This window comes from Tepidibacillus fermentans (genome assembly GCF_004342885.1).
Classification (GTDB): Bacteria; Bacillota; Bacilli; order Tepidibacillales; family Tepidibacillaceae; genus Tepidibacillus; species Tepidibacillus fermentans.
This window is the reverse complement of sequence record NZ_SMAB01000006.1, coordinates 56,966-114,636: the sequence shown is the minus strand read 5'-3', so window position 1 is coordinate 114,636 and position 57,671 is coordinate 56,966. Positions and strand designations below refer to the sequence as shown.

Sequence of the window (57,671 nt, the reverse complement as noted above, 5' to 3'; positions counted from 1 at the left end):
GCTAAAAAAGGAGAGGCGAAAAAAGCTCTAGAATTATCGACCATCGCTTCAACAATTGGTGGATTAATTGGAATGATCTTACTATTGTATTTTGCACCTTTCTTTGCAGACATCTCCCTTCAATTTGGACCAGTGGAAAACTTTTGGGTCGCAATCTTTGGCATTACGATTATTGCCGTGATTTCTGATGGTTCGATGATTAAAAATATGGTTGGCGGAACCATTGGAATTCTGCTTTCGATGATCGGAATTCATTCCATCACAGGTACGGTACGTTTCACGTTTGGTAGTGATTCATTAGTTGGAGGTTTAAATGTAGTATCAGTCTTAATCGGATTGTTTGCTTTCCCTCAAGCTTTACGTTTAATTCTAAACCTAACAAAACACCACCTTGGACCTGAAATATTTCATTATTCCAATTCAAAGAAAACCTCACTACGATCTTCCTTTGCAGATATTCTAAAAAATCCTAAAGCCTTATCGATCGGAACAATTATTGGGCTGATCATCGGAATAGCACCTGGTGCTGGTGGTAATGTAGCCAGTATCATGGCATATAATGAATTAAAACGTTTTACAAAAGACAAAAAAAATTTTGGAAAAGGAATGAAAGAAGGGATTATTTCTTCAGAAAGTGCTAACAACGCCGAAGTAGGTGGGGCATTAGTTCCATTATTGACTTTAGGAATACCTGGTTCACCTACATCAGCAATCTTCTTAGGTGGACTCATGATTCATGGGATATGGCCAGGTAGAAATCTGTTTGTTGAACATGCAAATGTAGCGAACTTATTTTTATATGGAATGATCATCATTCAAATTCTAATGCTTTTCATTGGGCTATTTGCGATCCGATATTTCAGTAAATTAGTGAATATACCCAATCACTTTATGGCACCGGTTATCATTTCTTTCTCGATTATTGGTGCATATACCACACAAAATAGTACATTTGATATCTATTCAATGGTGATCATCGGAATTCTCATGTTTATCTTTCAAAAGTTTAACTTCTCACCTGCTCCTGTAGCATTAGGTTTTATCCTTGGGCCAATTGCTGAAGAAGGATTGTTACAAGGCATAGCGATTGGGGAATCAAACGGTGCAGTTCTTCCTTATTTCTTCACCGGAACTTGGAATATAATTTTAATGTTGATCATTGTACTCACAATGGGTTACTCCATCTGGTATTCCTTTAAGCAACATAAAGAAAAAGAACAGGGAAGAAAATTACGGACTTTTTCCTTACGATCTCTTCTCTCCGCTCGTGCGTTTTCTTGGCTCATATTTGGGATCATCTCTTCCCTATCCTTGCTTGCGATTCGAGATATGGTCTTTGAAATGAAAATTTTTCCCTTTTTCACCTTTTTATCAATGACAGTTCTTGCCATCACTCAATTGATTCGAATCCCATTTCAAGATCAAATGAAAGCTGAAAAAACGATAAAACGACCATTTTCACTTTCAAACATCTTATTTTTGGGTTTTATCGTGTTAATTAGCTTATCTACAGATTTCATCGGATTCTATTCACAAGTTTTAATTTTGATGGTTTCTGTTCCTATTTATTATTACTTGCAACGCGGAAAAATGATCAAACCTTTTAAGATTATTCTCGTTTCCACTTCTTTCACGTTGATCATGTATTTTGTTTTTACAAGTTTGATTAAGGTTCCCCTCCCAAAAGGAATTGCTTTATATTTTCTTCAAATGTTCATGAGATAAAAAATTTTGGCTTGTATGCTTGGAAACATACAAGCCAATTTCATTTGGTTTGAATTCAAACCTCTATCTCCTGAATTCAATCTTGTTAAACAAAATCTGATTCTATTTCACTCATTTATATTTACACTTTTTATCAATTGTTCATAGAGAACCTTTCGATTTTCGAACTCTTTTTTCACTTGTTCTCGATTTAAAATTAACATATCCGATCCCGATTTTTTCATATCATTTAGAAACTTAGGATCATTCATCAATTGCATAAAACTCTTTTCCAACTTATCGATAATTTCCTTAGGCGTTCCTTTTTTTGCTGCGATGCCACGGTCGGTACTCATCACCACATCAGGGTAACCTAACTCTGTGAATGTAGGCACATTCGGTACCAATGGGTGTCTTTCTTTTGTCGCAATGGCAAGAATACGAATCTGATCTCCTAAGCGATACATATCAGATAAATTCCCCGATATAAGATCAGTGTGCTTACCAAGTAACGAAGCGATCGAATCAGAAGAACCCTTATAAGGAATATCTTTTAAATCAATACTCGCTGCTTTTTCCAATTGCAAAACGGCCATATGTTGGCCTACAAATTTTCCTGCTGTTCCAACGGTTAATTCTCCTGGAGATTTCTTCGCTTTTTGTATTAAGTCATCGAGATCTTGAATTGGACTATCCTTCGTTACAGCAAATACGGTTGGATCTTGACCCCAATTGATAATGGGGTCGAATGTATCCACCTTAAACGTGGCTTGCCCTACTAATGGTTGTGTAATAATATGAGGCAGGTTGTATGCTGCTAAAATATAACCATCAGGTGGCACTGAAGAAAAATAGTTCCAGCCAACCGATCCACCACCTCCTGGTTTATTGACAATGACTAATTCTTTCCCTAAATATTGCTTCGCGTATTTTGCGATTATTCTTGCTTGAGTATCTGTTGCTGCACCAGGAGAAAAGGAAACGATTAATTGGATGGGTTTATTAGGAAAATCTTTCACACTAGATTTTGAATTGGAACAACCAAAAGTAGCGAGCAAAACGAGGACAAGAATAAATGGAATCCAAACTTTTTTTAGACTCATTTTTTCCCACCTTTCATTCTATCTTCTTAACAAAGATATGAGGGGGGCTTTTTTTTATGTAAGTCCTAAAAAATTTTTATTATTTTTTTCGAATCGTAACAGATTGGATCACGACAACATTAGGATTAAAATCAAATTCAAAGATCATATCTACAATCTTAGAAGACAGCCATTGACTAAAAATCGCTTGAAATATAATCTCCCAAGAAATAATGGAAGCTGTTAATAAAAAGATTAACCCATTGATCAAAAATAATGGTTTCCCTGGGGTTGTATTTCGATATTTTGCAACAATTAATGCTATTACTCCAACCCCACCATTGGAGACCTCTTGCCTTAATAATATACCCACTCCAATACCTAAAATGAGGGAACCAACGAACAAGTCGATCCAAACATTTGGCAAAGTAGGTATAGGTAAATCAAAAACCTGAATGGTAATGGCTGCAACAGAAATACTATACATTGTTCCAATGACACTGGAATTCCCTAACCACTTAATTCCTGCTAACAACATCGAAAAATTAGCAAGCCATAGAGCAACACCGATGGGGATATGGAACAAATAATTCATCAAAACCGCAATTCCACCTGCTCCCCCTGAGGGTATATTATTGGGAAATAGAAAAATGTCCATTGCTAAACCCTGGATGATCGCACCAATTGTAATCATAAAGTAAGTTTTAAAATCATAGGGAACCAGCATTTCCTTTTTCATTCTATAAACCTTCAATCTAAAAAAATGTAAATCTGTTTCATTTTTGTCTCTTTACCATTCTATTTGTTGAAACAAATAAAAATATTAGTCTTGTCTTAAAAATTCATCACAAATTTGTATGTAAGAATAAAAATACGTTTGTATATTATATGGCTTGTATGTAAATAAAAGCCTTGTTATGTCCCTATCAGACAAACAAGGCTTACATTTATTTTTATTCATCTTTCATAGCTTGAATAACTAACTCTCCCATTTCTTTAGTAGAAACAATCTTCGATTCAGTTGTTGCCAAATCTTTGGTTCGATATCCTGCATCTAGAACTTTTTGAACGGCTTGCTCAATCTGTTCAGATTCTTGATTCAGATTAAAAGAGTATTTGAGCATCATGGCAACCGATAAAATTGTCGCTAGTGGATTGGCCAATCCTTGACCCGCAATATCTGGAGCTGAACCATGAATTGGTTCATACATGGCTACTTTCTCTGTACCAATACTAGCAGATGGAAGCATCCCGATTGAACCTGTTAACATAGCTGCTTCATCACTAAGGATATCACCAAACATATTTTCCGTTACAATCACGTCAAATTGTTTGGGATATCGTACTAATTGCATGGCACAGTTATCAACGAGCATATGACTCAATTCTACTTCGGGATAATCGGCAGCTACCTTCTCTACTACTTTTCGCCATACCCGAGAGGATTCAAGTACATTTGCTTTATCGACAGAAGTTAATTTTTTGCGACGTTTCATCGCGGTTTCAAAACCAAGACGAACAATTCTTTCAATTTCCTTTTCCGTATAGGTTAAAGAATCAGTCACCTTGATCCCATTCTCTGTAATCTCTGTCGATTTCTCACCAAAATAAATTCCGCCCGTTAGTTCTCGAATCACAAGTAAGTCTACACCCTGAATCACTTCGGGTTTCAATGTTGAAGCACTGATTAATGAATCATATGTTTTGACAGGTCGAAGATTACTAAAAAGTTGCAATTCTTTGCGAAGTCCTAATAATGCTTTTTCTGGTCTTAGATTTCCAGGCAAATCATCCCACTTTGGGCCACCAACTGCTCCAAGCAAAACAGCATCACTCTCTAAACATGCTTCTAATGTTTCCGCTGGTAATGGATTGCCTGTTTCATCAATGGCAACCCCTCCAACCAAATATTCATCGATTTCAAAATGAACTCCGCTTATCTCTTCAATTGTTTTCAAAACTTTTACCGCTTCCGCAACGATTTCTGGACCGATTCCATCCCCGGGTAAGACAGCAATTTTCGGCATATTCCCTTCTCCCTTTCTTTATCCTTCTCCGCTTCTTTATTAATATCAACATCGTAAAAACAAGTCATGTAGTATTAACTAATCTCTTGCTCTTTCAATTCTTGCTTGTTCAATCCATGCTTCACATAAATTCGATTTAATGCGTCAATATATGCTTTAGCACTTGCCTCGATGACATTGGTAGACATTCCTCTTCCATTAAATAATTCCCCATTGTATTCCACTTTGACATGCACACTACCAACAGCATCACGGCCATAGCCTACCGATTTAATCTGATAGTCTTTCAATTTCAAATTTAGCCCAGAGATACGGTCAATCGTGTTATAAACGGAGTCAACTAATCCTTCTCCATGTGCTGCTTCTTCTTTACTTTCTCCATTTGGGAGTTTCATCCTTAGCATTGCCGTAGAAATAGAGGTGTCTCCAGAGATATGAAAATATTCTAATTCAAATGCACTTTGTTTCAATTGCTGTTCATCAATAATCATCATCAAATCATCATCAAAAATTTCTTTCTTCTTCATCGTTAATTCTTTAAACTTCTGAAAGGCAACATTAATTTGCTCATCGGATAATACATAGCCTAAGGCGATTAATCTCTCTCTGAATGCATGCCGACCCGAGTGTTTTCCAAGTACCAATTTATTGCTAGAATATCCTACCAGATCTGGACGAATGATCTCATAAGTTGTTCTTTCCTTTAACACACCATCTTGGTGAATTCCCGATTCATGGGCAAAAGCATTCGCACCAACAATCGCCTTGTTCCCTGGTACGATCATTCCTGTGAGTTTACTGATCAACTTACTACTCCGAGCAATCTGTTCTAAGTTCATCTTCGTAGTCGCTTGATAATAATCTTGTCTAGTGTATAGAGATACTGCCACCTCTTCTAATGCAGCATTTCCTGCTCTTTCACCAATACCATTAATGGTTCCTTCCACTTGATCGACGCCATTTTCTATAGCTGCCAATGTATTGGCAACTGCCATTCCTAAATCATCATGACAGTGCGCGCTGAATAAAGCCTTATGACTATTGGGTACTTGTTCCTTCAAATGCTTAAATAAATATCCATATTCACGTGGCATCATATAGCCAACGGTATCTGGAATATTCACTATCGTAGCTCCAGCGTCGATGACTTCTTTTGTAAATCGTACCAAATAGTCTAGATCACTTCGTCCTGCATCTTCTGCAGAGAATTGAATATCCTGAAAATATTTTTTGGCATATTTAATCATTTCGACGGCGATTTCAATCACTTCATCTGGAGATTTGCGTAATTTATATTTCATGTGAATAGGAGAAGTAGCGATAAACATGTGGATTCGTGCTTGTTCTGCATTCTTAATTGCTTCATAAACGGCGTCAATATCTCCTTTTGTAGCTCTAGCAAAACCAACAATCGTGGCCCCTTTTACTTCATCGGCGATGGTCTTTACCGCCTGAAAGTCCCCTGGGGATGCGATCGGGAAACCTGCCTCGATCGCATCTACCCCTAGACGAACCAATTGTTTTGCAATCTCCTTTTTCTCATTCGTATTTAAATTGACACCAGCCGATTGCTCCCCATCTCTAAGAGTCGTATCCAAAATCTGTATCACTCGCATGTGGTGGCCCTCCATCTCACTTATTTTTTGTTTTTGACAAATGGCATCATTTCGCGAAGCTTAGCACCAACAACTTCAATTGGATGTTCTTTTTCTTTACGATCAATCGCATTAAACATGGGTCTACCTACTTGATTCTCTAAGATCCAATTTCTAGCAAATTGTCCTGTTTGAATTTCATGAAGAATATCTTTCATTGCTTGGCGTGAAGCAGTAGAAATTACTCGTTTTCCTGACATATAATCTCCATATTGAGCGGTATCACTGATGGAATAGCGCATATGGCTAAGACCACCTTCATACATGAGATCAACGATTAATTTTAATTCATGCAAGCATTCAAAATACGCGATTTCTGGTTGATATCCTGCCTCTGTAAGAGTTTCAAAACCAGCTTTTACAAGTTCGGATACACCACCACATAATACAGCCTGCTCACCAAAGAGGTCGGTTTCTGTTTCTTCCTTAAAGGTTGTTTCAATCACTCCTGCTCTCGTACAACCAATCCCTTTTGCATAAGCGAGAGCAGTATCTAAAGCTTTTCCTGATTGATCTTGATAGATTGCTAATAAACCAGGGACTCCTGCTCCTTGTTCAAATGTTCTTCTTACAAGATGTCCTGGGCTTTTTGGTGCGATCATTACCACATCTGTTTCCTCGGAAGGAATAATTTGCCCATAATGAATGTTAAAGCCATGTGAGAATACTAAAGTCGCGCCTTTTTTCAAATTCGGTTCGATCTCTTCCCGATATACTTTGGCTTGTTGTTCATCAGGTAATAGAATTTGTACCACATCGGCTAATGCAACAGCTTCAGAAACGGGGTATACCTCAAAACCGTCTGCTTCTGCTTGTTTCCAAGACTTTCCTTGTCTTAAACCAATAACAACTTTTACTCCACTATCACGCAAATTTTGTGCCTGAGCATGGCCTTGACTACCATACCCAATAATCGCTACTGTTTTTTCTTGTAATACCTCTAAATTCGCATCTTGATCATAATACATTTTCATCTTTTACCTCTCCCTTTTCAAAAATATTTTAAATATTCTAAATAAATAATGTGCACGATTTTAACTTGTAACAACAACTTTTTATTCACTTATCCTCTTTGAATAGCTGCAAATCCTGTCCTTACTAGATCTTTAATTCCATAAGGTCGGAGTAACTCAATGATTGCGTTTAATTTATCTTCATCCCCTGTTGCTTGAATGGTAATCGTAGAGTGTGCGACATCAACAACTGTTGAACGAAATGGTTCAATTAAGTTTGTGATTTCTGGCAATGTTTGCGGTGTTGCTTTCACTTTAATCATGATCAATTCCCTAGCCACCATTGGCTCATTCGTGATGTCAATTACCTTATGAACATCAATTTGTTTATGAAGTTGTTTTTTGATCTGTTCAACCAAACGTTTATCGCCATGTACAACAATTGTCATTCGTGAAAGCCCTGGTTCTTCTGTTTTCCCTACTGTGATTGAATCAATATTAAATCCCCTGCGATTAAATAAACCAGCAATTCGGGTTAAAACCCCTGCTTGGTCATTTACAATTAATGATAACGTGTATTTCATTCGAGTCACTCCCCTTCAATCATCTCATCAAGTGATGCTCCTGGAGGTACAAAAGGAAAGACATTTTCCTCTTCTTCTACCATAAATTCCATAATCACTGGGCCATTATGTTTCATTCCTTGTTCAAGAACTTCAGTTACTTCTTCTTTCTTCACTGCACGGATCCCTAACATTCCGTAGGCTTCTGCTAGTTTGACGAAATCAGGTCCAGTCATAAATGTACAAGAGTAGCGACAATCGTGGAAGATTTGTTGCCATTGACGAACCATTCCTAAGTAAGAATTATTCAGGATGATAATTTTTAATGGCAATTTTTGTTGAACAATGGTGGCTAATTCTTGAATATTCATCTGGATACTTCCGTCACCAGATATACATACTACTTTTTGATCAGGATGCCCTACTTGCGCTCCAACTGCTGCAGGTAATCCGAACCCCATTGTCCCTAATCCCCCTGAAGTAAGAAGTGTTCTTGCCTTTTCAAACTTATAATATTGTGCCGTCCACATCTGATGTTGACCTACATCGGTACTTATGATGGCATCACCTTTTGTATAATTGGATAGTTGTTCAATGACATACTGTGCTTTGATTCCATCTTTGGAATCTTTATAGCGTAAAGGTTTTTCTTTTTTCCACTGTTGTAATTGTTCAATCCATTCTATCGTGTCCCCTGGGGAGGTTTTCTTCATCAGTTGGACTAATACGTGTTTAATGTCGCCAACTAGTGGTAATTGTGTCGGAATAATCTTTCCTACTTCAGCTGGATCAATATCAACATGGACGATTTTTGCCTTTGGTGCAAACCGTTCGATCTTTCCTGTTACCCGATCATCAAATCTTGCACCAAGTGAAATTAACAAATCTGCATTTTGAATCGCACGGTTTGCTGTTACTGTGCCATGCATTCCAGGCATTCCTAACCACAAAGGGTGACTAGCAGGAAATCCACCTAATCCCATTAAGGTCGTTGTAACTGGGATTTGCATTTTTTCAACGAACTGTAATAATTCAGTTTCTGCACCAGAAGAAATAACTCCACCACCAGCTAAAATTAATGGCCGTTTCGCTTGTTCAATCGTTTTCGCTACTTTCATCACCTGACTTGGATTCGGTTCAATCGTTGGCTGGTAACTTGGTATCGATACAGACTCAGGATAATAAAATGGAGCAACATCATAAGAAATATCCTTTGGAATATCAATGAGAACGGGTCCTGGTCGGCCAGACCTCGCAATGTAAAAAGCCTCTTTCAAAATTTTCGGTAAATCTTGTGTTCGTTGAACTAAATAATTGTGTTTGGTAATTGGCATGGTTATTCCCGTAATATCCGCCTCTTGAAATGCATCCGTTCCGATATAGCTTGTAGGAACTTGCCCTGTCAAAACCACTAAAGGGATCGAGTCCATATAGGCGTTCGTGATTCCTGTTACAAGATTGGTTGCCCCAGGTCCAGACGTTCCAATTACCACTCCTACTTTTCCTGTTGATCTAGCATATCCATCTGCTGCATGGATAGCCCCCTGTTCATGTCGAGAAAGGACGTGTTTCAAACCTGAATCATATAGAGCATCATATATTGGAATGACTGCACCCCCAGGGTAACCAAAAATGACATCAACTCCCTCCCTCTTTAAACATTCAATAATCATTTCCGCACCTGATTTCATCTCATAAACAGGTTCTTCCGCCAAGCGATTGTCAACTTGCTGATACGCTTCTGCTCTCATCTTCACTCACCTTTCTCTTCTTTTTATATATTAAGATCATAAATTTCCTAATATTCCCAAATCGCTCCTGTATTGGCTGAGGTTACATTGCGTGCGTAACGTTTTAAATATCCAGATAACTCTTGTTTTTTCACTGGACCATTAGCTTTTATCAATTCCAACCGTTTTTGAATGGTTTCTTCATCTACCTTCAGCACAATTTTCCTCGCTGGAATATCAATCTGAATCAGATCTCCTTCTTCTACTGCTGCGATTGGACCAAAAGCAGCTGCTTCTGGAGAAACATGACCAATGGATGCACCCCTTGTTGCCCCGGAGAAACGTCCATCTGTGATGAGAGCTACACTGGAATCTAATCCCATCCCCGCTAATGCAGAAGTTGGGGTTAACATCTCTCTCATTCCCGGACCACCTTTTGGCCCTTCATAACGAATGACGACAACATCTCCTGGTTGAATTTTTCCACCTAAAATCGCATTTACTGCTTCTTCTTCACCGTTGAAGACTCTTGCAGGTCCTTGGTGAACCAACATTTCTTTTGCTACAGCCCCTTGTTTTACAACTGCGCCATCTGGTGCCAAGTTTCCAAAAAGAATCGCTAATCCTCCAGTTTCTGAATAAGGATCTTCAACTGAACGAATCACGGAACGATCTTTTACTTGAACATTGCGAATGGTTTCTTCGAGGGTAGTGGCGTTTACTGTAAGAACATCCTTATGCAAGTACCCGTGATTCATAAGTTCATTCATCACAGCAGATACCCCACCCGCACGATCTAATAATTCAATGTGATTGGGCCCAGCTGGACTTAGTTTACAGAGTTGCGGTGTTTCTGCAGCGATTTTATTAATTTCATCCAATGTAATACGAATTCCCATCTCATGAGCAACCGCTAAGACATGAAGAACCGTATTAGAAGAACCCCCTAATGCCATATCCACTTTCAATGCATTTTCAAAAGCCTCTTTTGTCATGATCTGACTCGGACGAATATCTTTTTCTACTAATTCCATAATCTTCATCCCTGCGCGTTTCGCTAATCGATTTCTTGCTGCCATTACTGCAGGGATCGTACCATTCCCAGGTAATCCCATTCCTAGTGCTTCTGTTAAACAGTTCATTGAGTTAGCGGTAAACATTCCTGCACAACTTCCACCACCAGGACAAGCATTTTCTTCTAAAACAAACAGCTCTTCCATCGTCATTTTTCCAGCTTTTACAGCTCCAACTGCCTCAAAGACAGTTGATAAATCAACTGATTGCCCATTGAAATGGCCTGCCAGCATCGCCCCTCCACTTACAATGATTGATGGTAGATTTAATCTAGCCGCTGCCATTAACATTCCTGGAACCACTTTGTCACAGTTTGGCAGAAAGACTAAACCATCAAACTGATGAGCGTGTACAACCGTGTCGATACTATCTGTGATTAATTCGCGACTGGCTAATGAATATTGCATCCCTGTATGATTCATTGCAATGCCATCACAAACAACAATCGTGTTAAATTCAAAAGGGGTACCACCTGCCATACGAATACCAGCTTTAACCTCTTCTGCTAGTTGTCTTAGATGTTTGTGACCAGGTACAATCTCACTAAATGAATTGACTACGCCAATTAAAGGCCTTTCTAGTTCTTCATCAGTAATTCCCATCGCTTTAAATAAAGCTCGATGTGGTGCTCTTTCAATTCCTTTTGTCACTTTGTGAGAATTCATCTGTTTCCCCTCCATTTTTGAATTTTTAATATTTAAAGTTAGATTCGATAAATTGGTATGATACCAATTTATTAATAAAAAAAGACTTCATGCCTAATGACATTATCAATGATAATGTCATTAGGGACGAAGTCTTCGTGGTACCACCCTAGTTCACTTTCTTTTCGCAAAGAAAGCCTCGGTACGTGCTATGATTCACACGTAATGGATAACGGCAACGCCGAACTTTATTACTCTGAACCATCATCATACAGAATGATCATTTCACAAAGTTGATTCCAAGGTGAGTTCACAAAAGGGTTATGGCTAAGATCCCAGCATCCTTAGCTCTCTGAACATAATGATCCTTTTGCTACTTGTCCTTTTCATTATCTTTTCTGTTATGAAAAGTTACAACGCTTTATATTCTTAAAGTATTACTAGAGATTATAATGCCGTAATTTTTACCTGTCAATTGCCTTTTTTCTGAATTTTTGTTCTTGGGAAATTTTGAAAACGCTTAATCCATTGCCTGTTCTAGGTTTAAAAAATTTAAAAATTTTTTATAAAAAATAGGGATGGCTTGTATGATTCTATAAGCTGATTCTTTAGAGCGTGCTTTCCTACCGACTGTTTATTTAGAGAAAGTCGCGAGGGATGGAGAAGCGTTAGAACATACAAGCCACGTCAACTTGTATTCCAAAATTTTTGAGGTTTATCCGTTAATCGATTATTTCTGTTTTAAAAATGGTATTCATGTGTTTTAATGCTAAATCTTGTTGGTCGGTAAAGGTTGCCGTTCCTTTTTTATGAGCAAACGTCTTAAATCCTCGATAATATGCACCTGAGGCTGTTAAAAATACACAAATGTCTGTTGCCACTCCAGTTAAATGAACCTCTTGAATTCCTTTATTTCTTAGAATTTGCTCCAAAGAAGTTCCATAAAAAGCATCGTATTGTTGTTTTGGAAGTAAAATCACATTCTCCTTCTGTTTATATTTTTGGTACCATTCTTCTAATTCACCATATAATTGTTGCCCCCATGTTCCAATGACATTGTGAACAGGCCATTCTTCAAAATGACGATCATTTGGCTGATGGGCATCCATTGCAAAAATCACCAACTGATTCTCATCAAGAAAGTGATTTGCTAAATCGATGATATTTGGAACAATCTGTTGAGCAGGCTTTCCTGCCGTTAATCCCCCATGATCATCAACAAAATCATTACTCATATCAACGATAAGTAGTGCTTTTTTCAATCCTTTTTCCCCCTTTTATCATATGTCTTTACAGATGATTATATATGTGTTATATCATTTTGACTAGTCACCTCGCACAAAAAACCCTCTTCTTACACTCGATAAGAAGAGGGTTAATCAAATCAATATAAAAATCTTATAAATTTTTTGATGATGTTGGTCCAGATGAATTAGCTAGTAAACTACAGCTTTCCGATATGCCTCTGCCATGATTTCCATTGGATGTTTGACAGGTTTATCTGTTAATTGATCAAGTTGGGTTTTACACATCCCACATTCGGTTACGGTATATTCGGCATCTAATTCTTCTACCGCTTGCTTCATCGGAGCACCCATTTTTAGAGATATTTCAAACTTTTCTTCTTTAAAACCAAATGTTCCACACTGGCCACAACATCCCGCGGCCAAATCTTGAATTTCATATCCTGGAATCAATTCAAGTACATCCATTGCCGGATTTCCGATTCCTTGTGCTTTCATGTGACATGGTGCATAATAACCAGCCTTCACACTCATCGGTGCAAGGTTGGTGTTCATTTCCCCTTCTTCATGAAGCATCCGTAAATATTCATCGGCATCAAAGACATGTTCGGCTAACTCTTTTGCACCTTCAATTTTAAGTACCTCAGGATATTCCTTTTTTAGTGCAGTTGTGCAACTGGTACAAGTTAGAACAATATCGTAACCTTTTCTTGTATATTCTAGTAAACTTTTAACATTAAACTTGGCATTTTTCATCGCTTGTTCTATTTGCCCATTAGCGAGCATTGGGATTCCACAACAATGTTGATCTGGTTTGGCCACTTCGATTCCATTATAAGACATCACCTCAACAAATGCTTCAGCTACTTGTGGAGCATTGTATGTGGCATAACAACCAACAAAATAAGCCACTTTTCTCTTCGTATTAGCGGTTTTCTTTTTATACGTACGATTAAAATTCTTAAATTGATATTCTGGGAATTTGCGATCAGCGTGAATTCCCATTATCTTTTGCATCGCTTTACGAAGGGGTTTCATCTTCATTACTGTATTAGTAATCGGTGCAAAGGTTGAAGCAACTTTTCCCATTATTTCCGCTTGACTTAATATTTTATCTCTGAATTTCGTTCCCGATATTTCCGCATGAATCGCCTTTGCTTGTGCCGTTAAACTAGAAACATGAACATCTTCAGGGCAGGAGAGATCACAATTGCCACATAATGTACAAAGTTCAATCCTCGGATCATCGATCAACTCTTGATTTTCCATCAGACGCTTTAATTCAGGTCCTAAATGTTTCGGTCCGCCAAAATCAAGGGTTGCGTTGGAAACAGGACAACTTACTACACATGCATTACATTTGAGACATTGATCATAACTGGTGTCTGGTAAGTTTATCATGTTGTTCTCCTCCTAATGGTTGACGATAGTTGTTTTTAATAACCGTCTCATAGCTAGAAAGAATAGAAAAAATCCCCCCTGTTATGCCATGAGATGTAACGCGAAGCCCTTGACTAGCTCCCACTAAATAAAGATTATCATATGGGTTGATTAGATTCCCTTCTTGATCGACTTCTAACCCTAATGTCGTTTCGGTTATGCTACTTGCCATCTTTTCCATACCCCCACCTAGAATTCCACCAGTGGCAAGTACAAATGATGTTCCTTTTATTTCGATGGTATGATTTGCGTTACGGACCATGACCGATTCAATCGTTTGTTTTCCTTGTTTACTTCCTACCACTTTGGAATTCAAATATTGACGAACGCCTAAACGAGTCGTTTCTCTATGTAATTGTTCGTGTAAGCGTATTGCAGTTGCATTGGGTGGCATTCCAACAGCTTCCGTAATCGTTGTATCCAATTGATTCTTAAAGTCTTTCCAAACGGATTCCCATCCAATTACTCCTAAGACAGATGGTAGGATGACTAAATCAGACTTATGAATCGATGACTCTTTCATTTTATCTTTCAATCGTTGAATCACTTGATTCCGAACTTCTTTTTGCTCTAATAATCTAGCTGCATCAAGCTGTGTCATGGTTCGATGTGAACGCTGCTCTAAGGAAATCGAGAAATGGTCAATGGTTAATTCAGGACGTTCACTTGCTAAGTTTTCTGCAACATAAGAGGGCTGAAAATCTGTAATTTCTTGAAAGCCAACCACAACCACATGACCTTTATGGGGAATGGGGGAAACTGTTGTCGGGTATAAAGCGGTTGATTTTAGAAAGCCTGAACCAGTTACGATTTCTACTGGTTGCTCAATAGATCCCTGATATGGATTGCCTAACTGAACCATTAACGTCTTAAAACGATCGATTCCACCCTCCACGAGTAGCGAGTTCCAGCCTTTGATCTGGTATTTACGAATCAGATCATTCATTGTCCCCTCTGTTCCTGGAAGAATATCCATCACACCCGTTGATTGAAGGATCCTACCTGTACCTTGACTAATGATGGCAACAGAAGCTCCTTCTTCTTTTGTCCAAATGGCAGATAACATCCCTGTAAGCCCTTGGCCAATCACCACAACATCATACATGTTTCATTTCCCCCTTTTTTCCCATTCCCAAAGAAACATAGTAGATGGTATTCATCAATTCTAATTGTTTTGCTGTTTCTCCTGTAGCTACCACTTTCATCCCTTTTTGTCTTTCCGCAATAGCATCGAGTAAAGCAGTATTGGCTTCTTGTGTCGTTGTGATTCCTCTTTCTACCGCTAATGCTGCCGCACGGAAATTACAAAATGTTCCTTGACAGGTCCCCATTCCTAAGCGGGTTCTCCGACGAATATCCCCTAAATGAAATTTTTCATCTGGTAAGACCGATTCGATTTCGCCTAGGGTTACTTGTTCGCATTCGCAGACAACGATATTTAAAAGATCATTTTTTTGTAATCCTTCTTCAATTTTTTTCGCACGATTACCTGCCCAATGAATTAACTTTTGTTTCGCCGCTGGTGCCATATTGACTTCTTTAAAAAATTCCTTTGCCATGCGATGGGGAACAATTTCTTCATGAGTCGTACATTTTGCGGAAATCCCTAATTTATCACAAACGAGATCTACCGTTTTTTCTGCCATGTAACGGAAAGTGGTGAACTTCCCACCTGTGATCGTGACAATTCCTTTTAATCCATCCCGGGTTTCATGGTCAAGTAGCGCCATTCCCCGACTTACATTTCTCCCACTACTTCCCGTTACTGTTTTGTCTTGATAAAGAGGTCTTACACCAGCAAAGGCACGAATCATTCGCATCTGTTCCACTTCAGGGATCATCGCTTTCCCATCTCGTAACATCTTATCTACTTCTTCACGACTTAGAGAAAAATCATCAGGTTCTTGAACATTCACGCCGGTTGTTCCAAAGATGGTTACGTTATGTGCTGGAACAAAAATGTCAGCATCCCCTGGTTTGCGTAAGCGATTGATCACTTTTTTATTAAACCGATGATGGAAAACCACTAACATACCACGGTTATTGATCATATGAATATCGATTCCTGCTAGAGATGCAATCTTTGCCGCCCATGGTCCTGTCGCATTGACAACCATATTCGCATAGATTTCGATCCATTCACCGGTATGAACATTACGTACAACGACACCGATCACTCGATTTTCTTTCATGATCATTTGGACGACTTCATGGTAAGTAAGAACTTTGCTTCCTCTAGATACTGCATCTCCTACCACATCCACGACTAATGTAAAACCGTCAACTGCTGCATCGGGAACACGATAAACAGCTTGAACATCTTTAGATAAAAAGGGTTCTTCGATAAGTGCTTGAGCTACTGGAACTTCTTCAATCGGGATTCCTGCTTTCTTGCATCCTTCGATCCAATTATACACGTATTCATCATCGTCTTGTGGAACTTTGACAAATAAACCACCTGTATCTTCAACTGACCCTGGTACTGTTCGTTTGACAATTAAATTCTCCTCGTAGCTTTCCCTAGCTGTCTTTACATCACCAACAGCATATCTCGCACCTGAATGAAGTAAACCATGATATCGGGACGAGGTTCCATAGGTTAAGTCCCTTTGTTCCACTAGGATGGCCTTGATTCCTCGTAGGGCCAAATCCCGCAAAACCCCAGCCCCTGTCACTCCTCCACCAATGACAACCACTTCTGTCTCGATCTTTCTTGTCATTCCCATTTTCCCCCAAATATTAAAAATAAAAAAGACCAAAACAAACCCTCCTTTGATGCCGGATCAAAGGTCTGATTTGTATGGTCTCTCCGAATCTCCAACCAAATTTTTTGATGATATTGTCTATGTAAGTATAACATGATTTCAGAATTGTTGAAAGGCCTTTTGTAAGAAGATTCTATTGATTTTTGCTCCAATGCATGGTGCTGTTTACTGCCCGTTTCCAGCCTGAATACAATTCTTCGCGCTTTTCTTCAGCTAAAACAGGTTCAAATGTCTTATCAATTGCCCAGTTCTTTGCAATCTCTTCTTTATCCTTCCAGAAGCCTGTTGCTAAACCTGCAAGATAAGCTGCGCCTAAAGCGGTGGTTTCATTCACAACTGGGCGTTCTACTGGAACAGCCAATAAATCAGATTGGAATTGCATTAAGAAATTATTTTTAACGGCTCCACCATCTACACGTAAAGTGTTTAAGGTAATTCCAGAATCCGCTTCCATTGCTGATAATACATCTCTTGTTTGATATGCTAAGGATTCTAATGTTGCACGAACCAAGTGTTCACGTGTGGTACCACGGGTTAAACCAAAGATAGCTCCACGTGCATCCATATCCCAATATGGAGCTCCTAAACCAGTAAATGCAGGAACAACATACACACCGTCAGTTGAATCAACTTTTGTTGCGAGTTCTTCTGATTGTGGTGCATTGTCTACTACACGTAAACCATCACGTAACCATTGAACCGCTGCACCCGCAACAAAAATGCTTCCTTCTAGCGCATATTCAACTTTTCCATCCACACCCCAAGCGATGGTTGTAAGCAATCCGTGCTTAGATGGAACAGCCTTTTCACCTGTATTCATTAACATGAAACAACCTGTACCATAGGTATTTTTGGCCATTCCGGCTTCAAAACAAGCTTGGCCGAATAATGCTGCCTGTTGGTCTCCTGCAGCTCCAGCCACTGGAATCTCTTCACCAAAGAAATGATATGGAACTGTCATTCCGTAGATCTCAGAAGATGGTCTTACTTCTGGCAACATAGATTTTGGAATATCTAACATCTGTAATAACTCGTCATCCCATTCGAGCGTATGAATATTAAATAACATCGTCCTTGAAGCATTGGTATAATCGGTAACATGAGCTTTTCCGCCTGTTAATTTCCAAATCAACCAAGTATCAATGGTACCGAATAATAAGTCACCTTTTTTTGCTTTTTCTCTAGCCCCTTCTACGTTATCAAGGATCCATTTGATTTTAGTTCCCGAGAAATAAGCATCAATCACTAGACCAGTTTTCTCCCTTACCATTTGTTCGTAACCTTTTGCTTTCAAGTCATCACAGATCGCTGCTGTTTGTCGACTTTGCCATACAATCGCATTATAGATAGGCAAGCCCGTATTTTTGTCCCATACGACAGTCGTTTCACGTTGGTTGGTAATCCCGATTCCTTCAATTTGCTTTGGTTCCACATTATAGTTACCAAAAAGTTCCCCTAATACGGCTAATACAGACCCCCAAATCTCATTTGCATTATGTTCAACCCACCCTGGTTTTGGGTAATATTGAGGAAACTCTCTTTGTGTCATTGCCACAATTTCCCCATTTTTGTTAAATAAGATGGCTCTTGAACTAGTAGTTCCTTGGTCAATAGATAGAATGTATTTTTCAGTCATTCTAACTTCCTCCCTTTTTAAGCGGTTACTTTTTTATTAATTATTGAAGTATTTACTGATTTTCCACTTTGTACAATTGCGGCTAAGATGATGATTATTGTGATCGCAGCAAAAATCCATAGTGAAGAATATACTTTACCAGCAAATACTGCTTTATAAAATAACGCTCCTAATGATCCACCAATGATTGGCCCAACAACCGGAATCCATGCATAAGACCAATTGGAATTCCCTTTTCCAGCAATCGGTAAAATGAAGTGAGCAATTCTTGGTCCTAAATCCCTTGCAGGGTTAATAGCATAACCTGTGGTTCCACCAAGTGACATACCGATTGCCACAATGAGAAAACCTACAATAATCGGGTTCAAACCTTCAGTAAATTTATTTGCACCAATAAATAGAATTGCTAATACAAGAATGAATGTGCCTAAAATCTCACTTACCAAGTTAGCAGCCACATTGGGTACTGCTGGACCTGTTGAAAATACTCCAAGTTTTGTCCCTTGGTCTTCTGTTTCTCTCCAATGAGGTAAATAAAAGATCCACACAAATGTCGCACCTAAGATTGCACCAATCATTTGAGCTAGAATGTAACTTGGAACATCAGCCCATGGAAAATCTCCTACCATCGCTAATCCAATCGTTACCGCTGGGTTCAAATGTGCACCGCTTACACTACCCACTGCATAAACTGCAAATGCAACTGCGAACCCCCATCCAAATGTAGTAACGACCCAACCGCCGCCATTAGCATAAGACTTCTTTAGACTAAGTCCTGCATTAACTCCGGTACCAAAAATAATTAAAATCATTGTGCCGATAAGTTCTCCCCAAAATGGTGTCATTTCATTGTCCTCCCTTAATTGAATTCTTTTTTTAAATTACATGAATTCCATTTTCCAAAAATTCTCTAAGTATATTTTCAGATCACCCCCTATACAAAATAAAAAGAGATCCATTATAAATAACCTTATTAAAAGGTTTATATAATGGATCTCCGTGTCTCCCCATTAACTATTAACTTTGTGTCTATATTGTGACATGAATTGAAAACGTTGTCAATATGAATTTTTATAGTGGTTTAAAAAATTTCATTATTTTGAATCATAAATCCATAGCTCCTTCTTTGAAGTTGTAATTGCCACAACACCAGCATTCAATGCTATTTCTATATCCTCTTTTGTATTAATTAGTCCTCCTGCTAGAAGAGGAATACCTGTTTTTTGTGATATTTCTTTTATAATATTAGTTGGGATAACCCCAGGTAAAATTTCAATATAGTCTGGTTTGGTTTTCTCAATCAATTTATAACCTGCCTCTAAAGCCGTGGTATCGATTAAAAAAAGTCTTTGAATGGCCATAATCCCTTTTTTCTTGGCAGTGGTAATCATTTGTGACTTTGTCGAGATCAGTCCTGCTGGTTTAAATTCTTGAGCGATAAATTGTGTTGCATATTCATCATTTTTCAACCCATGAATCAAATCTCCATGTAATAAAAGCTTTTTTCCTGCTTTTTTTGCATATTCACTAATACTTTTTAATTGATTGATATGGCTGTCAAGTAATATAAAGTATTCAAAATCACTTTTCAAAATGGTTTCAAAGTCTTTCATATTGCGAATGGCAGGAATAATTTTTTGTCCATGAAAAGCCAATTCTGGTCACTCCTCTAACGACGTGGATCAAAAAAATTCATCCAGATAATTATGAGCTTTATCAGTAAATCAAATTTTAGGTAAAATATAATTATCACATTTTTTGGAGGAATATATAATATGCAATTTCATGTCACAGATCAGGCACTTAAAGAAATCAAAACCCTACAAATTCCTTCTACTAAAGGAATACGTGTAAAAGCTGAATTGGCAGCCGGCTGAGGGTTTACCCTCGAAGTAGAATTGGTTCTGGATGAACCAAAGGCAAATGATGAGATCCTGGTCATCGATGATCAAAAATTCTTATTTGATCCATTTACGGTTCAAACCTTTGATGAACCTTTAAAATTAGATTACTCCGAAATTCAGGGATTTAAATTATCAACACCTTCTGAAATCCTAGCTTATGGATTATACATTAACCTATAGGTCGCAGTTATTATACTACGATTTTATCATTTTATTAAGAAAAGCTATACTATAATTATGGCAAGAAAAGAAAGTAAAGGAGAAGGATATTTTGCAACGCTTAAGGGAAAAATTAAAACAGAAAACCTTCTTTTTTCACTTACATTTTTTCATTTGTCATCGAAACTGAACCATATATATCAGAGCTTAAATATCAGGAATTTGCCAATCGATTTCCGAACTACCAATTTGTCGTAAAAATCCATTAGCTTTAGAAAACGGTCGACTGCCAAAAAAACCTCGATTAGCAGAAAAAGGGCTTGGATGAGGGGATTGAATAATATAATGGTGAGGGGAAGTAATTAGTTGTTTTTTCTCTTGAGCATGTTTTCCCCAGAGAATAAAGACTACTGGTTTTTCCCGTTGATTTAATGTAGAAATCACTTGGTCAGTAAACGTTTCCCACCCCATCCCTTTATGAGAATTGGGTTCCCCTTCTCTGACGGTTAAGACGGTGTTTAACAGTAATACCCCTTGTTTTGCCCATTTCACAAGATAGCCGTTATTAGGGATCGTACAACCTAAGTCTTGTTGTAGTTCTTTGAAAATATTCTGTAAAGAAGGCGGGATAGCTATCCCCGGTTTAACGGAAAAGCTTAACCCATGAGCTTGCCCTTGACCATGATACGGATCTTGCCCTAATATCACTACTTTTGTCTCTGAATAAGGGGTATAGTGAAGGGCATTGAAAATATCGTACATATCGGGATAGATGGTCCACGTTTGGTATTCCTCAATTAAAAACTCCCTTAAACGCAAATAGTACGGTTTTTTAAATTCATTTTCCAAATAATTATTCCAATCATTTCTTAAAATTGCCATATCTGACACACCTATTCACAATTGTTCTATGACTCCAATTTGTATTTTAACAGTTTGTAACCAACGATAAATCCCTCTTTTTTAAGGGGATTTTGGATTTAGGATGGTATTTAAAATTTTTTGATTGGCCTGCTCGTTTTTTCTGATCGCCTCTATTGATATAGATTGAAAAGCGCTAAATGGATTCGTTGGATATTCCCCACAGATATCTACACCATATACTTCTTTTTGTCGAATGATTTCTCTTAAGACAATCAAAAGTTCAGGAAGGCTCATATTGCCTTGGTCCCAATTCGTCTTAACATAATCAGTATCTAGTACATCTTTATCAATACTAATATAGATGGTATCTGTCGCTATCTCATTTTGTAACCAATGCAAAACAAATTTTGACGATAATCGAGAATCGTTTTCAGGCAAAACAACGACTTTGGATCGCAAACTTGGATGAATCAATGGAAGTAAGTCTTTTCTTGCCCCAATAATCAGTACTTTTTGTAAAAAAGATAATTGGGAAATGGCATGAGCTACCCATGAACCACAGGAAATCAGGCTAGAAACAGAGGAAGAATCGATCATTGCATCTGTATGGTGATCAAAAAGAATCAAAGTGAATGGTTCCTTGATCTCTGAAAATAAAAGATATGAAACATAATGATAGTTTCCACTACCGATAAACGTAATCCCCTGATGAGGATTTTCATATAAGCGTTCTTCAATCTTGGTGCAAGCTGTTTCTTCACAATAGTAATTGGTGTGCTTAATATCGTCTAAATCAATCCAGTAATGAGGAATTTGAAGTAGCTTTTTTTGCGGAACATAGGATTGATCAAAATTTAAAAAGATTACTTCATCATGTAATAAGCCCATATTTATCCACTCCCTTTTCCACATAAATTCCAAACAAATTTACGCAAAAAGTTGGATAAATCTAGTGTGATTACACTTGAAGCAAAACTCAGATGATGAAACTATTTTTCAATGTGTCACTTTCCCAAGTAGCAAACTTGTAATTAAAATCGCAAACACTAAAGAAGTAATGATCACATAAAGATAGTCTTTTTCTAATAAAAACACAATTATAGAAATTCCCACACGAAATACTGGAGTGAGAATTAACAGTAAGAGTCCGGTCATGATAATTGCATATGGTTTTAAGCTAACTAGTCCAGTTAAAATAGCACTTAGAGTCGTTGGAAATGTATGACCCGGATAACCACTTTTTCCTGTAATGATAAAAAGAATTAGTCCTAAGAGAATCGTGATTGCACTAATTGTGACACCATAACGTAACGATTTACTAATAACCACTTCCATCATCACAACATGACGATTTTCATGCTGTTCTAATCGTTTCGATTGATCCATTTATTTTACCCCCAAACCTTGTAATAGCATCTCAACGGCAACATAAAGTAACACGGGTATAAAAATTTTCCGAAGAGTGACACTTCGCATTCGTTGCATAATTCTTGTACCAATCGTTGCTCCAATTACAACGCCAATAGCCACAGGTCCAGCGATTTTAGGATCGATTTGCCCACGAAATAAATAAATTCCCGCACTGGCAGCAGCCGTAACACCCATCATAAAATTACTGGTCGCTGTTGAAACTTTCATTGGTAAATTCATAAAATGATCCATTGCAATTACTTTAAAACTACCACTACCAATTCCTAATAATGCAGAAATTACTCCAGCCAAATACATCAATCCAAAACCGCTATACACGCTACTGGCTTGATATGTAACGGTTTGGTTTAATGCCTTGTCGTAATATTCTCCTTTTAATTTTAATTTTTCCGCCATTGGATGTATGGAACGAATTTCTGGTAATTCCTGGTTTCTTTTTTTGATCATCGAGTAAGCAGAATAAAATAATTGAAGCGCAAAGAGAATATATAAAGTTTTTGGTTGCAAAAAGCCTGCAACTAACGCTCCTGTTAACGCTCCGATCGTTGTCGCCAATTCTAAAAACATTCCAACGCGAATATTCGTAATTTTATCGCGGACATAAACAACTGCTGAACCACTCGATGTAGAAATCACAGATATCAATCCCGCGGTAATTGCATATTTAATATCCACTCCCATTAACAAAGTTAAGGCTGGGATAACGATCATCCCACCTCCTAACCCTAAAAGGGAGCCAAATATTCCTGCAAAAACAGAAATAATCAAAATCGATATCGCTGTCCAAACCAATGTTTCCCATCTCCTTATGTCTTAGATATTCTTATTATAGAAATAGTCTAAAGAAATGTAAAATTAAGCAATGAAAAAAACCGAAAACAGGCAAATTCCTCTCTCGGTTTTCTTTATGCGTGTGGTTTCTATTTCAGATCATATTCTGGTCGAAGAACAACTATCACCACTCGGCGATTTGCTTGACGGTGTTCTTCTGTATCATTTTTGTAGACTGGTTTGTATTCTCCATAGCCAACGATACGCAGACGTTTCGGATCAATTTGGTGTTGATTCACCATGTATTCTAATACTGAATTGGCTCGCGCCGTTGAAAGATCAAAATTTGACTTAAAAGGTGAACTAGGTAAAACAGGGCGATTATCTGTATGCCCTTCAATACTTAAAGGATGGGGTAGATCTTTTAATAAATTCGAAATCTTATCTAAAATCATCTTTGACTCAGGTTTTAGATCGGCTTTCCCAAAATCAAAGAGAATTTTATCTTTCATAGAGATCTGAACCCCACGAGGGACTTCCTCTAGTTCCACAACATCTTCTAGATGATTAGCCTTAATATATTTTTCGATTTCTTTTAGGAAATTTTGTAATTTTTTCTCTTCCTCTTGTTGTTTTGCATATTGTTTATTTTTTTCATCGCCGCCTTCTTGAGTCTTTTCAGTATTTCCTGATTTCGCAACACCGACTCCCTCAATCATCGAATCATTCGTTGACAAAGCATCCATTAATGAAACTTTAATCTGTTCAAATTTAGCCACTTCCAATTTACTCATAGAATACATCACAACAAAGAAAATCATAAGTAGCGTAATTAAGTCAGAATAAGTAATCAGCCATCGTTCATGGTTTTCATGGGATTCTGCTTTTTTCTTTCGTCTATTCATTGTTTTCACCCGCAGTATTCTCTTGTTCTAAATCACGCATAGCTGGGGGTAAAAAGGCTAATAATTTCTTTTTTAACATTTGCGGATTTTCTCCTGCTTGAATCGAGAGAATCCCTTCCACTTCTAATTCCTTGATTAATACTTCCATTTGGCTACGAGCTTTCAATTTAGAAGCAATCGGTAAATAAAAAACGTTTGCACTTGCTACACCATATAAGGTCGCAATAAAAGCCACCGCAATAGATGGACCTAAAGAATCGGGATCAGATAAATTCCCTAGTACGTGAACGAGTCCCATAACAGTACCAATAATCCCCATTGTCGGTGCATAACCTCCTGCAGACTCAAAGATTTTAATTCCTTTTTCGTGTCTAGCCTCAATATTCGCAATCTCAATTTCTAAGATCTCACGAATAAGCTGTGGATCCACTCCATCAACGACCATCATGAGTCCTTCTTTTAGAAAAGGATTACCATCCATTTTTTCGTAATATTGTTCAATCGTTAATACTCCTTCTCTTCTGGCTAATGTTGAATATTCAACTAATTGTTGAATCGTTTCATGAACATTTAATTTTTTTTCCGTAAATGCTATTTTTAGAAGTTTAGGGACAGTCTTTAACTGTGACATTGGGTAACTTACAATAACCGCTCCAAATGTTCCCCCAAAAACAATCATAAATGCGGTTAGTTGCAACAATGAACTCGCATGACCGCCTTCTAGTAGAAATCCTCCAACTAACCCTGCTAATCCAAGTATAAGACCAATAATTGTACTTAAGTCCATCGCTTCACTTCCCCTAATAAAACTGTTAATAAAAAAATTATATCCTCTATTTATATCGGTTACTTGTTTCGACAATTTTATATCATAATCCTGCCATTCCAATAAAAAAAGCACTTTTTCCTAAATGGGGAAAAAATGCTTTACGATTTCAAAATGTTTATTTAAAATATTTTGTTTAAAGATTCGCAACAGCAGATAACTTTGAAATCAACCCTTTTTGCATTTCATTAAAAAATTTTTCTTTCTCCATTAAGAACATCCGATTTGTGTTGAGATAGCAGCAAGCATAAAATAAAGGATCAATGTCTTTCAAAACAAATGGTTTTCCTTCTTTTCTTTGGTATACCATTTCCATTATGCTCCTCTCCATCATTGTTACACCCCAGCATTTATTTTTCGTTATCTGTATTATAACAATATTTTATATAACAGTCAATAAATTATTTTATTTGTATTAATACAGTAAAAACTTAAATGAGACATTCTCCACATAATAGGGAGTCATTATTAAAATTTACTTTTTATTTTCCTCTTGTCATACTCTTTCTTTTGTGTAAACATATGTGTAAAGACACTTGGATGGTCAATAAAGGAGGACCTTACCATGGAAACAATCAAAGCGGATGTTCTGATTATTGGTAGTGGGATTGCAGGACTGTATGCAGCAAAACTTTTATCAAATAAGAAAAAAGTGATCTTGATTACCAAATCAAATGTAACTCATAGTAATTCCTATCTGGCACAGGGTGGAATTGCAGCATCCATATATGAAAAAGATCATTGGAAAAATCATTATTTAGATACGTTAACTGCAGGGAATTTTCATCATATCGAAGAAGCAACGGAATTGATGATTAAGCATGCTCCCGATCTCATTAAAGAACTTATTCAACTAGGTGTTCCTTTTGATCGGCAAGAGAATGGGTCTCTCTCCCTTGGACGAGAAGGTGGACATCACAAACGACGGATTGTTCATGCTGGTGGAGATGCAACTGGGAAAAATGTTATCAATCACTTATTAAAATCTATAGAAAATGAAATAAGAATTGATGAACAGGTAACTGCCTATGACCTTGTTATTTTCGAAGGTCATTGCGTTGGAGCTATTGCAAAGAATCGTAAAGATGAAACAATTTTTTATCAAGCTCAACATACAATTATGGCCACTGGCGGAGCAGGTGGACTTTATCCGGTTACTTCAAATTCGCCTACCATTACAGGTGATGGTCTTGCTATGGCTTACCGAGCGGGTGCAGAACTTGCCGACCTCGAATTTATGCAATTTCATCCCACAGTTTTATTTTATGATGGAAAAGCACATGGGCTAATATCGGAAGCAGTACGTGGTGAAGGGGCAAAGCTTGTTAATCAAGATGGTATCTCAATCATGGAAGGAATTCACCCACTTAAAGATTTAGCCCCAAGAGATGTTGTTGCACGACAGATTTATGACGTGATGAATCAAGGAGATCAAGTATTTTTAGATATTTCCATGATTAAAGATTTTTCAAAGCGTTTCCCTTCCATTACTCAAATCTGTATTGAAAGTGGCTTAGATCTACAAATTCAGCTTTTGCCTATCTCTCCTGCCGCTCACTTCCTCATGGGAGGGATCAAGACCAATTCGTCAGGAGAAACATCTATTCCTCGGCTTTACGCCATTGGGGAAACCGCCTTTACTGGTGTTCATGGTTCGAACAGACTTGCTAGTAATTCACTCTTAGAAGGTTTATTCTTTGCGAAGCAAACGGCTGAGTCTATTTTACTGAAAATAGATATTGAAGGGGAACCCCTGTTTCCTTTTCCTTTCATTCATGAATCGAACCAGCAAATCGAGATTTCCCTACCTTCTCAAGAAGAAATCCGAGAAATTATGCTCAAATACGTAGGTATTGTACGTACCCCTGAGGGGCTTACCTTTGCAAAGCAGTGGTTTGAATCATTTTTATCTACGATAAACGTAATAAAAACCATTTTACTAACAAAAGATCAATTAACCAGACTAAATATGTTAACAGTTGGTTGGCTCATGATAACTTCTGCATTAGAAAGGAAGGAAAGCCGGGGAGCACATTTTCGTACGGATTTTCCCAATGAGGATGAACTAAATTGGAGAAAAAGATACATCGTTCGAAGGAGAGAAACAAATGAATACGATCAAATTAAAGAAACTTTTGCAACAGCTATTTATTGAAGACATTGGCGAAAGGGATATTACAAGCGAAACGATTTTTTTACCAGATGATAACAGTTGTGGACATTTTCTAGTAAAGGAAGATGGTGTGGTTTGTGGTCTACCGATTATTAAAGAAGGTTATCAATTATTTGATCCGTCTATTGAAGTCACCTTCTATAAAAAGGATGGCGACTACGTGAAGGCTGGGGAAGTTATTGCCAAAGCTTGCGGTCCGATCATTTATCTTTTAAGTGGGGAACGGGTCATTCTCAATCTTGTACAACGGATGAGTGGAATTGCCACGATGACACACCGTACGGTAGAAAGGCTAAATAGTAAACATACCCGTATTTGTGATACACGAAAAACAACACCTGGTCTACGTATGTTAGAAAAATATGCCGTTCGTTGTGGTGGCGGATTTAATCATCGCCTTGGACTTTATGATGGGGTCTTGATTAAAGATAATCATATCGCCTATGCAGGAAGCATCACCAAAGCCGTACAGAAAGTAAGAGAACAACTTGGACATATGGTAAAAGTGGAAGTAGAAATCGAATCAAAGGAAGAGTTACGAGAAGCAATCGAAGCTAATGTCGACGTGATTCTATTGGATAACTGTTCACCTGATCAAATTAAAGAATTTGTTTCCTGTGTTCCCAAGTCCATTGTAACAGAAGCAAGTGGTGGCATTACATTAGAGAACATTGCTGAATACCGTGATACAGGAGTAGATTACATCTCATTAGGAATGTTAACTCATTCGATTCGTGCCTTAGATATTAGCTTCAACATCATTGGAGGGAAGAAAGGATGAACGTATTAGAGCAAACGACTGAACAAATGGAGCAACGAATACTAGAAATCAAGCAAAAGTTTGGTGACCGCCTCTACATCCCAGGGCATCATTATCAAAAAAATGAAGTGATTCAATTCGCTGATGATGTCGGTGATTCACTTCAATTAGCACAACTAGCTGCCAAAAACAAAACGGCTGAATTTATTATCTTTTGTGGTGTGCATTTTATGGCTGAAACAGCAGATATTCTAACCGATGAATATCAAAAGGTAATTCTCCCCTCCCTTGATGCGGGATGTTCAATGGCAGATATGGCCAACATTGAACAAACTGAACGAGCATGGAACCAGCTTCAAGCTCATTTCGAGGATACCATTCTTCCGCTGACGTATGTAAATTCTACAGCTGCAATTAAAGCATTTGTCGGAAGAAATGGTGGTTCAACCTTAACCTCCTCCAATGCGAAACAGGTAGTTCGTTGGGCTTTCACTCAAAAGGAACGTATCCTTTTCTTACCCGATCAACATTTAGGGAGAAATACAGGATTTGAGCTTGGTATCCCATTAGACCAGATGGCTATATGGGACCCGATTTTGGAACGATTAGAATATGATGGTGACATCAATCAAATTAAAATGATTCTCTGGAAGGGACATTGTAATGTTCACGAAAAATTTACTACAAAACAGGTCAATCATATTCGAAAAACAAAACCAGATATGAAGATTATCGTTCACCCAGAATGCCCAATCGAAATTGTTCAATTAGCCGATGAAAATGGTTCAACCAATAAAATTATCAATACGATTGCGGCTTCTCCTAGTGGGAGCAAGTGGGCGGTTGGTACGGAGCATAATCTCGTGCATCGTTTGGCACAAACCTATACAGACAAAGAAATTATTCCATTAAATCCCTACCCTTGTCTGTGCTCTACCATGAACAAAATCGAATTAAAACATTTACTCGATATTCTAGAAGCATTAGAAACAGGAGAAGTTCGGAATCAAATTCTCGTAGATCAAAATACCGCTAAAGATGCCAAGATTGCACTTGAACGAATGTTATCTTTATGAAAATTGTCAGTAGAAAGCAACAAAAAACCACTAGTGTTTTAGTTCTAGTGGTTTCCAAGCTGTCAATCATGACTTGACAGCTTATTTATTTTAAATTCCTTGAGCAGCTGTGATTAGGGAAAGCTTATAAACATCTTCTGCATTACAACCACGGGAAAGGTCATTCACAGGCTTATTTAACCCTTGAAGAATTGGCCCAATTGCTTCAAATCCACCTAAACGTTGAACCATTTTATAGCCAATGTTTCCCGCTTCGAGGCTTGGAAAGATAAAGACAGTTGCATTTCCTTTTAGTGGTGAATCTGGTGCTTTCTTTTTCGCCACTTCAGGAACAAACGCTGCATCAAATTGGAATTCTCCATCAATGAGAACATCTGGTGCCATTTCTTTTGCTAAACGGGTAGCTTCTACCACTTTTTCAGTCTCTGGTGATACTGCAGAACCTTTTGTGGAAAAACTTAACATGGCAACCTTTGGTTCAATTCCAAACACACGAGCTGTTTCTGCACTAACAACCGCATTTTCTGCTAGATCTTGGCTATCTGGCGCAATATTAATCGCACAGTCAGAGAAAAGATAACGTTCTTCTCCTCTTACCATAATAAACGCCCCAGAAGTTTTCTTGATTCCAGGTTTTGTCTTGATGATTTGTAGTGCTGGACGAACGGTATCTGCTGTAGAATGAGCCGCACCACTAACAAGACCGTGGGCTTTTCCAAGATAAACTAACATGGTTCCAAAATAATTTTCATCTAGTAAAATTTTACGAGCTTCTTCTTCGGTGGACTTTCCTTTTCTACGCTCCACAAAAGTGGTAACTAATTCATCAAACTCTGGATAAGTAGCTGGATTATAAATATGTACATCAAGAAATTCCAAACCCAATTCTTTGATTTTGGCTTGCACTTCTTCTTCATTTCCGATTAAAATCGGTGTTAAAATTTTCTCTTTAGATAGACGGCTTGCGGCTGTTAGGATTCTTTCATCAAGTCCTTCGGGAAATACAATTGTGGGATAAGCTGCTTGGACTTTTTCTTTTAATTCTAAAAACAAATCACTCACAATGAGTCCTCCTTTTTGATAAAATCAACAGATGACCATAACATTATATAGAATACCATGAATTTATTACTCATTCTATCTTTATTCTTTGAAATATGTCTATTTTTCATCTGCTCTTCTTCTATAATTAGAAGTATTGTTCCCTTCATTTAAACAAAAATTGCATTTCATATCGGTCTTATTGAACTTTTATTTGGAAATTCTATATAATGAATGGGTAATTCTTCATCTTACTTTGATGATTGGAGCGCAATCTATGGTTCAGCTACCTCAAGCTTTTTTGCTACGAATGCAACAATTACTAGGTGAATCGTTCGAATCCTTTCGCCGAAGTTATGAACAATCGCAAACCCATGGACTAAGGGTAAACACTCTAAAAATTGATATTCCTTCATTTTTGCAAAGTGTACCCTTTTCTTTAGAATCTATTCCTTGGACAAAAGAGGGATTTTATTATAAGGAAGAGGACCGTCCGGGAAAACATCCCTTTCATTCAGCAGGCCTTTATTATATCCAAGAACCAAGTGCAATGGCTGTGACTGAAGTTCTCGATCCACAACCAGGTGAGAAAATTCTTGATCTTAGTGCTGCCCCAGGGGGTAAATCGACCCATATCGCAACAAAACTGAACCACCAAGGTTTATTGGTGGCGAACGAAATCCATCCAACGAGAGTAAAAGCTTTGGTTGAAAACTTAGAACGTTTTGGTGCCAAAAATAGTGTTGTTACCAATGAGTCACCTGAACAACTAGCAAAAGTTTTTCCTGAATACTTTGATCGAATCCTAGTGGATGCACCCTGTTCTGGTGAAGGTATGTTCCGTAAGAACCCTGAAACGATTGGGGAATGGTCAGAAGAGCATGTCCAATTCTGTGCGATCCGTCAAAAGGGAATCTTGGATGAAGCCCAAAAAATGCTCAAGCCTGGTGGCATCCTCGTCTATTCTACATGTACATTTGCTCCTGAAGAAAATGAAGGAACAGTCGCAGCCTTTTTAGAACGATACCACCAGTTTGAGATTGAAACGATTCCTAATGAGTTAGCAAATCTTTTTGCACAAGGCCATCCTGAATGGATAAATGAAAAACAAAATCCCTCGATCACTTCAACAGTCAGGCTATGGCCCCACTTATTAAAGGGAGAAGGACATTTCATTGCGAAATTACGAAAAAAAGAGTCAACGATCACTGCAAAAATGAAGCCAATGCAGTATAAGGCAAATTCAGAAGCGTTAAAATTTTATCAATCCTTTGTCAGAGAAAATCTAATCCAGTCACTAAACGGAACCTTTCATACTTTTGGCGATCATCTCTATCTTGTGCCAGATAACCTTCCCGATTTAAAGGGGATCAAAATTGCACGTATTGGTTGGCATCTTGGAGAAATAAAGAAAAATCGCTTTGAACCTGGTCATGCCTTAGCAATGGGTTTAACCATGAAAGAAGTAAAACAATCGCTTGATTTGGATTTTGAAAATACTGAAAAATATTTAAAAGGAGAATCCTTTTTTGTTGACCCGCCTTTGAAAGGTTGGATACTCGTTACAACTCATGGATTTCCGTTAGGATGGGGAAAAATTGCAAATGGCCAATTAAAAAATCACTACCCAAAAGGGTTAAGATGGAAAAAGTGAAGCTAAATAATCTGCTTCACTTTTTCTTGCCACATCCCACAACGGTCGCCCCACATTGCTACGGTTTGACCATTCACTTTAACTTTAATCACTTCACACATATTGGAACATCCGTTACAAATAAAACTGGATGGGACAAATTCTGTTTGTAGTGCGTGAAATCCACGAAAATTAGTTCGCCTTCCTTTCACTTCTTCACGTGCTAAAATAGCGGCACCGATTGCTCCCATTACATGATGGTATTGAGGAATAATGACCTCATGACCGATTTCCTTCTCAAATGCTGCTTTAATTCCAACATTTGCGGCTACCCCGCCTTGAAACACAAATGGTGGTTCTAATTTCTTCCCTCGAGCTAAGTTATTCATATAGTTTCGGACCAACGCTTGACACAATCCATTAATAATTTCTGCTTTTGAAAAACCAAATTGTTGTTTCGCAATCATATCAGATTCAGCAAATACTGTACACCTACCTGCAATTCGGACATCATTTTTTGCCGTTAATGCTAATTTACCAAAATCTTCAATCTTAATGCCTAAACGTTCCGCTTGATGATCGAGAAATGAGCCTGTTCCTGCTGCACAAACTGTATTCATCGCAAAGTCTACGACCATTTGATCTTTTACAAGGATAATCTTCGAATCCTGTCCACCAATCTCAAAAATGGTCCGAACGTCTGGAACAAACTGAATCGTTGCAACCGCATGTGCGGTAATTTCGTTTTTTACTACATCTGCACCTACCATAATCCCTGCTAATTGTCGTCCACTTCCAGTTGTACCTACTCCGGCAACATTCCAATTGTTACAAAGATGATCTTTTAATTGTTCTATCCCTTTTTTTACTGACTCGATGGGTTGGCCATTGGTTCGAACATAATAATGAAAAAGAACATCCCCTTGTTCATTAATCGCGACAACATTGGTACTCACCGATCCTACATCAATGCCAATATATGCATTTCTCACTCTAAACTCCCCCTTTAAGCAGTATAAGTATATTTCTTAAGTTTTGTATTTCGAATCAGATCAATAAAAGCTTCAATCCTTGTTCGATTATTGGCTTGACCTGTTTGCTCATCCAGAGAGAGTGTCAAAACAGGAATATCGTATTCTTTTGATATCCGAGGAATCACACTTTGTGAAATTAGTTCCGGTAAGCAACCGAAGGGCATGAGATGGATAATTCCATCAAATCCTTTTTCTTTAAAATCAACAATTCGGCCAACCGTGTGTTTGGCATGTCCCCCAATTTCAATTTCAATAAACGGTTCGCCCTTTTTCAGAATTTCCTCTTCATCTGAATGTTTGAGAAATCGAGGTAACATATTATCATTGATCCATTCCGATAAATAGTGAGATCTTTCTACTTCACAGCCTAATTCCCCTAATACGTTCTCAATTTCCATATTAATCGATGGTTCCATTACCACATAAATCTCGCCAACGATCCCGATTCGTATTCGTTTTTCATGATCAATCTCCTGTAAGGGAATCGATTCAATCATTTTCTTACCCTTTTTTCGCGCCTTTTTTAGTTCTCTTCTTGTTGTCACTTGATCAAATTGTTGTTGTATTTCTTCCCATACTTTTTTCGTTAAACCAGGCACTTTCTCATATGGTTTGATTCGGTGAATCCAGCGATCCAACTTGTCTAATTCCCGGATCATATCAAAGGTAAATTTAATCGCCTTTGCGACATGAAACCATGAATAATTCCCTTTTAATTTCCGAACATTTTCCATAAACCGTTCTTTATCTCGAAAATAAGAATCAAAGACAATAAAGTCAACATTGTACCCTAATTCCTTTAAAATTCGTTGGTGAATCTCACTATAAAAACCAGCACGACAAGGGCCGTGACCTCCACTCGTCACAATCGTTGTAGCTCCAAGTTCACAAGCCTCAATATAACTTCCCATAATCGTCTTAAAAGGGAAACATGCGAACTCAGGGCTATATTTCACCCCAAGATCAAGTGTTTTTTGCGAGGGTCTAGGGGGTACAATCACATGATGCCCCAGTAGTTCTAATAACTTTTTATAGATGATAACTGTCCCCATATATGGAAAAGTGACGTTCAAAGGTATCCCACCTACCCAACTCTTTTTTTTCGTTTCAACATGTCTACAAAGGCCTCTATTCTCGTTTGGAGATGGTTTTCTCCAGTATGTTCATCCACTCGAATCATCATAAACGGAACTCCTGTCTCATTGGATCGGATCTCAAACAATTTACTTAACATGGAATCAGGACCACAGCCAAACGCCGTGATATGAATCACGCCATCTACTTCACGATTTGAAAAAAAACGATAACCTGCCCCTAATAATTTATTCGTAAATGTCCAAAATAATGGCTTTCGGATATCTTGAATCTCATTTTTTAAGTCTTGTTCTTCCAACATATCAAATGTAATGAATGAAACTTGTAGATCTCTTAGTTTTTCAATCACATCCATACTGACAAATGAGTCATAAATATTATATACATAGCCAAGAACCCCAATTTTAATGGCTGGATGAGAAGCTTCTTTCCGTTTAGAAATTGGAATATTTTCTACTAAATTGAGTGCTTCAGGAATCGTATGACCCATCTTGCTATACATGCGAAAAGCTAGCCATTCTTCCCTAGCTTTTGCTGCAGACTCTTTCATTTGTTCTTCTGTTACCCCCAAAATGTCAGCGAGTGGCAGATATAGACGATAATCGGAAATATCATCATCCATGGATTGAATCTGACAAGTTAAAATTTTATCCTCAAGTTTATTTACTCCATGTCGCAACATATCAGGTAATCCCATGAATTTTGGACAGAAAAATTCTAAAGGAGAGATCGAGACCATCCTTGGTACAAAAATATAATCGACCCCTTTTCTTAGCAAATTTAAACTATGACCAATAAAAATTTTGATTGGTACACAAATCTCAGAAACAGCTTCACGTACACCACGATTTACGATCCCTTTATTGGTTTCGTCTGAAATCACCACTTCAACTCCCAATTCTTCGAAGAATGGTTTCCAAAATGGAGCATAGTAATAATATAATAGTGCCCTTGGAATCCCAATCCGCAACGACTCATCACCGCCTTTCATGGGTAAAACCTATGAAATAGACTTGTCAAAATTCTTTTCTTTATATATTTAATAAAAGTGTTCTTCATTTATGACAAAAGCAAAATGTCTTTGAAGAGAGATAAGACCCTTTTTGAATCATCTATTGACAAACCTAGTTCGATCATTTTAAACTTTAACAAAAAATAACGGAAAATTCTGTGATTTTGTATTTTTTAGGGAGAGGTCATGATGAAAATATTAAGAATTGATATGGGAACTCTGCGAGTTACTGAAGTTGATGCAGAAAAATACCAAAGACTAGGTGGAAGAGCTTTAACTTCAAGAATTGTTCATGATGAGGTTCCCCCAACTGCTCATCCTCTTGGACCTTATAACAAGCTTATTTTTGCAAACGGGTTATTAACTGGGTCTGGAGCATCTAGCACAGACCGATATTCAATCGGGGCTAAAAGTCCTTTAACAGGCGGTATTAAAGAGAGCAATGCAGGTGGAATTTCTGGTTTGAAGTTAGGTAGACTAGGAATTCGTGCCCTTATTTTCGAAGGGGTACGAGAAGATTTTAAGATCATCTACATTTCTAAAGACAAAATTTCCTTTGATGATGCTTCACCCATCCTTGGAAAAGATTTAAGTGAAGCAACGAAATGGTTACGAGAAAAATACGGAAAAAATATCGCTGTTTGGCTGATCGGAGTTGCTGGTGAACAAAAAATGAACCTAGCAGCGATTGCAGGTCAGGACAAAGAAGGGTATCCGACTCGTTTTAATGGCCGAGGAGGATTAGGCGCTGTTGCAGGTTCAAAAGGAATAAAAGCGATTGTCTTAGATGATTCGGGGATTGATCGCAGCAAACCAAAAGATAAAGATCGGTTCAGACAAGCAATGAAACAGTATCACACTTGGCTCATGGAAACACCAGGTACGGCCAAGATTTTTCCAGAGTTAGGTACCTCCGCATTAGTAAGGACTACGAACAGTTTAGGTGCACTTCCAACCAGGAATTTCTCAACAGGTTCCTTTGAAAAATATGAACAAATCTCAGGCGAAACCTTACGAGAAACGATTATTGAACGCAGTGGCGAAGGTTCCCCTACCCATGCTTGTATGCCTGGTTGTATCATCCGTTGTTCCAATGTTTTTGTGGATAAAGCAGGTAAGAGAGTTACTTCTCCATTAGAATATGAAAATATTGGGTTACTTGGTTCAAATCTTGGAATCGGTAATCTGGACGATATTGCAGAAATCAATCGCTTATGTAATGAATACGGAATTGATACGATTGAAACAGGAGGAGCACTAGGTGTATTGATGTCACAAAACATCATTTCATTTGGAGATGTTGGTGGCGTTATTCAAGCTTTACAGGAAATCAAAAAGGGAGGTTTTTTGGGTAAAATCATTGGTGGCGGGGCCGAAATTGTAGGAAAATTATATGGTGCATACCGTGTTCCAACTGTGAAAGGCCAATCGATGCCTGCCTATGACCCAAGGGCGATTAAAGGGTTGGGGGTAACCTACTCCACTTCGCCAATGGGTGCAGACCATACTGCAGGTCAAACCGTCAGAGCACAAATCGATCATCATTCTCCAATTGGGCAGGTGAAAACTTCCTTAGAAGCACAGGAAACGGCCCCTATTTTTGATTCAACTGGTCTGTGTTTCTTTAGTGGTGGAGCGATTGCAGGAAGGTGGGATCTCGTAGCTGATCTCATTACAGCTTATACAGGAATGCAATTTTCTGGCGAACAGCTTTTACAATTAGGAAAAGAAACATTAAGGATTGAACATGAGTTTAACCGCATGGCTGGTTTTACCAAAGCTCATGACCGATTACCTGAATATTTCTATCATGAGATCAATGAAGCTTCACAAACGGTCTTTGATGTTCCTCAAGATGAAGTAGAAGCAATAGGAGTGGAAGGGTATGGTCGTTCACATCATCGCTAATCTCCCTTATTTACAACATTTAAATGGAAAATATCGATTAGAACAATCTATAACAGTAATCAATTGGCTAGAAGGTTTAGGAGTTAAATGGGATGTTGATGCATTAGTGATCCTCAATGGTAGGATTTCTAGAGGAGATGAAATACTACAAGATCAAGATCAAATCCAGCTCCTTGTCCCTATTTCTGGAGGGTAAGAAAAATTAGACATAACAAATTTGGCGGTGCCATTTCCACTTAAGCTGTGGGGCACCGCCTTACTACAATCTAACCTAATTGAGTACTATCCTCTTTTCTACTCTTCTTCGTTATGAATTCTGTACTTCCTTTCTTGGATATTCTGCGATAACAACAGTTCCTAAGCCACCCCGTGCATTCCATACCGCTTCAACCTTCATCCATTTTGGATCACATAACCGAACCAAATCTTCTAAAATCCGATTCGTAGCATGCTCTTGGTAGATTCCTACATTTCGATAAGATGTTAAATAATACTTTAGGGATTTCATCTCAATCAGTTTTTCATTAGGTATATAGGTGATTTTGATATCTGCAAAATCAGGTAAGCCAGACCAAGGGCAAACAGAAGTAAATTCAGTAGTTGGTATCGTTACTTCAATATCTTTACCAACATATTCATAAGGAATGGTTTCTAATATATCAACTAAGATTACACTTTCATCTTCAATATCAAAACGAATATTTTTGTACTTTTCATGATTAACTTCAACTTTTGCCATAGAATTCCCCTTCTTTCTTCCCCAGTATGTTTTCAAAGTTATTTTTTCGAAGAATGGTTTTTAAAACGAGAAGACCTAGCATTTGCATTAAAGATTTAAATAAAATTTGTCCTAAAATTGCCATAGGAATGAAATTCCAAGGTAATATCCCTGTTGTCAATGGAGATAGCCCAATAATTACAAAAATACTACTGTCCAAAAGTCCACCGACAATTCCCGACCAGAATACTTTATATTCTATTGCTACTTTTAGTCTTGTGTAAATTTCAGTATCCGTAGATTCAGAAATTAAAAAGGAAATTGCGGATGCAATCACAATCCATAATGTATCCCCTAAAAATCTAGAAGTGATCGCGGATAATATAAGTGCAAGAAGAATAATAAGATAAGTCTTTTTCCTCCCATAAATAAATTGAACTCGGTCACGAAGCATAAAGGTTAACCCAATCAAAAATGTCCCCATAGGAACTATAAATGGGCCAAAATGCATGGGCGCAAATTGCGCAGTAACAACATTAGCTAGAATAATTCCCGCAATGTACAATACAATACTCACTGTTTAGTTCTCCTTCCTATATTTTTCTTGTTGTTTAAAGGAAAACTAAAACAAATTAAAAAAGCCCTCACCAGGGCTAAATACTGGTGGTATTTTTTACGTTGGTTTTCCCCCAAACAACGAAGAATTTTATTTTACCAAATAATTATCTTATAATTATTTCAGAAAATCAAGTTCTCTTTTTCTTTCTTACAACAACCGAAAAATTTTGAACAATATTTTATGCAAGCGAAAGAAAAGACTCCTATAAATGGGAGGTCATCCTCATTCAACCCTAAGCGCCTAAGTAGGCCTTTTTCACATCTTCTGAAGCTCTCAAAACATTAGCAGCTCCTGATAGAACGATCTTGCCTGTTTCCAACACGTAAGCTCGATTAGCAATTTTCAAAGCTTGATTCGCATTTTGTTCGACTAATAAAACCGTTGTACCTGATTGATTAATCTCTTGAATAATGTTGAAAATCTCTTGAACAAGAATTGGGGCTAATCCCATCGATGGCTCATCGAGAAGAAGTAACTTAGGTCTTCCCATTAATGCTCTACCAATTGCTAACATTTGCTGTTCTCCGCCAGATAAAGTTCCTGCTTGTTGTCTTTTTCGTTCACGTAATCTTGGGAATCGGGAATAGATTTGTTCCATATCTTCCTTTACTTCCCGATCCTTACGCAAATATGCTCCAAGTTCGAGATTTTCCTCAACAGATAGATTCGCAAATACCCTTCTCCCTTCTGGACAATGTATCAATCCAGATTTTACGATTTCAGGAGCATGAATTCCAGTTATATCTTTACCTAAAAAAGTAATTGTACCTGTTTTCGGAGTTAATAGGCCTGATAAAGTTTTTAATAATGTCGTTTTCCCCGCACCATTTGCTCCGATCAGTGTAACAATCTCTCCCTCATTTACCTGAATGCTAACATCTTTTAATGCATGAATGGCACCATAATAAACGTTTACATTCTCTACCTTTAACATGGTTTACACCTCCTGTCCCAAATAAGCTTCAATCACTCTCGGATTTAATTGAATCTCAGCAGGTGTTCCTTGGGCAATGAGTTGACCTTGATCCAGTACATAAATTCGATCACACACGTTCATGACTAAAGACATATCATGTTCAATTAATAAAATGGTTAAATCGAATTCCTTCCGAATCCACCGAATTAATTGCATTAATTCTTGTGTTTCTTGGGGATTCATTCCCGCGGCTGGTTCATCAAGCAGAAGTAGTTTCGGACGAGTGGCCAATGCTCTAGCAATCTCTAAACGACGTTGTTCACCATATGGAAGATTCTTTGCCAATTCGTCTTTTTTGTGATCCAGTCGAAAAATCTTTAATAGTTCCATTCCTTGTTCGGTCATTTCTTGTTCTCCTTTAAAATGGGAAGGTAAACGAAAAATAGATGCGAAAATTGAATGTTTTGAACGTTGATGGTAAGCAATTTTCACATTATCCAAAACAGAAAGATTGCCAAATAAACGAATATTTTGGAAAGTCCGCGCTGCACCTTTTTGCGTGATCTTATATGGTTTTAGGCCGCCAATTGATTCTTGTTTAAAGAGAATTTGACCTTCTGAAGGTTCGTAGACTCCTGTAAGTAAATTGAAAAGTGTTGTTTTTCCTGCTCCATTTGGCCCGATTAATCCAATTAATTCACCTTGATAGATTTGTATGGATACATCGGATACTGCCTTTAGTCCACCAAACGAGCGACTCACTTGTTTCACATCAAGCAGAAGTGTGTTTGCCATATTGTTCTCCCCTCTTCTTTAACTGAAAAGAAAATTCACGAGTGCCCATTAAACCTTTTGGTCGAAAGATCATCATGAGTATTAATAGAAGAGAGTAGATGATCATTCGAATTTCAGGATAATCTTGCAGAAGGGTAAAAATCATCGTAAGGACAATAGCACCAATAATGGAACCCGATGTGCTACCTAACCCTCCTAAAACCACTATAACTAAAATTTCAAAAGATTTCATAAAGTTAAAACTGTTGGGGTTAATGATATAAAACATATGAGCAGATAACCCCCCAGCAATTCCAGCAAAGAAAGAACCGATCATAAATGCAATTACCTTATATTTGGTCGTATGAATCCCCATTGCTTCAGCCGCTATTTCATTTTCACGTATCGATATACACGCACGTCCATGGGTCGAATTGACAAAATTATTTACCACAAGAATTGTGATCATCATCCAGATAAACACCCATGTCCAATTCGTTAGAGCAGGAATTCCACTTAATCCAGAAGCTCCACCCACATATTCGGTATTTAGCCAGATAATTCGAATAATCTCACCAAACCCTAAAGTGGCGATTGCGAGATAATCTCCCTTTAAACGTAATGATGGGACACCAATCAGGAAACCAGCCATTGTGGCAGCAATCCCACCAACAAGAAGAGCTAAGGGAAAAGGTAGATTAAAATCAAGCGTCATGATGGCTGATAGATAGGCACCAATTGACATAAATCCAGCATGTCCAATCGAAAATTGCCCAGTAAATCCATTGATAAGATTTAACGATACGCCCAGAATAATGTTAATCGAAATTAAAATAATCGTTGAAATCCAAAAATCACTCAATATTCCCATGGAGATAAGGACTTGAATAACCAAATAAATAAATAAACTTATAAGGACACCTATAATAAAGTTTTTATTTTTTCTCATCATTATCACCTACACTTTCTCTCGTACATTCTTGCCAAATAGACCAGAAGGTTTAAAGATGAGAATGAGAATAAGAATCGCAAATGCAACACCATCACGCCAAAGCGAATAACCAATAGAGGATACAGTCGTCTCAATTATTCCAAGAAATAATCCCCCTATAAAGGCCCCTGGAATGATCCCAATTCCACCTAATACTGCTGCAACAAACGCCTTTAGCCCTGGGATAATCCCCATCAATGGATCAAAAGAATTGTAAGTCATTCCATAGATAACTCCTGCTGCAGCTGCAAGAGCAGACCCAATAGCAAATGTTGCTGAGATCGTCGTATTTACATTAATACCCATTAAGTGAGCGGCTTCCATATCAAAAGAAACAGCCCGCATCGCTTTTCCAATTTTCGTTTTATGAACAATGAGTTGTAAGAGTACCATGAGCAAAAAGGTTACTCCTAAAATCATAATCTGATTAGAATCCAATTGAATGGATCCAAATAGATGATATTGTTTTTTGGGAATAATTTCCGGAAACCCCTGTGCTTGAGGTCCAATGAAGAAAATTCCCCCATTTTCAAGAAGGAAAGAGACACCAATCGCGGTGATGAGAATAGAAATTCTTGATGCATTCCGTAAAGGCTTGTATGCAATTCTTTCAATGATTACGCCCAAAATTGCACTTACGATCATCGATAAGAGGATGGAAAAAATAAAAACCCATATCGGATCAAATCCTTGAACTTGAAACATTTTTGCCGACACTAATCCAACAAATGCTCCAACCATAAAAATATCACCATGAGCAAAATTAATTAATTTAATAATTCCATAAACCATCGTATATCCTAAAGCAATGAGAGCATAAATACTTCCTACTGAAATGCCATTGATCAGTTGCTGGGTGATATATTCCATTGATAGCACCTCACATTGAAGTAGATAGAATAAAATGCATAAAGAGGGAAATTGGTTTCACCAATTTCCCCTATTCTGACTTCTGACTTCCGAATTCTGACCTCCGATTTAAGGATTAACTTTTGTCTTGAACGATTGTTTACCATCTTTATATTCGATAATAACCGCTGATTTGATGGGATCATGGGTTTCATTATAGGATATTGTTCCAGATACTGTTTTAAAGTTTTTAATTTGAGCTAAAGCATCCTTAATCTTTGTGGGTTCAGCGCTTCCGGCATTCTTAATCGCTTCAGCAATTAACTGAACACTATCATAACCTAAAACAGCAAAACCATCTGGTACTTTGTTGTATTCTTTCTTAAAGTTTTCGACGAACTTTTGTACTTCAGGAGAAGTATCTTCTGAAGAATAATGATTGGAGAAGAAAGTATTGTTTAATGCTTCGTTTCCTGCAATCTCAAACATTTGAGGTGCATCCCAACCGTCACCACCTAAAAACGGTACGGTAATTCCCATTTCTCTACCCTGCTTAATAATCTTACCTACTTCTTCATAATATCCAGGAACATAAATAACATCTGGGTTTTTATCTTTAATTCGTGTTAATACCGCTTTAAAATCTGTATCTTTTTGTTGGTATGATTCTTTGGTTACAATTTGTCCTCCATTTTTCGTGAATTGTTCCTCAAAAGATTTAGCAAGTCCTTTTGAATAATCGCTTGAAGAATCGATATAGATCGCTGCAGTCTTGGCTTTTAAATCTTTCGCAGCAAAGTTCCCCATTACCGTACCTTGGAATGGATCGATAAAACATGTACGGAAAATATAGTCTTTTACTTTTCCTGTTCTTTCATCGACCGTTACCTTTGTCGCTGTTCCTGAAGGAGTAATGAGAGGAATTTTCTTTTCCATCGCTACTGTAGAAGCAGCCAAGGTGTTTCCAGATGTTGCTGCACCAATCACTGCAACGACTTTGTCATCAGAGATTAATTTTTGGATGGCACGTGTTGATTCTTCCGCTTTGGAAGCGTTGTCTGCAATCGCTAATTCAAGTTGTTTTCCTAATACCCCACCCTTTGCATTGATTTCTTTTACAGCCAATTTAGCACCGTCTAAAGCAGAAGAACCAAATGCGGCCACTCCACCAGACAATTCTAAATCAATACCAATTTTAATCGTTTTTGCCTCACTTGCACTGTTTCCTGATGTCTGTTTACTTCCACATCCCGTGATGATACTAGCAACCATTGCAAGAATAGCAAGGAAAACCATCCACCTCTTCATCAAAACGACTCCCCTTTCATTTTCTCTTTAAAGCATTAATGTCTGAATATTTTTAAGTCTCATACTACATGATTCAATGAAAACTTACACGTTCTATTTTCGTTCAACTATATTAAATATTTTTAAATATCATAAAATTGCTTTCATTATCTCGTTATATTCCACCTATTCAAAAATTTTTGACAAACACTTTAACCAGAATATCAATAAGTTTGTATATTTCAACACGCTCCGTTGTCCGTGTAGTGGAATAAAAAAAGTGAGGGCCATATTCACCCTCACTTTCCGTATCTACTTTCTATTATTTTTTTCTTCTTATTGTTCATATTATTCATCATCCGACTCATCTGATTCAATTGTTTTTGATTCAAATTCATACCCATTTGCCTAGCCATTTGTTGAATTTGTTTTTGATCCATTGCCATATTGGAGAATTGCTTTCTCAAATAAAATATCCCAATTGCGAAACCTGCCACTGCTCCAACAACAAAAGTAATAATTGGTATAACGATATTCATAAAAATTCTCCTTTATTTTTCAATGATTCCAATTTCTATATTAACCAAATTCAGTTTAAAGTAAAAGAGCTATTCAAAAATTTGTTCAATTCGTTTTCACGACCCATAACTTTTCTAATGAGTAAAGATTGCTTTTTTAGCATACCTTAGGTATGATATCATCGTAAAATTTTTTGAAGGTGAGGGAAATCGATGAAAGAAACAGATGAAAAAGTAATCATGGAAGAAATAGATAAAAAGAATGGTTTTGTATTGGTGCTTTTTTCCACCCCTTTTTGAGGAAAATGTGAGATCGCGGAGCGATTTCTCGAAGAAATTTTACCCCAATTACCTGAATTTCCGGTGTTTAAATGTAATGTTAACTTTTCACCTAATATTGTGGAAAAATATCAAGTATCTGCTGCACCATCCTTTAAACTTTTCGTCGATGGAGAAGTAGTTCAAACCCTATTTGGAATGCGCTCACCTGACGACCTTTATTACACCATCAAAAATTATGTAAAAAAAGAAGAAAATTACGAGGACGTGTGGGCAGCACTATTTGCAGAAGACGATCAAAAAATAGATAAGATTAAAAAAGACGAAGAAAAAAAGCAGGTTTGATCATACCTGCTATTTTTTGTTCTTCAAAAGATAAAAAAGGAAAACAAGATTTAAAAGAAATGTAAGTGGGTGACCAAATATCGCGTTGGCATACAGATTGATTTCCTTTAAATATTGCGGATAAAGAATGAACCCTAAAACAAAAAAAACAGAATCAAATAGTAGAAGAATGATCGTCTTTTTTCGATAAGCTTGAATATGTTCTTTCAATTGTGACGTATACGTGATCATAAATAAAGAAATCGTGATTCCAACGATTGCGAAAACAAAATGGATATCTACCCAAGTCGTATGGAAAAAATTGAGAAATAAGTACATAAAATTAGTCGCTAACCGTAGAAAACTCAAAATAAAATAAAGGGTGATTAAGATCTTCAATTTGATTACCCCTTTTAACTGTGATTCACCATTTCTATATCTATAGACGAGAAAAAACAACGAAAGGTTTCTTAAAAATTTCGTTTTCCATTAATATACCATTTTCTTCTTCCTTTTGGAAACTTGAATTTTTATTTCAAAAAAAACAGCTACTACCTCATCATTTCAATTTATGTTACACTATATTCATAGTGTTAATATTATTTAAGAGGTGATCCTATGAAATATCGTCAATTTGCAAATACTGACATCCAAATCTCTGAAATTGGATTTGGTGTTTGGACAGTTGCGACCAAATGGTGGGGTGTAACTGATGAAGAATACGGTAAAAGACTTTTGCGTTCCGCTTATGAGGACTATGGTATTAATTTTTTTGATACAGCTGATGTATACGGAAATGGACGCGGTGAAACGATTATTGCTGAAGCACTAAAAGATCAACGAAATAACATCTTTCTCTCAACAAAAGGCGGTTACGATATCTATACCCATCATGGGGTAAGAACTGGGCACTCTGAACTTCCCCAAGATTGGCGTCCTGAATCATTGCGGCGTTCACTAGAAGAAAGCTTAAAACGTTTACAAACAGATTATATCGATCTCTACCAATTACATAATGCAAGAATGAGTACCATTCAAAGTGATACCGTTTTGGAAACCCTAGAACGATTTAAAGAGGAAGGCAAAATCCGTTATTATGGTGTCGCTTTAGGTCCTGATATCGGTTGGGAAAAAGAAGGACTTGCTGCCATTGAAAAATATGATGTCGTACACATTATCAATAACATTCTCGAGCAAGATCCTGCAAGAGCATTCTTCCCACATGCAAAAAAACATCATAAATCGCTTATTGTTCGCGTTCCTCATGCTTCAGGATTATTAGATGGCACCTATGATCCCGATAAACATTTTGATAAGAATGACCATCGGAATCACCGTCCGATCGAGTGGATGAAAGCTGGACTTGAAGTAGTTCGAGAGTTAAAACCCTTATATGAAGGAACCGACCGTACAATTGGCCAGCTAGCCATTCTCTTTTCTTTAGCCCAACCAACAGTAAAATCCGTATTTCCGAACATTACGAATGAACAAAATTTAAAAGAGTTTGCTGAAGCTTCGGAAAAATCCCCTTTAACTCAAGAAGAAATGGACCGAATTAAGTCACTTTGGGTTAATGGTTATGCGAAAAAATTGGCTCAACCATTCTCCAATAGCGAAAACAAACCAGCTAAAATTGTAGAATAATAGATCAAAGCACCCTATTTCTTTTATGGGTGCTTTTTTTCCAAACTGTCATAAAATAGTTAAAATTGAATTCCACAAAGCAAACAAATTCAGGTCAATTTCAACTATACTTTTTAATAGAATTTCCTAGGAAAACTGCACTCTATCTTTATATCGATCTTTATATCGTTTTATGATTCGTATTTTTAAGGGGAGGATTTTATTTTATGGAACAGAAATTTTTTGTTTCTTGTCTATTGGTAAAAGATAGACAAATATTAATGCTACGTAAAGAAAAGGGTCGTCATTTAGGAACATGGCTTTTCCCAGGTGGGGAAATCAAAGACCAAGAGAGTGCTCTTGATACTGTGAAACGGGAAATCAAACAAGATATAGGTCTAACATTAAACCAAGTTGAGTTACGTGGTATTGTTTATTTTATGATGCAAGAATTTGAAAACGACCCCGTACTTGCCAAAACAATTCTTTACGTCTTTTATTCAGAAGATTTTACGGGTGAATTACATCCATCTAATAAAGGAACATTAGAATGGGTGCCGCTCAATGAGATTTGGAATCGAGAAATAGGAAGAAATGATGAACTTTTTATTCCCCCTATGCTTGAGAATAAGAAAGTAACGTTTGCAAAGTTCTATCACAATAAAGACAAAGAACGAGTACGTTATCAAATTGATCAAATATAAAAAATGGCCGGTAATACATAAAATTTTCGCCAAGAAGTTTACAAATAAAATAAAACTTTGTTAGTATAATGAAGTATAGAAGAATATAGGTTTTCCGAGCCTATTCATCTAAGGTTTTTGATTTAACTATGATGCGTAGGCCGATTAGGGTATAGAAGGAAACAACTATGCCTCCCTGTTGGAAAGGAAAACAGTTTAAAGCTTTTTCAGCCGCTACTCTTTCCTTTCGACAGAGTTTGCGGTTTTTTATTTTCAACCTAGACCATCATTAGGAGATGAAATAGTGAAGAAAACAAACTTTTTATTATTGATTTTGGGAATCCTGTTGATCAATACAGCCTGTACACATTCTCAACCAACTACGAATAAAAGCACATTAACAGTATCGATTGCAGCAAGTTTGACCGATGTAATGAATGAACTAAAAACAATCTTTGAAAAAGAACATCAAAATATTTCGATTCATTTTAATGTCGGTGGATCTGGAACGCTAGCTGGACAGATTGAACAAGGTGCACCTGTCGATATGTTTATCTCTGCGTCAGAAGAAAAAATGGATCGATTAGAGAAAAAAGGATTATTGCTAGAAAGATCGCGAAAAAATCTACTCTCGAATCAATTAGTTCTCATCATGGATCCAGATTTAAAATTAGCCAATACAAGCCTAAAAAGTTTAACTTCTCCCTTGATTCAGCATATCGTAATTGGTGATCCAGACAATGTTCCTGCAGGAAAATATGCAAAACAAGTGCTAGAGCATCTTAACCTTCTGGAAAAAGTTCAACCGAAACTCGTTTATACAAAGGATGTCCGTCAAGTCCTCTCTTATGTAGAAACAGGAAATGCCGAAGCTGGGATCGTTTATTTGAGTGATACTATGAAAGATGGAAAAAGGCTAACCGTTACTGAGATCGATCCAACATGGCATGATCCAATCGTTTACCCCATTGCGATCATCAAAGAGAGTAAATTTAAGAAAGAGGCCCAGTCATTTATCGATTTTCTTTCTAGTCAACAAGGGCAAATGATTATCAAAAAATATGGATTTATCCCATTTCAGTCTTAAAAGGAGTTACTATGTTTGATCAGACTTTCTTACAACCCTTTTTCTTATCTTTTAAAATTGCATCAATCGCTACTCTCATTGATTTTATAGTAGGCACGATAATGGCTAGAATTTTGTCCATTCGACAATTTCCAGGGAAATCAATTGTTGAGTCCATTATTTTACTCCCATTAATCCTTCCTCCCACAGTGGTAGGGTTTGGGTTACTTTGGCTTTTTGGCAAAAAGGGATTGATTGGGGAATTCTTAGATCAAGTCTTACATATTCAACTGGTTTTCACTTGGTGGGGAGCTGTTCTTGCAGCAATCGTTGTTGCCTTTCCGTTGATGTATCAGAGCGCTCAAGCGGCCTTTTATCGGGTAGACCCTAAATTGGAGCAAGCGGCGAAAATACTTGGTGCGTCCAATTGGAAAGTATTTTTAACCATTACCCTGCCATTAGCATGGCCAGGACTCTTAGCTGGAATAATTCTCACTTTTGCTAGAGCATTGGGAGAGTTTGGTGCAACACTCATGTTTGCAGGATTTATTCCGGGAAAAACAGAAACAATTCCACTAGCGATATATTTCGCTGTTGAACGCGGGGATATGAAGTTGGCTGGTTTGTGGGTAATCATCATGGTCTTGGTTGGCTTCAGTTCTGTGCTATGGCTGAATTGGTGGAGTAGAAAGAAAATGAATCTTAGTTAGGAGCGAGCAGTTTTGATTCAGTTTCATATTGTAAAAAATCTATCTCAATATCGATTAGATGTCCAGTATTCATTCGAAGACGAAATCCTTGTTCTCTTTGGTCCTTCTGGCTCAGGAAAAACTACGATTCTCAGTATCATTGCTGGATTAACGAAGCCAGACGAAGGAAAGATTCTCTTCAATCAGACAACCTTCTTTGATTCTGAAAAGAAAATTAACCTTCCCGTGCAACAACGGAAGATTGGTTGTGTATTTCAGGATTATGCCCTTTTTCCCCATATGACCGTAGAGCAAAATATCCTATACGGGGTTAAGCATCAACATTTGCCTCTAGATCAAAACGAATACGAACGGTTGACATCACAACTAAAGGTGAATCATTTATTACAACGTTATCCCGCAAATCTATCTGGAGGGGAAAAGCAAAGAGTTGCACTAGCTCGTGCTTTGATCACCTCTCCCAAACTCCTCTTACTCGATGAACCCTTTTCTGCTCTTGATTATGATACTAGGGTAGAATTCCGCCAAGAACTAAAACGACTTCATCAATTATGGCAAATTCCATTTATATTAGTCACTCATGATCGGGAAGAAGCTAGAATCTTAGGGGATATTATTCTCTATCTCTATCAAGGACAAATTATAAAAGAAGAGCGGATTTAAGCAAAGGAAGAAGACGAGAAAAAGTCTTCTTTCTTTACAATCAATAATTCAATCGTCTTGCCCAACTTATACTCCTTATACTTGATCAAATCTTGGTATTGTTCATTTAACGGTTTTGTGATGTAAGGTAACCTTTGTAATGAACGAATTGAACGCTGATTTTCTTTTTGCATGAAGAGTAAAATCGTTTCTAAATATAAACGTGTAAAAGCTTCACTCAAAACCCTCTCTTTGATCAGACGATTATACCCTTTCCCCCAATAATTCCTTCCAATCCAAGTTCCCATCTCCGCTCTTCTATTTTCTTGATCCATATTGATTAAGTAGATTTCACCGATTAACTTTTCCTCTTCATTCCAAACACAGCGATGGTAAGCTTCGCCAAGTATTTCTAACCATTCGATTTTTTGCAACCATTCCTCATAGTTTTGATAGGTGTTCAATACCATATCTAGATATTGGTGGACTTCTTGTTCCCGAAGCATTTCATACAATTCTTTTGCATCTTTCCATTCAAAGGGGCGTAATTCAATCATCTGTTTCTTCATTTCTTTCCTCTTCTTCACAGTTAATTATTAAAATAATACTTTTTTTTACGTTAGTACTAACCAACTTTTGGTAATTGAAGGTCCTCTCTAAGACTATTATAAATTTAATGTGGATATGTTGCATGAAAATGGCGTATATACCGCATGGATTCACCCGCTAATGCCCAAACCCATCCTTTATTACTTGCATATGTTGAATAAATAAGGAGGGATTTTATGGCTACGAAAATTACGATTGTCGCAGTAGGGGATATCTTAATGTGGCGAAAACAGATTGCATCAGCCAAAATTCCAGGAAAGAATCAGTATTCCTTTGGTTCGATGTTTCAAGAGGTGGCTCCCTTTTTACGTAATGCAGATTTAACAATCGGCAACCTTGAAACCACCCTTTCTGGAAGAGAAAAGATTTATCAAAGGCGAAATCCGAAAACAACATATCCGATGTTTAACTGCCCGGACGAATTAGCATTGACTTTAAAGAAGGTTGGCTTTCACGTTCTAACTACGGCCAACAATCACTGCATGGATCGAGGTGTGAATGGGCTGAAACGTACATTAAATGTACTTGATCAAAATCAACTTCTTCACACTGGCACATTTCGCAATCAAAAAGAAGCCGACACCCCTCTCGTTCTCAATTTAAAAGGGATTAAAATCGCAATCTTTGCCTATACCTATGGGACGAACTATATCGCAGTTCCTAAAAGTACCCCATGGCTTGTAAACCGGATTTACCTTAAGAAAATGCAAAACGATATTGCATCTATTCGTTCCCAAGTCGATCTAGTAATCGTGTCTTTGCATTTTGGCAGGGAATTTTACCGCTATCCCAATGAGAAACAAAAAAAAATTGTCGACTTTCTCTGGAGAAATGGAGCAGATATTATTCTTGGCTCACATCCCCACGTGATTCAACCGATGATAACCAAAAAAATAAAAAGGATCGATGGGATTGAAAAACGAGTTTTTGCCATCTATTCATTAGGAAATTTTATTTCTGATCGAATGTTTAATAATATTCATGCCGATAGTGGAATAATTTTGAAATTAGTCATTCATAAGGACTCTTCGGGTAGTACTTCAATTGAAGATATTTACTATATTCCTACATGGGTGCATAAAATACCGACAAAAGGAATCCCTAAATTCCGAGTATTGCCGATAAAAAAATTCCTTCAAAACCCAGATCGATGGTTAACGAAAAATGATTTAGATACTATGAAAATGGTTTGGAGTAATACGACGAGCCATTTAAAAGGAAAAGCCAGATAAGAATAAACAAAGTTCGTAAAATTTGATAAGTTGACGAAAAAATAGAGAGAATATGAATTCCCTCCATTTTTCATTGATAAATTTTTGTTGCACTATGTCCGCTTCTTGTAGTAATTGATTAAAAAATGAACTGTTTCATTCATTTTCATTCCATGAGATCCTTTGATCAATATGGTTGTGTTCGGTTTTATTTTGGTAATGAGATTTGCGTGCATTTTTCCTTTTTCTAAAAAAGTCATGATATGACTTCGTGGAAAACCAGCTTCAATTGCACCATCAGCAATATATTTCGCTTGTTTACCAAAAGTATAAAGATAATTGAAATGATGTTTCGCTAAAAATCTTCCTACATCTTTATGCGCCTTGACTGAATAATTCCCCATCTCTAACATCGTTCCTAGTACCGCTATTTTGTTCTTATTTCCAATATCTGAGGCAACCTTTATTGCAGCTTTCATCGCATGGGGATTAGCACTATACGTATCATCAATGATTTGAATTCCTTGAGGAAGAGTAAACACATTTAATCTTCTACGAGGTTTAGTATATCCTCTTAGTCCCCGTTTGATCAACTCAGCATCGAACCCTAGATGATCTGCAACTGCGATTGCGAATAACGCATTATAAATGTTATGAATACCAAAGGTTGGAATATAAAAACGATGCTTTTTTCCCTTTAAAGATACTTCAAATTCCATTCCACTTCGGACATACTTTACATTTTTAGCTTGGTAAGTTGCTTGCTGATTAATCCCAATCGTAATGATTTTCCCAGGAAACCTTTTTGTTTGAAGTAATTGCGAATTCTTGTCATCTGCATTTAAAATCAATGTCCCCGTTTGCTTCATATGTTGAATTAATTCTGATTTTGCCCTCGCAATCCCTTCAATTTTGCCATTAAAATTACCAATATGTGCAGACCCTACATTCGTGATAATCCCGATATTCGGCTGAATGATCTGACAATGCTTTCTTATTCCACCTGAATGTAACATTCCAAACTCTAAAACAACGGCTTGGTGGTAGGGGTGAATCATTTTCAGATATTTCAATGTATTTTTATAAGTATTGGCATTCCCTTTTGTTTTAAATATTTTCCATTTTTGTTGTAAGACCGATGCTGTCATTTCTTTGGTTGTCGTTTTTCCTGCACTCCCCGTAATTCCAACTACCGGAATATTTAAGATTAGAGGTTTTGCCAATTTCTTACCCCCTTCCAATGGTCGATGAACACAAATTACCTTTTTATAATCGTAAGGTATTTTATACTATGATGAACAAAGGAAACAGGTAAGCCCAAAAAACGTCTAAAAATGCAATAAAAAAGACGCCTCAAATGAAGCGTCCTTTAAAATATTGATTATGTCTAAGAAAGTTTCCACTCTTTCCAAATTTTACCTACCAATTCAGGGTTTGGCTTCAATGTAGGTTTGCCAGGAGTCCAACCTGCAGGTGTAACTTCTGTGTAGTTCGAATTACGAACATGTTGGAAAGCCTGTATTTGACGAAGTGCCTCATCTACACGACGTCCAACAGGAGGTGTAAGAACTTCCATTGCTTGGATCACACCATCTGGGTCGATGATGAAACGCCCACGCATATCAACGCCTTCACTTTCTTTAAATACGCCATACTTACGGCCAATCTCTCCATTGTCAGAAAGCATTGGGAATTGAACGCCACCATCAACCATTTTGGAGAGTTCTTCATCATTCCACATTTTATGGACGAACATACTATCCGTACTTACAGACAGAACTTGAACTCCAAGTGCATCAAACTCTGCTTTTTTAGCAGCAACTGCTGCCACTTCAGTCGCTCAGACATAGGTAAAGTCGCCTGGATAGAAGCAAAGCATGATCCATTTACCAGCATAATCGGATAGTTTTACTTCTGTAAATTTACCTTGATAATAAGCTTTTGCAGTAAAATCAGGAGCCTTTTGCCCAACTTGAACCATTTTATTTCCTCCCTCTTTGAGATTCCTCATATAAAATTTGTAGGTTCCCATTGCGTAGTTTATTAAACCTACATTTATTTTATACATTAATTTTAACTAAATCTTACCAAAGTAAGTTTTACTGATCAACTATTTTCTGCACTTTTGACATTTTTAACTATAATTATAAATTATACTTAAAAATTCTATCTAAACAAAAATGACGCTACTCCAAAAAGTATGGTCGTCATACTTGCTGCCACTAATGAAGGAACTAACTTATAGCGGGAATACTCGATAATCGGTAAGTCTAAAATCGTACACAATGTATTTGTATTATCACTTAATGGTGAAGCAAATGCCCCAAATGTTCCACTTGAGAAGACAGCTCCTACTGCTAATAGAATGTTAGTACCAGAGGTATGAGCCAATGTTACACCTAGAGGCATCAATAATCCCCACGTTCCCCATGATGAACCGATGAAATAGGAAATAATAGCTCCAATCAAGAACAAAGCAGGGGCAATTAAATAATGAGGAATCCAACTGCCAATATGCGCAATGATGAATTTCGAAAAACCTAATGCTTCAGAAACATCAGATACTCCCCAAATGAGTGCTAGTAAGATTATCACGGACATCAATTCGTTCCCCCCCTTAACAAAATGAGTCAAGAGGTCGTTGAACTTAAACTTCTGAAACAAGAAAAAAACAATCGTTAAGATAAGAGTAATAAATAATCCTTCCAACATAACACCCAGAGCATCACTTTGAATAAACGCATCAAAAAAACTTTTTGTTTTAAAATGTCCATCCCACCAACTTAAGAACAAGGTTAATGTTAAAACAGTCGCTAAGGGTAAAATTAAATTCCAAGGTTTAATCGGAGTTTCCTTTTCGTAAGCACGATAGCAGGCATCTAATGCTTCTTCTCCTTGATCAGCTTGAGGATTTTCCCCCGTATTTACCATCTTTGTTTCTTTTGAATGTTTAAAAAAGCTATAATAGATTCCAACTAAAATCATGACAATAGAGAAAAAATTAAAAGGAATGCTTTTTACATATACTGTGTAGGGTTTATCATGTATCCCAACTTTTTCTAAAGAAAGTTGAATCACAGAGACCATATAACCTACAAACGCCGTTGCTATGGGGATCAATGCTACAACAGGATTAGAAGTTGCTTCGATTGCAAAACCTAGTTCTTGCGATGATAATTTTAATCTTTGTTTTAATGCTTTCATGATCGGAGCAATCGTAACAATGCGAAAATCTGGATCACTAAATGTTCCAATCGTCGATAGCCATGTCAGCATAAAAGCAGAACGTTTCGTTTTTACTTTTTTACTAACGAGATGAACGAATCCTTTGATTCCGCCAGTTAACTTAATCATACTCACTAGTCCAGCAAACACATATAAAAAGATGATAATTCTTATATTATTCGTTTGGACCAAATTATGTACAAGATAATATAAAAATTTTCTTAACCCACCCAGTAGACTGGGGTCCATTAAATAACTTCCTGCAAGTAGCCCGACAAACAGTCCTGGAATCACTTGCTTTGTAAAAATAGAAATAGGAATAACTAGTAAGAATGGTACCAACGCTGTCCAAGATGACATATTTTCACATCCTTATCTTCCTCATTCTTCCTAATTAGTATGGCTATAAAGAATAAAGTCTATACCCTTTCTAAGACCTTTTACAATTCTTAGGCATTCATTCCATACCAAAAATACTAAAAAAATACATTATGTACCTCAACTGATCAGTATGGAAGACTATCGACGATATCCAAGAAAAGTACGATTTGATCCTCCAAAAATAGGAGCTTTTCCCTCTACAATCGCTTATACAGGCTCTACGAATTTCGTACCATGCCGTCCGCACACAAAAAGAACCTCTCTTCAATTAAGAGAGGTTCTAATCATGGTCTAATCGACAATTAAAACATATAATTCTTTTGGCCCATGTACTCCTGTCGTTAGTACCATCTCAATATCAGATGTTCTGCTTGGTCCGGAAATGAAGTTAATGAGGGAAGGGAGACGCCCTTTCTCATCAAAAGTTCTTTTGATCATTTGCAACGCTTGAGTTAACCGAGTGACGATCTTTTCTGAAGGTAAAATCGCAACATGAACTTCTGGAAGAAGGCTCACACTTCTCCCCTTGCCACCCTCATTATATAGGACAATTGTACCTGTTTCTGACAATCCTAATTCAGTCACCGTTATGCCCATCTGGCTTTTTTCGGCATATTGAGTAAGTGTTTCGAATCCTTTGGTTGTCTCCCACTTCATATACTCTATCTTATCTTTTAACGCTTCTTCAATTCCATATTGTTCTAACCTTGGATCATCCCAGATAATTACTTTTTTTGCTTGAATCTCATCAATAATATTTATAATCTCATTTGCTACATCAGCTAAAGAAATACGTCGAACTTTTCCGGCAATCGCTTCAAGATTTTTAATGAATTGCTGGATCAATCCCTCTTGATCCATTCCTTGGTAGAGATGATCCCATGGAAATTGATCATATTTGGGAGGTGAAACATTGGAACGACGTTCACGTCCCAATCGTTTAGAAATATGATTTAAGAAACTTTCTTGATCATGATTCAATGATTTGCTCATTCTTTACCAGCATCCTTTCCCTCTTTATTCCACCAATCCCTAAAGGTTTCTTTTGCTGGTTGCGGCATATCTTTGACATCAGTCCAATTACGTAAAACAGGCAGGGCCCTATTAAAGTAACCATCCTTTGTAACCGGCTTTGTTAAAGAGTGAGCTGCTTTAGTGGCTGTCTCATAAAGAGTTTGACTTCCAGCAACCATTCCAAACACTTTCATTGCCATCCGTTCACCAAAAGAAGACCGTTTACTATCTACATAATCTTTACGATGCTCAATCAGTAACTCAGCTAATGGAATTTTTACTGGGCAAACTTCTGAACAAGCATAGCATAACGTTGAAGCAAATGGTAACTCTTTATGATCTTCCTTATCACTTAATAATGGAGATAATACCGCACCGATCGGTCCAGGATAGACACTTCCATAAGCGTGCCCGCCAATATGACGATATACTGGACATACATTTAGACAAGCCCCGCAACGGATACACTTGAGAACTTCTTGATATTTTGTTCCCAAGATACCCGAACGTCCATTATCGACAACCACAATATGCAACTCTTCTGGACCATCAATATCTTGCGGCTGTTTTGGTCCCGTTATCGCTGTTACATAACTAGTGATTTTTTGGCCCGTCGCATGGCGTGGTAATAAAGAAAGAACAACATCTAAATCCTCCCATGTGGGTACGATACGCTCCATCCCCATGATCACGATATGTGTTCGTGGAAGAGTGGTACTCATCCGAGCATTTCCCTCGTTTGTAACAAGAACAAATGAACCCGATTCTGCAATGGCAAAGTTACAACCCGTAATTCCTACTTCTGCTTTAAAATACTCTTGTCGTAACGTCTTACGGGCAAATTCGGTAAGCTCATGCGGATCAGTAGGTAATTCCTTACCTGCTACTTTTGAGAATAATTCGGCCACTTGTTCTTTATTCTTATGAATCGCAGGTACGATAATATGGGAGGGGGTTTCATTTGCTAATTGAATAATATATTCCCCTAAATCCGTTTCTACCATTCGGATTCCTTCAGCTTCTAATGCCTTATTTAAATGCATCTCTTCCGAAACCATCGACTTTGATTTTACAATCGAATGGGTATCTTTTTCTTTCACTACTTTTTTAATGTAATCGATTGCATCTTTGTCTGTACTAGCAAAATAAATCTTTCCACCTAACTTGCGAACATTATTAGCAAATTGTTCTAAATAACTATCGAGATTTTCAATCGTGTGTCTACGAATCTGACTTGCTCTTTCTTTCCATTCCTCAAGATTTCCTAATTCATCTGCTCTTGCTTTTCTTCCGTCACGAAAGCGAGCTTGGGCTTTTTGTAACGATTGCTTGAGGAATTGATCCTTCTTAGCCTTATTTACACGTTCAACTAATCTTTGGTGGGTTTCTTTACTCATTTATTCGCCAACCCCCGTTCTAATATTTCTGCAATATGCATCATTGGTATTGGTTTTCCGTTATGTCGTAACCGTCCACCAATATTCATTAGACAAGCCAGATCTGTTCCAACTAAAATTTCAGCACCTGTCTCCTCTATATGTTCCGTTTTTTCCTGAACCATTTCCTCAGAGATTTCTGGATTCTTCACGGAGAAAGTACCACCAAAACCACAGCAATCTTCTGCATTTGGTAGTGGAACAAATTTTAGTCCTTTCACAGCACGTAACATTTGCTCTGGTTGATCGACAACTCCCATACCTCGACGTGTATGACAAGCAATATGAAGTGTGACAGTGGCATTTAATTCAGCACCCACGTCGGTAATACCTAATACATCGACAAAGAACTGGGAGAATTCATACACTTTCTCAGAGAGTGAAACCGCTTTCGGATACCATTCTGGATCTCCCTCAAATAATTCCACATAATGTTTTTTTAACATGGAACTACAGGAACCAGAGAGGCCAATGATGTATTCACTATGTTCAAAAGCACGAATCATTTGCTTGGCAGCTTGCTTTGCTTCTTCCATATAACCGCTATTATAAGCAGGCTGTCCACAGCACGTTTGACCTTGTGGAAAATCCACCCCTACCCCAAAACGACGTAATAGATTTACCGCCGCTTTTCCCGCATTGGGATAAAACATATCAGTAATACAAGTTGCAAAAAGAGAAACCTTC

Annotated in this window: 57 protein-coding genes, 1 riboswitch and 1 other annotated feature (2 of these 59 running past the window's edge); of the genes, 15 read left to right on the top strand and 42 right to left on the bottom strand. The window is 37.4% G+C overall.

Going from position 1 to position 57,671, the window contains the following annotated elements:
- A protein-coding gene (locus EDD72_RS05765) for a tripartite tricarboxylate transporter permease (RefSeq protein ID WP_132768195.1) crosses the window boundary here: on the top strand, window positions 1–1,725 show its 3' portion. Its footprint begins 279 nt before the window's first position; the window shows 1,725 of its 2,004 coding nt (coding positions 280–2,004); the start codon falls outside the window, past its left edge; the stop codon is at window positions 1,723–1,725.
- Between the two features lie 107 nt (window positions 1,726–1,832).
- On the opposite strand, the gene EDD72_RS05760 is transcribed toward EDD72_RS05765, so the two are convergent.
- From EDD72_RS05760 to EDD72_RS05690, 15 genes are all read right to left on the bottom strand, one after another.
- Window positions 1,833–2,807: a tripartite tricarboxylate transporter substrate binding protein gene (locus tag EDD72_RS05760; protein ID WP_132768193.1), complete on the bottom strand. Its 975-nt coding sequence runs from the start codon at window positions 2,805–2,807 to the stop codon at window positions 1,833–1,835.
- 79 nt (window positions 2,808–2,886) lie between these two features.
- Entirely contained in the window at window positions 2,887–3,525 is a 639-nt protein-coding gene (locus EDD72_RS05755) for a YitT family protein (protein ID WP_132768191.1), read from the bottom strand.
- 214 nt (window positions 3,526–3,739) lie between these two features.
- Window positions 3,740–4,813 carry a 3-isopropylmalate dehydrogenase gene (gene leuB, locus EDD72_RS05750; protein WP_132768189.1) on the bottom strand — a complete coding sequence of 358 codons (1,074 nt, stop codon included), beginning with the start codon at window positions 4,811–4,813 and terminating at the stop codon, window positions 3,740–3,742.
- A gap of 74 nt (window positions 4,814–4,887) precedes the next feature.
- Window positions 4,888–6,429: a 2-isopropylmalate synthase gene (locus EDD72_RS05745; RefSeq protein ID WP_132768187.1), complete on the bottom strand. Its 1,542-nt coding sequence runs from the start codon at window positions 6,427–6,429 to the stop codon at window positions 4,888–4,890.
- Window positions 6,430–6,449: 20 nt separating this feature from the next.
- Window positions 6,450–7,442: a ketol-acid reductoisomerase gene (gene ilvC, locus EDD72_RS05740; RefSeq protein WP_132768185.1), complete on the bottom strand. Its 993-nt coding sequence runs from the start codon at window positions 7,440–7,442 to the stop codon at window positions 6,450–6,452.
- 89 nt (window positions 7,443–7,531) lie between these two features.
- Window positions 7,532–8,005 carry an acetolactate synthase small subunit gene (gene ilvN / locus EDD72_RS05735; protein WP_132768183.1) on the bottom strand — a complete coding sequence of 158 codons (474 nt, stop codon included), beginning with the start codon at window positions 8,003–8,005 and terminating at the stop codon, window positions 7,532–7,534.
- A gap of 5 nt (window positions 8,006–8,010) precedes the next feature.
- The gene (ilvB, locus tag EDD72_RS05730) at window positions 8,011–9,735 is read right to left on the bottom strand and encodes a biosynthetic-type acetolactate synthase large subunit (RefSeq protein WP_207893653.1); all 1,725 of its coding nucleotides are present in this window, start codon (window positions 9,733–9,735) and stop codon (window positions 8,011–8,013) included.
- Between the two features lie 47 nt (window positions 9,736–9,782).
- On the bottom strand, window positions 9,783–11,453 hold the full coding sequence (gene ilvD / locus EDD72_RS05725) for a dihydroxy-acid dehydratase (protein ID WP_132768181.1): 1,671 nt from the start codon (window positions 11,451–11,453) through the stop codon (window positions 9,783–9,785).
- 119 nt (window positions 11,454–11,572) lie between these two features.
- Window positions 11,573–11,831, bottom strand: a binding site (T-box leader).
- A gap of 323 nt (window positions 11,832–12,154) precedes the next feature.
- Window positions 12,155–12,694: a cysteine hydrolase family protein gene (locus EDD72_RS05720; protein WP_132768179.1), complete on the bottom strand. Its 540-nt coding sequence runs from the start codon at window positions 12,692–12,694 to the stop codon at window positions 12,155–12,157.
- A 174-nt stretch (window positions 12,695–12,868) separates the two neighbouring features.
- The gene (locus tag EDD72_RS05715) at window positions 12,869–14,077 is read right to left on the bottom strand and encodes an anaerobic glycerol-3-phosphate dehydrogenase subunit C (RefSeq protein ID WP_132768177.1); all 1,209 of its coding nucleotides are present in this window, start codon (window positions 14,075–14,077) and stop codon (window positions 12,869–12,871) included.
- Window positions 14,049–15,221 carry an FAD-binding protein gene (locus tag EDD72_RS05710; protein WP_132768175.1) on the bottom strand — a complete coding sequence of 391 codons (1,173 nt, stop codon included), beginning with the start codon at window positions 15,219–15,221 and terminating at the stop codon, window positions 14,049–14,051. Before EDD72_RS05710 ends, EDD72_RS05715 begins: the two co-directional genes overlap by 29 nt.
- Window positions 15,214–16,836, bottom strand: a complete 1,623-nt coding sequence (glpA, locus tag EDD72_RS05705) for an anaerobic glycerol-3-phosphate dehydrogenase subunit GlpA (RefSeq protein WP_132768173.1) — start codon at window positions 16,834–16,836, stop codon at window positions 15,214–15,216. The genes EDD72_RS05710 and glpA overlap by 8 nt, the downstream gene beginning before the upstream one ends.
- Window positions 16,837–17,014: 178 nt before the next feature.
- Window positions 17,015–18,517, bottom strand: coding sequence for a glycerol kinase GlpK (glpK, locus tag EDD72_RS05700; RefSeq protein WP_132768171.1), 1,503 nt, complete (start codon window positions 18,515–18,517; stop codon window positions 17,015–17,017).
- A gap of 17 nt (window positions 18,518–18,534) precedes the next feature.
- Entirely contained in the window at window positions 18,535–19,362 is an 828-nt protein-coding gene (locus tag EDD72_RS05695) for an MIP/aquaporin family protein (RefSeq protein ID WP_132768169.1), read from the bottom strand.
- 249 nt (window positions 19,363–19,611) lie between these two features.
- On the bottom strand, window positions 19,612–20,172 hold the full coding sequence (locus tag EDD72_RS05690) for a glycerol-3-phosphate responsive antiterminator (RefSeq protein ID WP_132768167.1): 561 nt from the start codon (window positions 20,170–20,172) through the stop codon (window positions 19,612–19,614).
- A 243-nt stretch (window positions 20,173–20,415) separates the two neighbouring features.
- Between EDD72_RS05690 and EDD72_RS05685 the strand changes: the two genes are divergently transcribed.
- Window positions 20,416–20,601 (top strand): hypothetical protein, encoded by a 186-nt coding sequence (locus EDD72_RS05685; RefSeq protein WP_132768165.1) that lies wholly within the window; start codon window positions 20,416–20,418, stop codon window positions 20,599–20,601.
- Window positions 20,602–20,787: 186 nt separating this feature from the next.
- Here the strand turns inward: EDD72_RS05685 and EDD72_RS05680 are convergent, their stop codons facing one another.
- The 7 genes from EDD72_RS05680 to EDD72_RS05650 form a co-directional block, all read right to left on the bottom strand.
- Entirely contained in the window at window positions 20,788–21,462 is a 675-nt protein-coding gene (locus tag EDD72_RS05680; RefSeq protein WP_132768163.1) for a uracil-DNA glycosylase, read from the bottom strand.
- Between the two features lie 81 nt (window positions 21,463–21,543).
- Complete coding sequence (locus EDD72_RS05675; RefSeq protein ID WP_132768161.1) at window positions 21,544–22,332, bottom strand: arginase family protein; 789 nt, start codon at window positions 22,330–22,332, stop codon at window positions 21,544–21,546.
- Between the two features lie 108 nt (window positions 22,333–22,440).
- Window positions 22,441–22,782 carry a DUF1634 domain-containing protein gene (locus EDD72_RS05670; RefSeq protein WP_424565534.1) on the bottom strand — a complete coding sequence of 114 codons (342 nt, stop codon included), beginning with the start codon at window positions 22,780–22,782 and terminating at the stop codon, window positions 22,441–22,443.
- 48 nt (window positions 22,783–22,830) lie between these two features.
- The gene (locus EDD72_RS05665; RefSeq protein ID WP_132768156.1) at window positions 22,831–23,667 is read right to left on the bottom strand and encodes a sulfite exporter TauE/SafE family protein; all 837 of its coding nucleotides are present in this window, start codon (window positions 23,665–23,667) and stop codon (window positions 22,831–22,833) included.
- 128 nt (window positions 23,668–23,795) lie between these two features.
- Window positions 23,796–24,551, bottom strand: a complete 756-nt coding sequence (locus EDD72_RS05660; protein ID WP_132768153.1) for an OmpA/MotB family protein — start codon at window positions 24,549–24,551, stop codon at window positions 23,796–23,798.
- Window positions 24,544–25,338 carry a flagellar motor protein gene (locus EDD72_RS05655; protein WP_132768151.1) on the bottom strand — a complete coding sequence of 265 codons (795 nt, stop codon included), beginning with the start codon at window positions 25,336–25,338 and terminating at the stop codon, window positions 24,544–24,546. Before EDD72_RS05655 ends, EDD72_RS05660 begins: the two co-directional genes overlap by 8 nt.
- A 175-nt stretch (window positions 25,339–25,513) precedes the next feature.
- A complete protein-coding gene (locus EDD72_RS05650) occupies window positions 25,514–25,693 on the bottom strand; it encodes a hypothetical protein (protein ID WP_132768149.1) in 180 nt (59 codons plus the stop codon).
- Between the two features lie 249 nt (window positions 25,694–25,942).
- Between EDD72_RS05650 and nadB the strand changes: the two genes are divergently transcribed.
- Genes nadB through nadA form a run of 3 tightly spaced genes read left to right on the top strand, consistent with a single transcriptional unit; the run spans window position 25,943 to window position 29,386 of the window.
- Window positions 25,943–27,532, top strand: a complete 1,590-nt coding sequence (gene nadB, locus EDD72_RS05645; protein ID WP_132768146.1) for an L-aspartate oxidase — start codon at window positions 25,943–25,945, stop codon at window positions 27,530–27,532.
- Window positions 27,486–28,331: a carboxylating nicotinate-nucleotide diphosphorylase gene (nadC, locus tag EDD72_RS05640; protein ID WP_132768143.1), complete on the top strand. Its 846-nt coding sequence runs from the start codon at window positions 27,486–27,488 to the stop codon at window positions 28,329–28,331. Before nadB ends, nadC begins: the two co-directional genes overlap by 47 nt.
- Window positions 28,328–29,386, top strand: coding sequence for a quinolinate synthase NadA (gene nadA, locus EDD72_RS05635; protein ID WP_132768141.1), 1,059 nt, complete (start codon window positions 28,328–28,330; stop codon window positions 29,384–29,386). The genes nadC and nadA overlap by 4 nt, the downstream gene beginning before the upstream one ends.
- A gap of 90 nt (window positions 29,387–29,476) precedes the next feature.
- On the opposite strand, the gene pta is transcribed toward nadA, so the two are convergent.
- Window positions 29,477–30,448: a phosphate acetyltransferase gene (gene pta / locus EDD72_RS05630; RefSeq protein ID WP_132768139.1), complete on the bottom strand. Its 972-nt coding sequence runs from the start codon at window positions 30,446–30,448 to the stop codon at window positions 29,477–29,479.
- 256 nt (window positions 30,449–30,704) lie between these two features.
- Here pta and EDD72_RS05625 point away from each other — a divergent pair, with 256 nt between their 5' ends.
- Window positions 30,705–32,081 carry an RsmF rRNA methyltransferase first C-terminal domain-containing protein gene (locus EDD72_RS05625; RefSeq protein WP_132768137.1) on the top strand — a complete coding sequence of 459 codons (1,377 nt, stop codon included), beginning with the start codon at window positions 30,705–30,707 and terminating at the stop codon, window positions 32,079–32,081.
- A gap of 2 nt (window positions 32,082–32,083) precedes the next feature.
- On the opposite strand, the gene EDD72_RS05620 is transcribed toward EDD72_RS05625, so the two are convergent.
- The 3 genes from EDD72_RS05620 to EDD72_RS05610 are packed head-to-tail and all read right to left on the bottom strand — an operon-like array spanning window position 32,084 to window position 35,180.
- Complete coding sequence (locus EDD72_RS05620) at window positions 32,084–33,052, bottom strand: acyl-CoA dehydratase activase (protein ID WP_132768135.1); 969 nt, start codon at window positions 33,050–33,052, stop codon at window positions 32,084–32,086.
- Window positions 33,053–33,066: 14 nt separating this feature from the next.
- Window positions 33,067–34,167 carry a 2-hydroxyacyl-CoA dehydratase gene (locus EDD72_RS05615; protein ID WP_132768133.1) on the bottom strand — a complete coding sequence of 367 codons (1,101 nt, stop codon included), beginning with the start codon at window positions 34,165–34,167 and terminating at the stop codon, window positions 33,067–33,069.
- Between the two features lie 11 nt (window positions 34,168–34,178).
- The gene (locus EDD72_RS05610) at window positions 34,179–35,180 is read right to left on the bottom strand and encodes an acyl-CoA dehydratase activase-related protein (RefSeq protein WP_207893651.1); all 1,002 of its coding nucleotides are present in this window, start codon (window positions 35,178–35,180) and stop codon (window positions 34,179–34,181) included.
- A gap of 210 nt (window positions 35,181–35,390) precedes the next feature.
- Here EDD72_RS05610 and EDD72_RS05605 point away from each other — a divergent pair, with 210 nt between their 5' ends.
- Both EDD72_RS05605 and EDD72_RS05600 read left to right on the top strand, forming a co-directional pair.
- Window positions 35,391–37,109: an aldehyde ferredoxin oxidoreductase family protein gene (locus EDD72_RS05605; protein WP_207893650.1), complete on the top strand. Its 1,719-nt coding sequence runs from the start codon at window positions 35,391–35,393 to the stop codon at window positions 37,107–37,109.
- Window positions 37,087–37,305, top strand: a complete 219-nt coding sequence (locus EDD72_RS05600; protein ID WP_132768129.1) for a MoaD/ThiS family protein — start codon at window positions 37,087–37,089, stop codon at window positions 37,303–37,305. The genes EDD72_RS05605 and EDD72_RS05600 overlap by 23 nt, the downstream gene beginning before the upstream one ends.
- A 111-nt stretch (window positions 37,306–37,416) precedes the next feature.
- On the opposite strand, the gene queF is transcribed toward EDD72_RS05600, so the two are convergent.
- The 8 genes from queF to EDD72_RS05560 all read right to left on the bottom strand — a co-directional run bounded on the left by queF (window position 37,417) and on the right by EDD72_RS05560 (window position 43,802).
- Window positions 37,417–37,848 carry a preQ(1) synthase gene (gene queF, locus EDD72_RS05595; RefSeq protein ID WP_132768127.1) on the bottom strand — a complete coding sequence of 144 codons (432 nt, stop codon included), beginning with the start codon at window positions 37,846–37,848 and terminating at the stop codon, window positions 37,417–37,419.
- Window positions 37,835–38,404: a VUT family protein gene (locus tag EDD72_RS05590; protein ID WP_132768125.1), complete on the bottom strand. Its 570-nt coding sequence runs from the start codon at window positions 38,402–38,404 to the stop codon at window positions 37,835–37,837. Before EDD72_RS05590 ends, queF begins: the two co-directional genes overlap by 14 nt.
- Window positions 38,405–38,678: 274 nt before the next feature.
- Window positions 38,679–39,380, bottom strand: a complete 702-nt coding sequence (locus EDD72_RS05585) for an ABC transporter ATP-binding protein (protein WP_132768123.1) — start codon at window positions 39,378–39,380, stop codon at window positions 38,679–38,681.
- Between the two features lie 3 nt (window positions 39,381–39,383).
- On the bottom strand, window positions 39,384–40,157 hold the full coding sequence (locus EDD72_RS05580) for an ABC transporter ATP-binding protein (RefSeq protein ID WP_132768121.1): 774 nt from the start codon (window positions 40,155–40,157) through the stop codon (window positions 39,384–39,386).
- The gene (locus EDD72_RS05575) at window positions 40,135–41,088 is read right to left on the bottom strand and encodes a branched-chain amino acid ABC transporter permease (RefSeq protein ID WP_132768248.1); all 954 of its coding nucleotides are present in this window, start codon (window positions 41,086–41,088) and stop codon (window positions 40,135–40,137) included. Before EDD72_RS05575 ends, EDD72_RS05580 begins: the two co-directional genes overlap by 23 nt.
- 6 nt (window positions 41,089–41,094) lie before the next feature.
- Window positions 41,095–41,997 carry a branched-chain amino acid ABC transporter permease gene (locus EDD72_RS05570; protein WP_132768119.1) on the bottom strand — a complete coding sequence of 301 codons (903 nt, stop codon included), beginning with the start codon at window positions 41,995–41,997 and terminating at the stop codon, window positions 41,095–41,097.
- Window positions 41,998–42,105: 108 nt separating this feature from the next.
- Window positions 42,106–43,284, bottom strand: a complete 1,179-nt coding sequence (locus EDD72_RS05565) for an ABC transporter substrate-binding protein (protein ID WP_132768117.1) — start codon at window positions 43,282–43,284, stop codon at window positions 42,106–42,108.
- A gap of 278 nt (window positions 43,285–43,562) precedes the next feature.
- Window positions 43,563–43,802 carry a YneF family protein gene (locus EDD72_RS05560; protein WP_132768115.1) on the bottom strand — a complete coding sequence of 80 codons (240 nt, stop codon included), beginning with the start codon at window positions 43,800–43,802 and terminating at the stop codon, window positions 43,563–43,565.
- A gap of 291 nt (window positions 43,803–44,093) precedes the next feature.
- On the opposite strand from EDD72_RS05560, the gene EDD72_RS05555 reads away from it, so the two are divergent.
- Window positions 44,094–44,405 (top strand): thioredoxin family protein, encoded by a 312-nt coding sequence (locus EDD72_RS05555; protein ID WP_132768112.1) that lies wholly within the window; start codon window positions 44,094–44,096, stop codon window positions 44,403–44,405.
- A 9-nt stretch (window positions 44,406–44,414) separates the two neighbouring features.
- Here the strand turns inward: EDD72_RS05555 and EDD72_RS05550 are convergent, their stop codons facing one another.
- Window positions 44,415–44,783, bottom strand: coding sequence for a hypothetical protein (locus EDD72_RS05550; protein ID WP_132768109.1), 369 nt, complete (start codon window positions 44,781–44,783; stop codon window positions 44,415–44,417).
- 219 nt (window positions 44,784–45,002) lie between these two features.
- Here EDD72_RS05550 and EDD72_RS05545 point away from each other — a divergent pair, with 219 nt between their 5' ends.
- The 5 genes from EDD72_RS05545 (at window position 45,003) to EDD72_RS05525 (ending at window position 49,129) form a co-directional block, all read left to right on the top strand.
- Window positions 45,003–46,028, top strand: coding sequence for an aldo/keto reductase (locus EDD72_RS05545; protein ID WP_132768106.1), 1,026 nt, complete (start codon window positions 45,003–45,005; stop codon window positions 46,026–46,028).
- A 206-nt stretch (window positions 46,029–46,234) separates the two neighbouring features.
- Complete coding sequence (locus EDD72_RS05540) at window positions 46,235–46,711, top strand: NUDIX domain-containing protein (protein WP_132768104.1); 477 nt, start codon at window positions 46,235–46,237, stop codon at window positions 46,709–46,711.
- An 80-nt stretch (window positions 46,712–46,791) separates the two neighbouring features.
- Window positions 46,792–46,916, top strand: a riboswitch (molybdenum cofactor riboswitch).
- Window positions 46,917–46,994: 78 nt separating this feature from the next.
- Window positions 46,995–47,777, top strand: a complete 783-nt coding sequence (gene modA, locus EDD72_RS05535) for a molybdate ABC transporter substrate-binding protein (protein WP_132768102.1) — start codon at window positions 46,995–46,997, stop codon at window positions 47,775–47,777.
- A gap of 11 nt (window positions 47,778–47,788) precedes the next feature.
- Window positions 47,789–48,466 carry a molybdate ABC transporter permease subunit gene (gene modB / locus EDD72_RS05530; protein WP_132768100.1) on the top strand — a complete coding sequence of 226 codons (678 nt, stop codon included), beginning with the start codon at window positions 47,789–47,791 and terminating at the stop codon, window positions 48,464–48,466.
- A 12-nt stretch (window positions 48,467–48,478) separates the two neighbouring features.
- On the top strand, window positions 48,479–49,129 hold the full coding sequence (locus EDD72_RS05525) for an ATP-binding cassette domain-containing protein (protein WP_132768098.1): 651 nt from the start codon (window positions 48,479–48,481) through the stop codon (window positions 49,127–49,129).
- Here EDD72_RS05525 and EDD72_RS05520 read toward each other — a convergent pair.
- Window positions 49,126–49,677 carry a GNAT family N-acetyltransferase gene (locus tag EDD72_RS05520; protein WP_132768096.1) on the bottom strand — a complete coding sequence of 184 codons (552 nt, stop codon included), beginning with the start codon at window positions 49,675–49,677 and terminating at the stop codon, window positions 49,126–49,128. The genes EDD72_RS05525 and EDD72_RS05520 overlap by 4 nt on opposite strands.
- Before the next feature lie 216 nt (window positions 49,678–49,893).
- On the opposite strand from EDD72_RS05520, the gene EDD72_RS05515 reads away from it, so the two are divergent.
- Window positions 49,894–50,949, top strand: coding sequence for a CapA family protein (locus tag EDD72_RS05515; protein ID WP_132768094.1), 1,056 nt, complete (start codon window positions 49,894–49,896; stop codon window positions 50,947–50,949).
- Window positions 50,950–51,041: 92 nt separating this feature from the next.
- Here EDD72_RS05515 and EDD72_RS05510 read toward each other — a convergent pair whose 3' ends face one another.
- From EDD72_RS05510 to EDD72_RS05480, 6 genes are all read right to left on the bottom strand, one after another.
- Entirely contained in the window at window positions 51,042–52,187 is a 1,146-nt protein-coding gene (locus EDD72_RS05510) for a UDP-N-acetylmuramoyl-tripeptide--D-alanyl-D-alanine ligase (protein WP_132768092.1), read from the bottom strand.
- A 128-nt stretch (window positions 52,188–52,315) separates the two neighbouring features.
- A complete protein-coding gene (gene prxU / locus EDD72_RS12825; protein ID WP_243643781.1) occupies window positions 52,316–52,909 on the bottom strand; it encodes a thioredoxin-dependent peroxiredoxin in 594 nt (197 codons plus the stop codon).
- A 185-nt stretch (window positions 52,910–53,094) separates the two neighbouring features.
- On the bottom strand, window positions 53,095–54,513 hold the full coding sequence (locus EDD72_RS05495; RefSeq protein ID WP_132768085.1) for a Na+/H+ antiporter NhaC family protein: 1,419 nt from the start codon (window positions 54,511–54,513) through the stop codon (window positions 53,095–53,097).
- 312 nt (window positions 54,514–54,825) lie between these two features.
- Complete coding sequence (locus EDD72_RS05490) at window positions 54,826–55,527, bottom strand: LutC/YkgG family protein (RefSeq protein WP_132768083.1); 702 nt, start codon at window positions 55,525–55,527, stop codon at window positions 54,826–54,828.
- Window positions 55,524–56,945 (bottom strand): LutB/LldF family L-lactate oxidation iron-sulfur protein, encoded by a 1,422-nt coding sequence (locus EDD72_RS05485; protein WP_132768081.1) that lies wholly within the window; start codon window positions 56,943–56,945, stop codon window positions 55,524–55,526. Before EDD72_RS05485 ends, EDD72_RS05490 begins: the two co-directional genes overlap by 4 nt.
- On the bottom strand, window positions 56,942–57,671 hold the 3' portion of the coding sequence (locus EDD72_RS05480; RefSeq protein ID WP_132768079.1) for a (Fe-S)-binding protein. It continues 2 nt past the right edge of the window; 730 of the gene's 732 nt are visible here — the last part of the coding sequence; its start codon straddles the right edge of the window (only 1 of its three bases is visible, at window position 57,671); it ends in the stop codon at window positions 56,942–56,944. Before EDD72_RS05480 ends, EDD72_RS05485 begins: the two co-directional genes overlap by 4 nt.

What these genes read in the sequence shown, in the direction of transcription:
- EDD72_RS05760 (WP_132768193.1), bottom strand. Translation starts at nt 2,807, where the DNA reads ATGAGTCTAAAAAAAGTTTGGATTCCATTTATTCTTGTCCTCGTTTTG.
- EDD72_RS05755 (WP_132768191.1), bottom strand. Translation starts at nt 3,525, where the DNA reads ATGAAAAAGGAAATGCTGGTTCCCTATGATTTTAAAACTTACTTTATG.
- leuB (WP_132768189.1), bottom strand. Translation starts at nt 4,813, where the DNA reads ATGCCGAAAATTGCTGTCTTACCCGGGGATGGAATCGGTCCAGAAATC.
- EDD72_RS05745 (WP_132768187.1), bottom strand. Translation starts at nt 6,429, where the DNA reads ATGCGAGTGATACAGATTTTGGATACGACTCTTAGAGATGGGGAGCAA.
- ilvC (WP_132768185.1), bottom strand. Translation starts at nt 7,442, where the DNA reads ATGAAAATGTATTATGATCAAGATGCGAATTTAGAGGTATTACAAGAA.
- ilvN (WP_132768183.1), bottom strand. Translation starts at nt 8,005, where the DNA reads ATGAAATACACGTTATCATTAATTGTAAATGACCAAGCAGGGGTTTTA.
- ilvB (WP_207893653.1), bottom strand. Translation starts at nt 9,735, where the DNA reads ATGAGAGCAGAAGCGTATCAGCAAGTTGACAATCGCTTGGCGGAAGAA.
- ilvD (WP_132768181.1), bottom strand. Translation starts at nt 11,453, where the DNA reads ATGAATTCTCACAAAGTGACAAAAGGAATTGAAAGAGCACCACATCGA.
- EDD72_RS05715 (WP_132768177.1), bottom strand. Translation starts at nt 14,077, where the DNA reads ATGATAAACTTACCAGACACCAGTTATGATCAATGTCTCAAATGTAAT.
- EDD72_RS05710 (WP_132768175.1), bottom strand. Translation starts at nt 15,221, where the DNA reads ATGTATGATGTTGTGGTGATTGGCCAAGGGCTTACAGGGATGTTATCT.
- glpA (WP_132768173.1), bottom strand. Translation starts at nt 16,836, where the DNA reads ATGACAAGAAAGATCGAGACAGAAGTGGTTGTCATTGGTGGAGGAGTG.
- glpK (WP_132768171.1), bottom strand. Translation starts at nt 18,517, where the DNA reads ATGACTGAAAAATACATTCTATCTATTGACCAAGGAACTACTAGTTCA.
- EDD72_RS05695 (WP_132768169.1), bottom strand. Translation starts at nt 19,362, where the DNA reads ATGACACCATTTTGGGGAGAACTTATCGGCACAATGATTTTAATTATT.
- EDD72_RS05680 (WP_132768163.1), bottom strand. Translation starts at nt 21,462, where the DNA reads ATGGCAATTTTAAGAAATGATTGGAATAATTATTTGGAAAATGAATTT.
- EDD72_RS05675 (WP_132768161.1), bottom strand. Translation starts at nt 22,332, where the DNA reads ATGGGCTTATTACATGATGAAGTAATCTTTTTAAATTTTGATCAATCC.
- EDD72_RS05670 (WP_424565534.1), bottom strand. Translation starts at nt 22,782, where the DNA reads ATGATGGAAGTGGTTATTAGTAAATCGTTACGTTATGGTGTCACAATT.
- EDD72_RS05660 (WP_132768153.1), bottom strand. Translation starts at nt 24,551, where the DNA reads ATGAATAGACGAAAGAAAAAAGCAGAATCCCATGAAAACCATGAACGA.
- EDD72_RS05655 (WP_132768151.1), bottom strand. Translation starts at nt 25,338, where the DNA reads ATGGACTTAAGTACAATTATTGGTCTTATACTTGGATTAGCAGGGTTA.
- EDD72_RS05650 (WP_132768149.1), bottom strand. Translation starts at nt 25,693, where the DNA reads ATGGAAATGGTATACCAAAGAAAAGAAGGAAAACCATTTGTTTTGAAA.
- nadB (WP_132768146.1), top strand. Translation starts at nt 25,943, where the DNA reads ATGGAAACAATCAAAGCGGATGTTCTGATTATTGGTAGTGGGATTGCA.
- nadC (WP_132768143.1), top strand. Translation starts at nt 27,486, where the DNA reads ATGAATACGATCAAATTAAAGAAACTTTTGCAACAGCTATTTATTGAA.
- nadA (WP_132768141.1), top strand. Translation starts at nt 28,328, where the DNA reads ATGAACGTATTAGAGCAAACGACTGAACAAATGGAGCAACGAATACTA.
- EDD72_RS05625 (WP_132768137.1), top strand. Translation starts at nt 30,705, where the DNA reads ATGGTTCAGCTACCTCAAGCTTTTTTGCTACGAATGCAACAATTACTA.
- EDD72_RS05610 (WP_207893651.1), bottom strand. Translation starts at nt 35,180, where the DNA reads ATGAAAGGCGGTGATGAGTCGTTGCGGATTGGGATTCCAAGGGCACTA.
- EDD72_RS05605 (WP_207893650.1), top strand. Translation starts at nt 35,391, where the DNA reads ATGAAAATATTAAGAATTGATATGGGAACTCTGCGAGTTACTGAAGTT.
- EDD72_RS05600 (WP_132768129.1), top strand. Translation starts at nt 37,087, where the DNA reads ATGGTCGTTCACATCATCGCTAATCTCCCTTATTTACAACATTTAAAT.
- queF (WP_132768127.1), bottom strand. Translation starts at nt 37,848, where the DNA reads ATGGCAAAAGTTGAAGTTAATCATGAAAAGTACAAAAATATTCGTTTT.
- EDD72_RS05585 (WP_132768123.1), bottom strand. Translation starts at nt 39,380, where the DNA reads ATGTTAAAGGTAGAGAATGTAAACGTTTATTATGGTGCCATTCATGCA.
- EDD72_RS05580 (WP_132768121.1), bottom strand. Translation starts at nt 40,157, where the DNA reads ATGGCAAACACACTTCTGCTTGATGTGAAACAAGTGAGTCGCTCGTTT.
- EDD72_RS05575 (WP_132768248.1), bottom strand. Translation starts at nt 41,088, where the DNA reads ATGATGAGAAAAAATAAAAACTTTATTATAGGTGTCCTTATAAGTTTA.
- EDD72_RS05570 (WP_132768119.1), bottom strand. Translation starts at nt 41,997, where the DNA reads ATGGAATATATCACCCAGCAACTGATCAATGGCATTTCAGTAGGAAGT.
- EDD72_RS05565 (WP_132768117.1), bottom strand. Translation starts at nt 43,284, where the DNA reads ATGAAGAGGTGGATGGTTTTCCTTGCTATTCTTGCAATGGTTGCTAGT.
- EDD72_RS05560 (WP_132768115.1), bottom strand. Translation starts at nt 43,802, where the DNA reads ATGAATATCGTTATACCAATTATTACTTTTGTTGTTGGAGCAGTGGCA.
- EDD72_RS05545 (WP_132768106.1), top strand. Translation starts at nt 45,003, where the DNA reads ATGAAATATCGTCAATTTGCAAATACTGACATCCAAATCTCTGAAATT.
- EDD72_RS05540 (WP_132768104.1), top strand. Translation starts at nt 46,235, where the DNA reads ATGGAACAGAAATTTTTTGTTTCTTGTCTATTGGTAAAAGATAGACAA.
- modB (WP_132768100.1), top strand. Translation starts at nt 47,789, where the DNA reads ATGTTTGATCAGACTTTCTTACAACCCTTTTTCTTATCTTTTAAAATT.
- EDD72_RS05520 (WP_132768096.1), bottom strand. Translation starts at nt 49,677, where the DNA reads ATGAAGAAACAGATGATTGAATTACGCCCCTTTGAATGGAAAGATGCA.
- EDD72_RS05515 (WP_132768094.1), top strand. Translation starts at nt 49,894, where the DNA reads ATGGCTACGAAAATTACGATTGTCGCAGTAGGGGATATCTTAATGTGG.
- EDD72_RS05495 (WP_132768085.1), bottom strand. Translation starts at nt 54,513, where the DNA reads ATGTCATCTTGGACAGCGTTGGTACCATTCTTACTAGTTATTCCTATT.
- EDD72_RS05490 (WP_132768083.1), bottom strand. Translation starts at nt 55,527, where the DNA reads ATGAGCAAATCATTGAATCATGATCAAGAAAGTTTCTTAAATCATATT.
- EDD72_RS05485 (WP_132768081.1), bottom strand. Translation starts at nt 56,945, where the DNA reads ATGAGTAAAGAAACCCACCAAAGATTAGTTGAACGTGTAAATAAGGCT.